This window comes from Actinomadura montaniterrae (assembly GCF_008923365.1).
In the GTDB taxonomy this organism is placed as follows: Bacteria; Actinomycetota; Actinomycetes; order Streptosporangiales; family Streptosporangiaceae; genus Spirillospora; species Spirillospora montaniterrae.
This window is the reverse complement of record NZ_WBMR01000053.1, coordinates 1-48818: the sequence shown is the minus strand read 5'-3', so window position 1 is coordinate 48818 and position 48818 is coordinate 1. Positions and strand designations below refer to the sequence as shown.

41 protein-coding genes are annotated in these 48818 nt (G+C 71.5%); 10 read left to right on the top strand and 31 right to left on the bottom strand.

From position 1 onward, the window contains the following. A partial coding sequence (locus tag F9B16_RS50970) for a hypothetical protein (RefSeq protein ID WP_192808874.1) occupies positions 1-777 on the top strand: 777 nt, incomplete at its 5' end. A 31-nt stretch (positions 778-808) separates the two neighbouring features. On the opposite strand, the gene F9B16_RS19800 is transcribed toward F9B16_RS50970, so the two are convergent. From F9B16_RS19800 to F9B16_RS19775, 6 genes are all read right to left on the bottom strand, one after another. Continuing rightward, positions 809-3577: a DEAD/DEAH box helicase gene (locus F9B16_RS19800; RefSeq protein WP_151541577.1), complete on the bottom strand. Its 2769-nt coding sequence runs from the start codon at positions 3575-3577 to the stop codon at positions 809-811. A 122-nt stretch (positions 3578-3699) separates the two neighbouring features. Continuing rightward, positions 3700-4557: a twin-arginine translocase subunit TatC gene (gene tatC, locus F9B16_RS19795; protein ID WP_225991778.1), complete on the bottom strand. Its 858-nt coding sequence runs from the start codon at positions 4555-4557 to the stop codon at positions 3700-3702. A 52-nt stretch (positions 4558-4609) separates the two neighbouring features. Then, positions 4610-4924 (bottom strand): twin-arginine translocase TatA/TatE family subunit, encoded by a 315-nt coding sequence (locus F9B16_RS19790; protein WP_404800508.1) that lies wholly within the window; start codon positions 4922-4924, stop codon positions 4610-4612. 63 nt (positions 4925-4987) lie between these two features. Next, positions 4988-5209, bottom strand: coding sequence for a hypothetical protein (locus F9B16_RS19785; protein ID WP_225991777.1), 222 nt, complete (start codon positions 5207-5209; stop codon positions 4988-4990). Positions 5210-5332: 123 nt separating this feature from the next. Then, positions 5333-6370, bottom strand: coding sequence for a helix-turn-helix transcriptional regulator (locus tag F9B16_RS19780; RefSeq protein ID WP_151541574.1), 1038 nt, complete (start codon positions 6368-6370; stop codon positions 5333-5335). A gap of 8 nt (positions 6371-6378) precedes the next feature. Further along, on the bottom strand, positions 6379-7338 hold the full coding sequence (locus F9B16_RS19775; RefSeq protein WP_151541573.1) for a helix-turn-helix transcriptional regulator: 960 nt from the start codon (positions 7336-7338) through the stop codon (positions 6379-6381). A gap of 128 nt (positions 7339-7466) precedes the next feature. Here F9B16_RS19775 and F9B16_RS19770 point away from each other — a divergent pair, with 128 nt between their 5' ends. Beyond that, a complete protein-coding gene (locus tag F9B16_RS19770; RefSeq protein ID WP_151541572.1) occupies positions 7467-8549 on the top strand; it encodes a DUF3866 family protein in 1083 nt (360 codons plus the stop codon). Positions 8550-8609: 60 nt separating this feature from the next. On the opposite strand, the gene F9B16_RS19765 is transcribed toward F9B16_RS19770, so the two are convergent. The 12 genes from F9B16_RS19765 to F9B16_RS19710 form a co-directional block, all read right to left on the bottom strand. Next, positions 8610-9128, bottom strand: a complete 519-nt coding sequence (locus F9B16_RS19765) for a DUF3291 domain-containing protein (RefSeq protein WP_151541571.1) — start codon at positions 9126-9128, stop codon at positions 8610-8612. A 32-nt stretch (positions 9129-9160) separates the two neighbouring features. Continuing rightward, a complete protein-coding gene (locus tag F9B16_RS19760) occupies positions 9161-9847 on the bottom strand; it encodes a helix-turn-helix transcriptional regulator (protein ID WP_151541570.1) in 687 nt (228 codons plus the stop codon). A 100-nt stretch (positions 9848-9947) separates the two neighbouring features. Beyond that, positions 9948-10856: an FKBP-type peptidyl-prolyl cis-trans isomerase gene (locus F9B16_RS19755; protein ID WP_225991776.1), complete on the bottom strand. Its 909-nt coding sequence runs from the start codon at positions 10854-10856 to the stop codon at positions 9948-9950. Between the two features lie 177 nt (positions 10857-11033). Continuing rightward, complete coding sequence (gene pafA, locus F9B16_RS19750) at positions 11034-12392, bottom strand: Pup--protein ligase (RefSeq protein ID WP_151541568.1); 1359 nt, start codon at positions 12390-12392, stop codon at positions 11034-11036. Positions 12393-12552: 160 nt separating this feature from the next. Beyond that, the gene (gene prcA / locus F9B16_RS19745; RefSeq protein WP_151541583.1) at positions 12553-13335 is read right to left on the bottom strand and encodes a proteasome subunit alpha; all 783 of its coding nucleotides are present in this window, start codon (positions 13333-13335) and stop codon (positions 12553-12555) included. Positions 13336-13355: 20 nt separating this feature from the next. Next, positions 13356-14201 (bottom strand): proteasome subunit beta, encoded by an 846-nt coding sequence (gene prcB, locus F9B16_RS19740; protein ID WP_151541567.1) that lies wholly within the window; start codon positions 14199-14201, stop codon positions 13356-13358. Between the two features lie 243 nt (positions 14202-14444). Continuing rightward, positions 14445-15281 (bottom strand): endonuclease VII domain-containing protein, encoded by an 837-nt coding sequence (locus F9B16_RS19735; protein ID WP_225991775.1) that lies wholly within the window; start codon positions 15279-15281, stop codon positions 14445-14447. Positions 15282-15695: 414 nt separating this feature from the next. Then, complete coding sequence (locus tag F9B16_RS19730) at positions 15696-15905, bottom strand: ubiquitin-like protein Pup (RefSeq protein ID WP_067638008.1); 210 nt, start codon at positions 15903-15905, stop codon at positions 15696-15698. Positions 15906-16183: 278 nt separating this feature from the next. Next, on the bottom strand, positions 16184-17701 hold the full coding sequence (gene dop / locus F9B16_RS19725) for a depupylase/deamidase Dop (protein WP_151541566.1): 1518 nt from the start codon (positions 17699-17701) through the stop codon (positions 16184-16186). Between the two features lie 149 nt (positions 17702-17850). Beyond that, a complete protein-coding gene (gene arc / locus F9B16_RS19720; RefSeq protein ID WP_151541565.1) occupies positions 17851-19614 on the bottom strand; it encodes a proteasome ATPase in 1764 nt (587 codons plus the stop codon). A 254-nt stretch (positions 19615-19868) separates the two neighbouring features. Further along, the gene (locus tag F9B16_RS19715) at positions 19869-20789 is read right to left on the bottom strand and encodes a tRNA (adenine-N1)-methyltransferase (RefSeq protein WP_151541564.1); all 921 of its coding nucleotides are present in this window, start codon (positions 20787-20789) and stop codon (positions 19869-19871) included. A 64-nt stretch (positions 20790-20853) separates the two neighbouring features. Continuing rightward, positions 20854-22044, bottom strand: a complete 1191-nt coding sequence (locus tag F9B16_RS19710) for a site-2 protease family protein (RefSeq protein WP_151541563.1) — start codon at positions 22042-22044, stop codon at positions 20854-20856. 112 nt (positions 22045-22156) lie between these two features. Here F9B16_RS19710 and F9B16_RS19705 point away from each other — a divergent pair, with 112 nt between their 5' ends. The 5 genes from F9B16_RS19705 (at position 22157) to F9B16_RS19685 (ending at position 28946) form a co-directional block, all read left to right on the top strand. Beyond that, on the top strand, positions 22157-23095 hold the full coding sequence (locus F9B16_RS19705; RefSeq protein ID WP_151541562.1) for a RecB family exonuclease: 939 nt from the start codon (positions 22157-22159) through the stop codon (positions 23093-23095). Between the two features lie 145 nt (positions 23096-23240). Beyond that, a complete protein-coding gene (locus tag F9B16_RS19700; RefSeq protein ID WP_151541561.1) occupies positions 23241-24464 on the top strand; it encodes a sensor histidine kinase in 1224 nt (407 codons plus the stop codon). A gap of 152 nt (positions 24465-24616) precedes the next feature. Beyond that, complete coding sequence (locus tag F9B16_RS19695) at positions 24617-25297, top strand: response regulator (RefSeq protein ID WP_225991774.1); 681 nt, start codon at positions 24617-24619, stop codon at positions 25295-25297. A gap of 323 nt (positions 25298-25620) precedes the next feature. Beyond that, positions 25621-26451, top strand: a complete 831-nt coding sequence (locus F9B16_RS19690) for an ABC transporter ATP-binding protein (RefSeq protein WP_151541560.1) — start codon at positions 25621-25623, stop codon at positions 26449-26451. Next, entirely contained in the window at positions 26448-28946 is a 2499-nt protein-coding gene (locus F9B16_RS19685; RefSeq protein ID WP_225991773.1) for an ABC transporter permease, read from the top strand. Before F9B16_RS19690 ends, F9B16_RS19685 begins: the two co-directional genes overlap by 4 nt. A gap of 276 nt (positions 28947-29222) precedes the next feature. On the opposite strand, the gene F9B16_RS19680 is transcribed toward F9B16_RS19685, so the two are convergent. The 8 genes from F9B16_RS19680 to metH all read right to left on the bottom strand — a co-directional run bounded on the left by F9B16_RS19680 (position 29223) and on the right by metH (position 40700). Next, a complete protein-coding gene (locus tag F9B16_RS19680) occupies positions 29223-30281 on the bottom strand; it encodes an ABC transporter ATP-binding protein (RefSeq protein WP_225991779.1) in 1059 nt (352 codons plus the stop codon). Positions 30282-30403: 122 nt separating this feature from the next. Beyond that, a complete protein-coding gene (locus tag F9B16_RS19675; RefSeq protein ID WP_151541558.1) occupies positions 30404-31474 on the bottom strand; it encodes an ABC transporter ATP-binding protein in 1071 nt (356 codons plus the stop codon). Next, complete coding sequence (locus F9B16_RS19670) at positions 31474-32487, bottom strand: ABC transporter permease (RefSeq protein ID WP_151541557.1); 1014 nt, start codon at positions 32485-32487, stop codon at positions 31474-31476. Before F9B16_RS19670 ends, F9B16_RS19675 begins: the two co-directional genes overlap by 1 nt. A 104-nt stretch (positions 32488-32591) precedes the next feature. Next, the gene (locus tag F9B16_RS19665) at positions 32592-34352 is read right to left on the bottom strand and encodes an ABC transporter substrate-binding protein (protein ID WP_151541556.1); all 1761 of its coding nucleotides are present in this window, start codon (positions 34350-34352) and stop codon (positions 32592-32594) included. Positions 34353-34407: 55 nt separating this feature from the next. After that, complete coding sequence (locus F9B16_RS19660; RefSeq protein ID WP_151541555.1) at positions 34408-35400, bottom strand: ABC transporter permease; 993 nt, start codon at positions 35398-35400, stop codon at positions 34408-34410. A gap of 379 nt (positions 35401-35779) precedes the next feature. Beyond that, positions 35780-36214 carry a hypothetical protein gene (locus F9B16_RS19655; RefSeq protein ID WP_151541554.1) on the bottom strand — a complete coding sequence of 145 codons (435 nt, stop codon included), beginning with the start codon at positions 36212-36214 and terminating at the stop codon, positions 35780-35782. A 299-nt stretch (positions 36215-36513) separates the two neighbouring features. Then, positions 36514-37176, bottom strand: coding sequence for an HAD family hydrolase (locus F9B16_RS19650; RefSeq protein ID WP_225991772.1), 663 nt, complete (start codon positions 37174-37176; stop codon positions 36514-36516). Between the two features lie 47 nt (positions 37177-37223). Next, positions 37224-40700: a methionine synthase gene (metH, locus tag F9B16_RS19645; RefSeq protein ID WP_151541553.1), complete on the bottom strand. Its 3477-nt coding sequence runs from the start codon at positions 40698-40700 to the stop codon at positions 37224-37226. Between the two features lie 180 nt (positions 40701-40880). Here metH and F9B16_RS19640 point away from each other — a divergent pair, with 180 nt between their 5' ends. The 3 genes from F9B16_RS19640 (at position 40881) to F9B16_RS19630 (ending at position 43131) form a co-directional block, all read left to right on the top strand. Further along, positions 40881-41339: a universal stress protein gene (locus F9B16_RS19640; RefSeq protein ID WP_151541552.1), complete on the top strand. Its 459-nt coding sequence runs from the start codon at positions 40881-40883 to the stop codon at positions 41337-41339. 179 nt (positions 41340-41518) lie between these two features. Further along, positions 41519-42361: a PAC2 family protein gene (locus F9B16_RS19635; RefSeq protein ID WP_151541551.1), complete on the top strand. Its 843-nt coding sequence runs from the start codon at positions 41519-41521 to the stop codon at positions 42359-42361. A 233-nt stretch (positions 42362-42594) separates the two neighbouring features. Continuing rightward, positions 42595-43131, top strand: coding sequence for a TrmH family RNA methyltransferase (locus tag F9B16_RS19630; RefSeq protein WP_151541550.1), 537 nt, complete (start codon positions 42595-42597; stop codon positions 43129-43131). Positions 43132-43153: 22 nt separating this feature from the next. Here the strand turns inward: F9B16_RS19630 and mshC are convergent, their stop codons facing one another. The 5 genes from mshC to F9B16_RS19605 form a co-directional block, all read right to left on the bottom strand. Then, positions 43154-44383 carry a cysteine--1-D-myo-inosityl 2-amino-2-deoxy-alpha-D-glucopyranoside ligase gene (mshC, locus tag F9B16_RS19625; protein ID WP_151541549.1) on the bottom strand — a complete coding sequence of 410 codons (1230 nt, stop codon included), beginning with the start codon at positions 44381-44383 and terminating at the stop codon, positions 43154-43156. Positions 44384-44508: 125 nt separating this feature from the next. Further along, positions 44509-45453: an ABC transporter permease gene (locus F9B16_RS19620; RefSeq protein ID WP_151541548.1), complete on the bottom strand. Its 945-nt coding sequence runs from the start codon at positions 45451-45453 to the stop codon at positions 44509-44511. A gap of 6 nt (positions 45454-45459) precedes the next feature. Then, complete coding sequence (locus F9B16_RS19615) at positions 45460-46431, bottom strand: ABC transporter permease (protein WP_151541547.1); 972 nt, start codon at positions 46429-46431, stop codon at positions 45460-45462. Then, complete coding sequence (locus F9B16_RS19610; protein ID WP_404800507.1) at positions 46428-47555, bottom strand: ABC transporter ATP-binding protein; 1128 nt, start codon at positions 47553-47555, stop codon at positions 46428-46430. Before F9B16_RS19610 ends, F9B16_RS19615 begins: the two co-directional genes overlap by 4 nt. Further along, positions 47552-48745, bottom strand: coding sequence for an ABC transporter ATP-binding protein (locus tag F9B16_RS19605; protein ID WP_151541546.1), 1194 nt, complete (start codon positions 48743-48745; stop codon positions 47552-47554). The genes F9B16_RS19610 and F9B16_RS19605 overlap by 4 nt, the downstream gene beginning before the upstream one ends. Positions 48746-48818: the final 73 nt, after the last annotated feature.

Sequence of the window (48818 nt, the reverse complement as noted above, 5' to 3'; positions counted from 1 at the left end):
CCGGACCCGGCGGACGAGCCGGTTCCGGGCCGCGCGCCCCGCGTCGCGGGCGCCACCGGGGGCCGCCACTTCGCGCTCGCGATGGCCTACAGCGTCCTGATCTTCGTTCCGACGAGCCTGTTCGTCGCCGCGGCGCATCCGCAGTGGGCGACGCTGCAGCAGGCCTCGCACCTCTCGCACGGCGCGCTGACGGCCCTCGCCGCCGGCGAGGTCGCGCTCACCGCCACCGGCTTCCTGATCACCCGCGGGCTCCTCGTCGCGGGACGGATCCGCTGGGCGGCCTGCCAGGTGATCCTGGCGAACCTGCTGATGTGCCTGGCCGTGGTGCACGGCCCGGACGGCGACGGCTGGAAGCGGTTCCTGTCCACCGACCGCGCCGGCTACCGGGCGTTCCCGCCGTTCCTGAACCTCGGCGACCTCGGCGCCATCGCCGGGCACGTCGCGGACTTCCTCACCTCCGGCCTCGCCGCCGCCCTGTACGTCACGGGCGCGCTGGCGCTCGGCTCGCTCGGGCTGATCATGTGCGTGCTGCACCAGTTCGGGCTCACCGACGCCGGCGCGGACGGCCCCGGTCCGCTGCGCGCCGCGCTCGTCGCCGGGTTCGTCGGCGGCGGCGCGGCGATCGTCGCGGTGCTGACGTCGGCGCTGGTCGACGGGCTCGGCTGGGTCGCGCTCGCCGCCGTCGTCCCCGTCCTGTGGGTCGCGGTGGCCGCCCGCGGCGCGTTCGCCGCCGTCGTCGCCGCCGACCTCGCGCTGCCCGCCGAGCAGGACGGCTGACCCGGCCGCTGCCCGATCAGCCGGCCCGCGATCAGCCGACGGAGGTGTACGCGACGACGCCGCGGCGCATCGCGTCCATCGCGCGCCGCGCCGTCTTGCGCAGGTGCGAGTTCTCCGGCGCGGCGTCCACGACCTGGCCGAGCAGGTCCAGCAGCTGCTTGACCGCGCGGACGAAGTCGCCGGCGGTCAGGTCGCTCTCCAGCAGCACCTCGTCGAGGTCGTCGCCCTTCGCCCACCGGTACGCCGTCCACGCGAACCCGAGGTCGGGTTCGCGCAGGAACGACACCCGGTTGTCGCGCTCGACGGCCTCCAGCTCGCCCCACAGCCGTACCATCGCCGCCAGCGCGTCCTGCGACGGGCCGGTCGGCGTCCGCGGCGGGGCCGCGTCGTCGGGCTGCCGCGACTCGTACACCAGCGCCGACACGCACGCGGCCAGCTCGGCGTGGTCGAGCTTGTCCCACAGCCCGGCGCGCAGGCTCTCGGCGGTCAGCAGGTCCAGCTCGTTGTAGATCCGGCCGAGGCGGCGGCCCTCAGCGGTGACGTCGTCGCCGTCGAGGTAGCCGAGCTGCTGCAGCACGGCGCAGACCCGGTCGAAGGTCCGGGCGATCACCTGGGAGCGGCCCTCGACGCGGCGCCGCAGCTGCTCGGTCTCCCGGTCCAGGCGGTGGTACCGCTCGGCCCAGCGGGCGTGGTCCTCGCGCTTGTCGCAGCCGTGCACCGGGTGGGCGCGCAGGTCGGCGCGCAGCCGGGCGATCTCGGTGTCGTCGGAGGCGGCGGAGTCGCCGCGGGTGCGGCGCCGCTCCCGGACGTCGTCGGGCACCTTGTTGCGCAGCGTGGACGCCAGGTCGCGGCGATCCTGCGGGTTGCGGGGGCTGAACGACTTCGGGATACGGATCCGGTCGACGGGCTCCACCGCGCGCGGGAAGTCCTGGATCGACAGCCGCTGCACCGACCGGTTCACCGTCAGCACCAGCGGCGCGGGCCCGTCCGAGCGGCGCCCCACCCCCGGGTCGAGGACGACGGCGAGCCCGGACCGCCGCCCCGACGGCACCAGGATCACGTCGCCGGGCCGCAGGTGCTCCAGCGACCTCGCGGCCTCCGCGCGCCGCGCCGACGACCGCTCCCGGGACAGCTCCGCCTCCCGGTCCGACAGCCGCCGCCGCATCGCCGCATATTCCATGAAGTCGCCGAGGTGGCATTCGGCGGCCTTGGCGTACCCCTCCAGGGCCTCCTCGTTCTTGCGGACCTGCCGCGCCAGCCCCACCACGGCCCGGTCGGCCTGGAACTGCGCGAACGACTCCTCCAGCAGCGTCCGCGCCCGCTCGATCCCCACCGCGCCGACGAGGTTCACCGCCATGTTGTACGACGGCCGGAAGCTGGAGTTCAGCGGGTAGGTGCGGGTACCGGCGAGGCCCGCGACCGACGCGGGCTCCACGCTCGGGCCCCACACCACGACGGCGTGGCCCTCCACGTCGATGCCGCGGCGCCCCGCACGGCCCGTCAGCTGCGTGTACTCCCCCGGCGTCAGGTCGACGTGGGCTTCGCCGTTCCACTTGTCGAGCTTCTCGATCACCACGGTGCGGGCCGGCATGTTGATGCCGAGCGCGAGCGTCTCGGTGGCGAACACCGCCTTGATCAGCCCGCGGGTGAACAGCTCCTCGACGATCTCCTTGAACGTCGGCAGCATCCCGGCGTGGTGCGCGGCGACGCCCCGCTCGAGCGCCTCCAGGAAGTCGGTGTAGCCGAGGATCCGCAGGTCCTCCGGCGAGATGTCGGACGTGCGCAGCTCGACGTGCGCGCGGATCTCCTCCGCCTCCTCCTTGGAGGTCAGCCGGATCCCCGCGTGCAGGCACTGCAGCACCGCCGCGTCGCAGCCGGCGCGGCTGAAGATGAACGTGATCGCCGGGAGCAGCCCCGCCCGCTCCAGCCGCTCGATCACGTCGGGGCGGGCCGGCGGCCGGAACCGCTGCGGGCGCGGCGCCCGGCGGCGGCCGGTGCGGCGCCCCTGGTTGACCTTGGCGCGGCGGACCTCCTCCACCGCCATCCGCGTCAGCTGCGGGTTCAGCCGGGCCTGCCGGTCCTTGCCCTTGCCGGTGTCGACGAACAGGTCGTACAGCCGCGTCCCGACCAGCATGTGCTGGAACAGCGGGACGGGCCGGTGCTCGTCGACGATCACGGCGGTGTCGCCGCGGACCTCGTGCAGCCACTCGCCGAACTCCTCGGCGTTGGACACCGTCGCCGACAGCGCCACGATCCGCACCGAGTCCGGAACGTGGATGATCACCTCTTCCCAGACCGCGCCGCGGAACCGGTCGGCGAGGTAGTGCACCTCGTCCATCACCACGAACGCCAGCCCGGCGAGCGTCGGCGACTGCGCGTACAGCATGTTGCGCAGCACCTCGGTGGTCATCACCACGATCGGCGCCTCGCCGTTGACGCTGTTGTCGCCGGTGAGCAGCCCCACCTTCTCGGGGCCGTAGCGGCGGACGAGGTCGGCGTACTTCTGGTTCGACAGCGCCTTGATCGGCGTGGTGTAGAAGCACTTGGTGCCGCCGGTGAGCGCCAGGTGGACCGCGAACTCCCCGACGACGGTCTTGCCGGATCCGGTGGGCGCCGCGACCAGCACGCCGCTGCCGCCCTCCAGCGCCCGGCACGCCTCGATCTGGAAGGCGTCCAGGTCGAAGTCGTACAGGGTGCGGAAGTCCAGCAGGGCCGGGCCGTTCCCTGCGGTGCGCGCGCGGTAGGCCGCGTACCGCCCGGCCGGGCTGTCCGCGGCCTGCGCGGTGTCGGGGGAGGTCATGTCTTCGAGCCTACGGTTTCGACCGGCCCGATTCCCAATTCGGGACGCCTTTTCCCACGCGTCCCCTCACGGCGCACCCGTACCGGCCCGCCAGGGGCCCACCAGGCGGTCGGCGGGGGCGGTCAGCGGGCGCGGCCGCCGCCCTCCAGCTCGGCGTCGATCGCCTCCAGGTCCAGGGGCGACGCCTCGTCGTCGGACAGCTCCGCGTCGGGATCGGGCCTGCGGCCCTTGCGGCGGTCGTGGAAGAACGCCAGCACTTCGGCGATCTCGAACAGCACCACCGTCGGCACCGCCAGCGCCAGCATCGTGAACGGGTCCTGGCTGGGCGTGGCGACCGCCGCGAACACGAACACCCCGAACACGATCAGCCGCCGCGACCTGCGGATCCGCTCGTGCGTGAGGACCCCGGCGAGGTTCAGCATCACCACGAACAGCGGCAGCTCGAACGTCAGCCCGAAGATCAGCAGCATCGCCTGGGCGTACCCGAGGTAGTCCTGGATGCCGACCAGCACCTTGGTGTCGCCCGGCGCGAGCCCGATGAAGATCTTCAGGCCCTTGTCCATCGTCAGGTACGCCAGCGCGGCGCCCGCGAGGAACAGCGGGACCGCCGCGCCCATGAACGTGTACGTCCAGCGGCGCTCCCGCTTGTACAGCCCCGGCGCCACGAACGCCCAGATCTGGTACAGCCAGATCGGCGACGACAGCACCGCCCCGACGATCAGCGCGACCTTCAGGTGCACGAAGAACCCGTCGAAGATCCCGTGCACCACCAGGTCGCACTCGCCGCCCAGGCAGTGCTCCTGCGGAATGCGCGTGTACGGCTTCTGCAGGAACTTCCAGATCGGGTCGAACAGCAGCCACGCGACGATCCCGCCGGCGACGAGCCCGAGGATCGCCTTGATCAACCGGTTGCGCAGCTCGCGCAGGTGGTCCATGAGCGGCATGCGGCCGTCGGGCGCGCTGCTCTGCCTGGGCTTCATGACGGGCTTTCCGGGCTCGGTTCGGCTGGGGGTGTGCGGCCTGCTCGGGCGGTCAGCCCTGGCGCATCCGGCCCGGGTCCGACACCGGCACGCCCTCGATCGGCTCACCGGACGCCAGCGCGCCCCGGCTGCGCTGCCCGTCGGCGGCGGCCGCCTCGCGCTCCAGCCGCGCCGCCTCCTCGCGCAGCCGCGCCGCCTTGTCCCGCGCGTCCGACGACGCCTCCGCGGCGGCGGGGGCGGTCTTGGCGTCCTCGGCTCCGTCGTCGTGCAGGCCCTTGGTCTCGGCCTTCAGGATCCGCGCCGACTTGCCCAGGGACCGGGCGAGCTGGGGCAGCTTCGCCGATCCGAACAGCAGAAGAACGACCACCAGAATGATCAGAATCTCGGGCGTACCCAGTCCAGCCATGACAATCCTCTTCAGCAGGGGTCCTCAGGACGATCGTACGCCGTCCCCGGGCGCTTGTGGCACTCGAGCGTCCTGGAGTTCGGACAGTTCATCGCGCAACGCCGACTGTTTGGGCGCCAGCCGCCGCCTGGTGCGCTCCAGTTCACGCCCGAACCGCCGTACGCCCATGTACACGCGGAACGCGCACCAGGCGAGGACGGCCAGGCCGACGAAGCCCAGCGACACCGACACCCCAACCCACGACACGCCCGCCACGGTAGCCGATCCCCCGGCCCGGCGCCCCACCGGCACGGCCCGAGCACCGATCCGGCCGCCCGCCCAGCCCCTATGGAGGGATCACGCCATGCCGTACAGCGCCGGCGCGGGAGGTCAGGCCATGCCGTACAGCGCGAGCGCGCGGGACGCGTCGTCGCGGACGCCGTCGGCCAGTTCCTCCGGCGACACCACCCGGCCCTGGTCGCCGAGCCGCAGCGCCAGGCCCCGCACCCACCGCGTGTCGGGCGTGCGCAGCACCACCCGCAGCCGCCCCTCCCCGAGCTCCTCCACGCTCTCGCACGGGTAGTAGTCCGCCACCCACCGGCCGCGCGCCGTCAGCTCCAGCGTCACCGCCACGTCCTGCGGCGAGGGCCGGAACAGCCCCGCGTCCACGTCGATCGGCTCCGCCTCCTCGGGCACCTCCGCAGGCACGTCCAGCACCGTCAGGTCGAAGATCCGGTCCAGCTTGAACAGCCGCACCGCCTCCGCCCGCCGGCACCACCCCTCCAGGTAGGTGTTGCCCTCCACCACCAGCAGCCGCATCGGGTCCACGTCCCGCTCGGTGTTCTCGTCCCGCGCCGGCACGTAGTACCGCAGATGGACGCGGCGGCCCTGCGCGATCGCGTCCCGCAGCGCCCCGAGGCCGGTGCGCGCCGAGTCCGCCGACCCGCCCCGCGCGTCGACCTCGACGGCCACCTTGCTCGACACCGCCGCCGCGGCGCCCGCCGCCGACTCCAGCTTCGCGATCACCCGCGACAGCGCGTCCCGGTCGTGCAGGTCCGGGATGCCCGCCAGCATCCGCAGCGCCACCAGCAGCGCCGACGCCTCGTCCACCTTCAGCCGCAGCGGCCGCGCGATCGACTCCGCCTCCGCCACCGTGATCTCCCCGCCCTCGTAGGACAGGTCGATCGGGCAGTACGGGTCCGGCGCGCGCAGCTCCACGCACCACAGCAGGTTCAGGTCGTCGATCAGCTGCTTCTCGGTCACCCCGAACGCCGCCGCCGCCTCGCCCAGCAGCACCGAGTCGCGGTTCACCACGTACGGCACCAGCGCCAGCAGCCGCGCCAGCCGGTCCGTCGACGTCGTCGCCGGCGCCTTGCCCGCCTTCACGCCCGCCTTCGCCGGCGCCTTGCCCGTCTTCGCGTTCGCCATCGCCCCGCTCACCCCAGCACCGACTTCAGCTGCTGGATGACCGCCTCCCGCAGGTCCGGCGGATCCAGCACCACCACGTCATCGGCGAACCGCGCCAGGTACGGCGCGAACCGCTCCACGTCACGGAACGTCAGGACCGCCTCGTCCCACTCCCCGTCCCCGGCCGGGCGCACGTCCCGCGCCCACCGCCGCGGACCCTGCGCCGCACCGGCCCGCAGCCGCACCGTCGCCGGCCGCGGCTCGGTCACCGGGTCGCCCCAGTCGAACGCGATCTTCCGCACGTCCACCCCGTCCGGGACCGTGACCGACCCGTCCGGGCCGTCCGCCGCCACCTCGCCCACGATGCGGCTCAGCCGGAACACCCGCTCCTCCTCGCGGTCCCGGTCGAACCCCACCACGTACCAGCGGCCCCGCCGCGACACCACGCCCCACGGCTCCAGATGCCGCCGCGCCACCGACGTCCGCCCGATCCCCTGGTAGTCGAACGCCACCGGACGGCCGTCGCGGACCGCCTCCCACAGCGCCGGGAACGCCGGATCGCCGGTGTTCACCCGCGGCTCCACCCCCACCGCCGTGGTCACGTCCGTCTCGACCCCGGCCGCCCGCAGCTTCAACAGGGCACCGGAGGCGGCCTCCGCCATGCTCGCGCGCTGCCACACCCGCGCCGCCAGCCCCAGCACCGCCGCCTCGTCCGGCGTCAGGTGGATGTCGGGCAGCTCGTAGGCCTGCGGAGGGATCCGGTACCCGATCTCCTCACCGCCGCCGCCCTGCTGGTCGCTGCCGACCTCCAGCGGGACGCCGAGCTCGCGCAGCTCCTCCTTGTCGCGCTCGAACATCCGCTTGAACGCCTCGTCGGAGTCCGGGTAGCCCGGCACCGCCCGCCGGATCTGCTCGGCGGTCAGATAGCGCCGGGTGGCGAGCAGGCAGACCACCAGATTCAGCAGGCGCTCGGTCTTGCGCCGCGACACTTCGCCACCAACCCCTTCCGCGGAGCCTCGCGCTCCGCCCCTCCGCTCCGCGGCCTCCGGCGGCCCCGGCCGGGCCGGCGGCCCGATCGCGCCCCCGCCCGTCGCCCAGGACGCTACCGTTTCCCGGTGTGATCCGATGGCGCAAAGGCACAGTAGAGGGCATCCGCCGCGAATGGCCGGGGGCGGTCGAACTCGACGTCGTGATCGGGGGCGACGGCGCGCACCGCGCACTGGCCTACCCCGACCTGGTCGGACGCCCCGAGCCCGGCGACACCGTCCTGCTCAACACTACGGCCTTGGCGCTGGGCCTCGGCACCGGCGGCTACGCCATGGTCGTCGCCGTCCCCGACCGGCTTCCGCCCGACCCGTCAGGCCCCGGCCACCTCGTCAAGGCCCGCTACACCCCGCTGCAGGCCACCGTCCTCGGCGCCGACGAGCAGGACTCACCCCACCACGAGGTCCTCCGCGACGCCGACTCCCTCGGCGGCATGCCCGTCGTCATCGCCGACCTGCACTCCGCCCTCGCGCCGATCCTCGCCGGGCTGCTCGCCGCGCGCCCCGGCGCCCGGATCGTCTACCTCATGCCGGACGGCGGCGCGCTGCCGTCCTGGTTCTCCATGTCCATCGCCCGCCTCAAGGACGCCGGCGCCCTCGCCGCCACCGTCACCGCCGGGCAGGCGTTCGGCGGCGACCTGGAGGCCGTCACCGTCCACACCGGCCTCCTCGCGGCCCGGCTGGTGCTCGACGCCGACGCCGTCGTCCTCGCCCAGGGCCCCGGCAACCTCGGCACCGGCACGAAATGGGGGTTCTCCGGCGTCTCGGCGGGCGAGGCCGTCAACGCCGCGTCGGTGCTGGACGGCCGCCCCGTCGCGTCCCTGCGCGTCAGCGAGGGCGACAAGCGGGAACGCCACATCGGCGTCTCCCACCACTCCCTCACCGCCTACGGCCGCGTCGCCCTCGCCCGCGCCGACGTCCCCGTCCCCGAGCTCGGCGGCGCGTTCGGCGCCCGCGTCGCCGCCGAGGCCGCCCCGCTCGGCGACCGCCACACCCTCGTCCCCGTCCCCGTCGACGGCCTCCACGACACGCTCAGGGCCGCCGAGAAGGACTGGGGCGTCCGCCTGTCCACCATGGGCCGCCGCCTCGACGAGGACCTCCCCTACTTCCTCACGGCCGCCGCCGCGGGCCGCCACACCGCCGCCCTCCTCGGCTGACGCGCCGGGGCCGGCGCCCCCGCCACAGCCCCGGAACCGGCCCCGGAACCGGAACCGCCTTCACAGCGCCGCGGGCTCCGCACCCTCCGCCACCGCGCCGGCGGCCGCGGCCTCCTCAGCCGTGTACGCCGCCGCGAACGTGAACGCGCGGGGCGACGGCCCCTCCTCGCGCACCAGCCGCAGCCGCTCCATCGCCTCCTCCACGGTCGGGACGCGCCCGGCCGGGATCCACCACAGCACCACGTGCGCCTCCGCGTGCCGCTCGAACCAGTCGCGGCGCCGCCGCATCGCCGCCAGGTGCGTGCTGCGGTACACGAAGTCCCACAGCGCCTCCTGCGACTCCCACACCGAGAAGGTGATGATCACGTCGTCGCCGGCGGGGCGCATCCGCGTCGCGTCCGCCTGCCCCTCCTCGACGAGCCGCCACACGAACCCGGGCGCCCCGTCGGCGGCCGCGTTCACCGGGTCGAGAAGCGCCACGAAGTCCGCGGTCCGCGGATCGTCCAGCGGGTGGCGGAGCGTGGCGACGTTGAACTGGGCGAGATGGAGGCCGGCGCGAGCGCCCTCATGTGCGGTCATGGCGCCACCTCACCATGCCCTCCGCTTCTATGTCAATCTTGATTGTTTTTAGAAGGCTCGGCCACCACGCAGCACCACCCCGGCCGCGCGTCCATCCGCACCCGCACCCCCTCGGAACCCTCCACCAGGCCCTCCAGCAGCGCCAGGTTCATCCCGCACACCAGCGGAGGGAACCGCTCCGCCACCGCATGGAACGGGCAATTGCGCATCCGCAGCACCGGCCCGCCACCGCCCTCAACGCCTCCATCGCCCTCAGCGCTCTCGAGAACCGGTTCGTAGCCGCGCGCCACCAGCACCTTCGCCAACGCGTCCAGATCACCGCACGGCTCCCCCGCCGCCAGCGCCGCCCCCTCCCGGCGCGCCGCCTCCTGCACCTCCCCGTCCAGCCCCGCACGCTCCGCCGCCTCCGCCAGCAGACCCGCCACCGTCCGGTAATCACGCGCCGGCAAAGACACCGCACGCTCCCCCGCCGACCGCCGGTACACCTTCGCCGGACGCCCCGCACCCGGCCCCGAACGCCCCGACAACCGCCGGCTCCCCGCCTCCAGCAGACCCCCGTCCACCAGCTTGTCCAGATGGAACGCCGCCAGCGTCCGCCCCACCCCCGCGGCCTCCGCCGCCTCGTTGCGCCCCACCTCGCGGCCGCGCCCGACCACGAACTCGTACAACCGCCGCCGCACCGGATCCTGCAGCAGCGCCACCGCCTCGATGTCCTCCACCCCGCCATTCTAAGAACAGCGCAGATAAAACATAGAAACGCGCGACGGCCGCCACCAGAGACGACAACGCCCCCGGCGACGGCCGACCGACGAACTCAGATCAATGGGCGCCCAGCAGATCCACCACGAACACCAGCGTGTCCGACCCCCGGATCCCGTACTGCGCCAACCCCTTCGACCCGTACCCCAACGCCGGCGGCACCACCAGCAGCAACCGGCTCCCCACCCGCTGCCCCAGCAACGCCTGATCCCAGCCCTTCATCACCTGACCCGTCCCCACCACCACACCGAACGGATGCCCCGCCGACCACGACGAATTGAACACCCGCCCATCACGCCAGAAATACCCCGCATACTGCGTCGCCAGCAGCTGCCCCTTCCGCAGCACCGGCCCATCACCCCGCACCAGCGTCCGCACCTGCAACCGCTTCGGCGCCGCCACCTTCGGCACCGTCACCACCGGCGCCTGCCCCGCCGGCGCGTCCGACACCTTCGGCAACGACGGATCGTCCAACGGCGCCTGCTTCACCCCATGCGGCCCCGCCTTGCCCGAATACACCCCCAGCACGTCCAGCACGTACACCAGCGTGTCCCCCGGACCCACCTGATGCCCCGCGTCACCCGCCGACCCGAACCCGTCCTTCGGCGGAATCCGCGCCACCACCCGCGACCCCGGCCGCGCCCCCTCCAACGCCTTCACCAGACCCGGCACCAGCTGCCACGTCGAGAAGAACCCCGGACGCCCGTCCGCGTAACTGCTCGCCACCAGCTTCTTGCCCGACTTGTTCCAGCGGTACCCGACATAGTCCGCCATCACCAGATCACCCTTGCGGGCCGCCGCGCCCTTCCCCTCCTTCAGCGTCTTCACCGCCAGCGACCCCTCCGGACCGCCCTTCGGGAACGACACCTCCGGCAGACGCCCGAACGCGCCCTTCACCGACACCTTCACATCCGAACCGCCCGAACAACCCGCCAACAGCGGCACCGCCAGAACGGCGACAGCGGGCACGGCGACGACACGACGGAGAACACGACGGCGCATACGGGTCCTTCAGGGGGTGATGAGCGCTGCTGCGCGCTCACCCTACCCCCCAAGTGACCAGCCGGTAGCCCACACCACGCGAGACGCACCGACCACACCCGCCCCAAGCGCCGCCGCCCCCGCGACGGCCCCCGGAACCCGCCGTCACATCCCCGCGATCAGCTTGTCCACCCGCTCGTCCACCGACCGGAACGGATCCTTGCACAGCACCGTCCGCTGCGCCTGATCGTTCAACTTCAGATGCACCCAGTCCACCGTGAAATCACGCCGCTTCTCCTGCGCCTTCCGGATGAACTCCCCCCGCAGCCGCGCCCGCGTCGTCTGCGGCGGCACCGACTTCGCCTCGAAGATGTCCAGATCCCGCGACACCCGCTCCACCGACCCCCGCTTCTCCAGCAGGTAGTACAACCCCCGATCACGATGCACATCGTGATACGTCAGATCCAGCTGAGCCACCCGCGGCGACGACAACGGCAGATCGTACTTCCGCCGGTACCGCTCGATCAGCTTGTACTTCATCACCCAGTCGATCTCCCGCGACACCAGGTCCAGATCGCCCGTCTCCACCGCCCGCAGCGTCCGCTCCCACAGATCCAGCACCCGCTTCGCCGTCACGTCCCCGCCCCGCGAGTCCACGAAGTCCCGCGCCTTCCCGAAGTACTCCTTCTGGATCTCCAGCGAACTCGCCTCGCGCCCGTTCGCCAACCGCACCTTCCGCCGCCCCGTCATGTCATGACTGACCTCCCGGATCGCCCGGATCGGGTTCTCCAGCGTCAGATCACGCATCACCACCCCCGCCTCCACCATCCGCAGCACCAGGTCGGTCGCCCCGACCTTCAGCAGCATCGTCGCCTCGCTCATGTTCGAGTCACCGACGATCACATGCAGCCGCCGGAACCGCTCCGCGTCCGCATGCGGCTCGTCCCGCGTGTTGATGATCGGACGCGACCGCGTCGTCGCCGACGACACGCCCTCCCAGATGTGCTCCGCCCGCTGCGACACGCAGTACACCGCACCCCGCGGCGTCTGCAGCACCTTCCCCGCACCGCAGATGATCTGCCGCGTCACCAGATACGGGATCAGCACGTCCGCCAGCCGCCCGAACTCCCCATGCCGCCCCACGAGATAGTTCTCATGGCACCCGTACGAGTTCCCCGCCGAATCCGTGTTGTTCTTGAACAGGTAGATGTCGCCGGCGATCCCCTCCTCACGCAACCGCCGCTCCGCATCCACCAGCAGACCCTCCAGGATCCGCTCCCCCGCCTTGTCATGCGTCACCAGATCCACGACGCTGTCGCACTCCGGCGTCGCATACTCCGGATGGCTGCCCACATCCAGGTAGAGCCGCGCGCCATTGCGCAGGAACACGTTGCTACTCCGGCCCCAGGACACCACCCTGCGGAACAGGTAGCGGGCCACCTCGTCCGGTGACAACCGCCGCTGACCGCGGAAGGTGCAAGTGACGCCGTACTCGTTCTCAAGCCCGAAGATGCGCCTGTCCACACCACGACCCTATGCGGCCCGGCCCCGACTTGGCAGTCTCAAAAGCCCACCGATTCCCCCACGAAACAAACCCGCCGCGGCCGGACGGCACCACACCACCCGGCCACGACGGGCCAAACTCACCCCGGCGCCACAATCCCCCGGCGCCGCCGACGGCCGATCAGTCCTTGCCGTCGCCCAGCACGTCGTCCACATCCTCCACCGACGGACCCGCCGACGACCCACCGGACGACCCCGCCGACCCCCCGGCCGAACCACCGTCGCCCGCCGCCAGCAACTCCTCGATCCGCCGCGCCGGCAACCGCCGGAACAACCGGTGCTCCCGGTTCCGGTCCAGCACCGCCACCTCCAGCGACTTCGCCTCCAGCCGCCGATCCGAATCCTGCGCCTCCAGAGCCCGCACCGCCGTCCGCAGCGCCACCTCCAGCGACGCCCCCTCCTCGTACCCGTCCTTCAGCGCCTGCGCGACCGACTCCGTCTGACCGCCCATCGCCACGTACCCGTGCTCATCCGCCACCGACCCGTCGAACGTCAGCCGGTAGATCTGGTCCGTCTCCGCGTCCTCGCCCACCTCCGCGACGACCAACTCCACCTCATAAGGCTTGTTCGTCTCCGTGAAGATCGTCCCCAGCGACTGCGCGTACACGTTCGCCAGACCCCGCGCCGTCACATCACGACGGTCGTACTGGTACCCGTTGATGTCCGCGTACCGGACCCCGCCCAGCCGCAGATTCTCGAACTCGTTGTACTTCCCCACCGCCGCGAACGCGATCCGGTCATAGATCTCACTGATCTTGTGCAGCGCACGCGACGGATTGTCCGCCACGAACAGGATGCCGTCGTCGTACTGCAGCACCACCACACTGCGGCCACGCGCGATCCCCTTGCGCGCATAGTCCGCCTTGTCCTTCATCTGCTGTTCGGGCGACACATAGAACGGCATGGACACCGGTCGGATCCCTTCTATCGCAGCGGGGCGGTCGGACCGCCCGGCGAGTCGTAACGTCCATCCACGACGGCCTGCGCCAACGCGCCCACCTCGTCCTCACCCAGCCGGCGATACCCCTCCGACGTCACCGTCGCCACCACCGGGAAGATCCGCCGCGTCAGATCGGGACCGCCCGTCGCCGAATCGTCGTCCGCCGCGTCGTACAGCGCCTGCACGCACACCAGCGCCGCATCCTCCGCCGACAGGTCCGCCCGATACAGCTTCTTCAGCGACCCCCGCGCGAACACCGACCCCGAACCGATCGAGTGGAAGTCCCGCTCCTCGTACCGGCCGCCCGCCGGATCGTAGGAGAAGATCCGCCCCCCGTCCCGCTCCTCGTCATAGCCCGCGAACAGCGGCACCACCGCCAGCCCCTGCATCGCCATCGCCAGGTTCTGCCGCACCATCGTCGCCAGCCGGTTCGCCTTGCCCTCCACCGACAGCGTCCGGCCCTCGCGCTTCTCGTAATGCTCCAGCTCCACCTGGAACAACCGGACCATCTCGATCCCGATCCCGGCCGTCCCCGCGATCGCGATCGCCGAGAACTCGTCCGCCCGGAACACCTTCTCGATGTCCCGCTGCGCGATCACGTTCCCCGCCGTCGCCCGCCGGTCCCCCGCCATCACCACCCCGCCGGGGAAGCTCACCGCGACGATCGTCGTCCCATGCGGGATCTCATCCCCCGCCGGCGACACCGGCACCGCGCGCCGGCCCGGCAGCAACTCCGGCGAGTACACCCCCAGGAACTCCGTGAACGAAGACGTATCCGGGCTCGTGAACAGCCCCGGCAGACGTCCGGTGTGCGAATCGTGGGACGCCACGCGACTCCCTTCCCTCCACCAGGCGCCGGTGACCCTCGCATACCCCACCGGCGCAGACTCCTACGACCCTACTGTTCAACCCTCACCCGGCGCATGCCGCGTGATCCACCACCGCGTCAGCCCACGGCGAACCTTCCCCCGCGAAAGCCCGCCCACCCGCACAGAACGCACGCGCACACGACGGGCCGGCCGTGTGCGCGTGTCGCCCCCCCGCTCCGTACTCCTGGGGCACTCCTGGGGCGGTCAGGAATAGACGAACGCGCCGTCCTCGTCCGACCCGACCCACGTCGGCATGTCGAGCTCCTCGTCGAACGGCAGCGTCTCCTTGCGGTACCGGCCGTCCGCCTCCCAGAACTCCTTCCACCCGCCCTTCGGCACCGTCGCCGGGTCCACGTCCGGAACCGTCAGCGACAGCCGCGTCCCGCCATCAGGCGTCTCCACCGTCCGGACGAGCCGCCCCTCCACGTAGTCCGCCGCCCGGCGCAGGGTTATGGGGTCGTCCCTCAGCTGCCCCATGCCCGTGTTGCAGCTCGAGCAGGCCAGGCCCCGCACCGCACCGGTGACGTGGTCATGGTCGACGTGCTCCGCCGGCCGGTCGCAGCAGACGGCGCAGTAACCGACCTGCAGCTTCAGGAGCCACTTGGCGTCCTCGTCGTTGATCCCGTACTTCCTGCGCAGGTGGTAGTGCCGCGCCGACTGCAGGCTGTCCCCGCGCGTCCGCCAGAACGGGTCCCAGCGGACGCGATCCGGGCCGCCGAGGACCGGCGCTCCGATCTCGATCCGCAGCCGCCGCGCGTGCGCGCCGCGCAGTTCGAGGTAGTCCGCCGCGAGGCGGAGCAGGGCGGGATCGTCGTGGAACTGGCCGAGCCCGCCGTTGCACTTGAAGCACAGGATCCGGCGGACCAGACCTGTGAGGTGGCTGTGGTCGACGTGCTTCGCCGGCGCTCGGAGGCAGATGACACAGACGCCGCCCTGCTCGGCGACCATCCGCGCCACCTCCTGCTCCGTCACCCCGTAGCGGAGCTTGAGCATGTAGTTGCGCTGCCCCCCGTGCTTCTCCCCCTTATGCTCGGCGATCACCTGATTGTGGCAGGGCTTGCAATATGTAGAGAGACCGGACGCCTTCGAGCGATTGCTCCCGAATTCGTCGACGTTCTTGACCGTTTCGCACCGAGGGCAGTACTTCATCCCATCTGGAACTTTGCGGCGCCTCTGGTAAGGCTTTACGGGCTTTCCGAGGCGCTCCTGCCTCCTACGCTTCGACGCCGCGTTCCGCAGCCCGAAGCACTCCCTGCAGTACAGGGCCAGGCCGTCTGCGGACGCGGCTCGCTTGAAGAAGTCCGTCGCGGGTTTGGTCTCGCCACAGTCGCGGCATTTCTTATGAGACATGGGCGAGACTTTAACCTGTCCGCCCATGCCTTGAATCGAGTATTCGAATATTTGCCCGGTCGAGGAATTACCCGTTTCGCATCTTGGGCATTATGTCCGTTTTATTCACTGACCGCCCTTTTGCACGAAACCGCGAACAAATTCCTCTGCGTTCTCTTCGAGAACTTCGTCAATTTCGTCGAGAATTGAATCGACGTCGTCGGTGAGCTTCTCCTGCCGCTCCTGGACGTCTTCGGTCGTCGTGGCCTCGGTCTCCTCGACCTCTTCCGTGCGCCGGGTGGTCTGCTTCTGACCGCCGGTGTCCTTCGTGGCCATTCCGTACCTCCGCTTCTTGCCGGTACCCCGACCCTATCTCCGATCTTCCTAGACGAGCGGATCTTATGGTCCGTTTCGTCCGGGTCGCTGCAGGCGTCGGGGGCCTGATCCGGTTATCGCCCGTCCGCGGACCGGTGAAACAGGCAAAGCGGTCACGAAACCGCGACATCGCCCGTCGTCGCAGGTCAGTGCGGGACGCCACTCGATAGTGGCACTATCCAACGGGCGCCGTCCAAGATCGGACGGCGCCCGCGTGTCAGCCCCTCGAGGGGCTCTGCTCAGCCCTGGCCGGTCAGCGTGGCCACCAGGTCGGCGGCGGTGCGGCAGCGGTCCAGCAGGGCGCCCACGTGCTGCTTGGTGCCGCGGAGCGGCTCCAGGGTCGGGACGCGCTGGAGCGACTCGCGGCCCGGCACGTCGAAGATGACGGAGTCCCAGGAGGCGGCGGCCACGGAGTCGGCGTACTGGCGCAGGCAGCGGCCGCGGAAGTAGGCGCGGGTGTCCTCGGGCGGGTCGTCGATGGCGCGCTCGACCTCGGCCTCGGTGATGAGGTGCTCGACGCGGTCGCGGGACGCCAGGCGGTTGTAGAGGCCCTTGTCGGGCCGGATGTCGGCGTACTGCAGGTCGACGAGCTGGAGGCGGGGGTGGGACCAGTCGATGCCGTCGCGGCTGCGGTAGCCCTCGAGGAGGGCGAGCTTGGCGACCCAGTCGAGCTCGCGGGACAGCTGCATGGGGTCGTCGCCGAGGCGGTGCAGGACGGACTCCCAGCGGTCCAGGACGTCCTTGGTCATCTCGTCGACGTCGGCGCCGTAGCGGTCCTCGACGTACTTGCGGGACTGCTCGAGGTACTCCATCTGGAGCTGGACGGCGGTCATCTTGCGGCCGTCGCGGAGGGTGAGCAGGTGCTTGCAGGACGGGTCGTGGGAGACGGCGCGCAGGGCGGCGACGGGCATGTCGACGGAGAGGTCGACGGTGAGGAAGCCGTCCTCGATCATGGCGAGGACGAGGGAGGTGGTGCCGAGCTTGAGGTAGGTGGACAGCTCGGCCATGTTGGCGTCGCCGATGATGACGTGGAGGCGGCGGTACTTCTCGGGGTCGGCGTGGGGTTCGTCACGGGTGTTGATGATGGGGCGCTTGAGGGTGGTCTCGAGGCCGACCTCGACTTCGAAGAAGTCGGCGCGCTGGCTGATCTGGAAGCCGTCGCCGCGTCCGTCGACGCCGATGCCGACGCGGCCGGCGCCGCAGACGACCTGGCGGGAGACGAAGAAGGGGGTGAGGTGGCGGACGATGTCGGCGAAGGGGGTCTCGCGGCGCATGAGGTAGTTCTCATGGCAGCCGTAGGAGGCGCCCTTGTTGTCGGTGTTGTTCTTGTAGAGCTGGATGGGGTGGGTGCCGGGGACCATGGCGGCGCGGGCGGCGGCGTCGGCCATGACGCGTTCGCCTGCCTTGTCCCAGATGACTGCGTCGCGGGGGTTGGTGCATTCGGGCGCGGAGTACTCGGGGTGGGCGTGGTCGACGTAGAGCCGGGCGCCGTTGGTGAGGATGATGTTGGCGAGGCCGAGGTCCTCGTCGGTGAGCTGGGTGGGGTCGGCGACCTCGCGGGCGAGGTCGAAGCCGCGGGCGTCGCGGAGGGGGTTCTCCTCCTCGAAGTCCCAGCGGGCTCTGCGGGCCCGTGCCGCCGATGCCGCGAGGTAGGCGTTGACGACCTGGCTGGAGGTCACCATCGCGTTGGCCCCTGGCTGTCCGGGTACGGAGATGCCGTACTCGGTCTCGATGCCCATCACCCGCCGAACACTCATATCGTCGAGCCTATCGGGGCCGGGAGGGTGGAGCCATGGGGCCGGTCTTTCCCGGGGCGTGTCGGGGTGCCGGGCGGGGTGGTGGGACGGCGTGCGGCGGCCGCCCCGTGGTGGGGCGGCCGCCGCGTGGCCGTGATTTGTGGTGCGGGTTACAGGTACTGGCCGGTGTTGGCGACGGTGTCGATGGATCGGCCGGCTTCGGCGCCCTTGGTTCCGGAGACGAGGGTGCGGATGTAGACGATCCGCTCGCCCTTCTTGCCGGAGATGCGGGCCCAGTCGTCGGGGTTGGTGGTGTTGGGCAGGTCCTCGTTCTCGCTGAACTCGTCGACGCAGGCGGCGAGGAGGTGCTGGACGCGCAGTCCCTTCTGGCCGGTGTCGAGGAACTGCTTGATGGCCATCTTCTTGGCGCGGTCGACGATGTTCTGGATCATCGCGCCGGAGTTGAAGTCCTTGAAGAAGAGGACTTCCTTGTCGCCGTTGGCGTAGGTGACCTCGAGGAAGCGGTTCTCCTCGCTCTCGGTGTACATGCGCTCGACGGTCCGCTGGATCATGGCCTCGACGGTGGCCTCTTCGGAGCCGCCGTGCTCCTTGAGGTCGTCGGGGTGCAGCGGGAGGCCGCTGAGGATGTACTTGGAGAAGATGTCCTTGGCGGCCTCGGCGTCGGGCCGTTCGATCTTGATCTTGACGTCGAGCCGGCCGGGCCGCAGGATCGCGGGGTCGATCATGTCTTCGCGGTTGGAGGCGCCGATGACGATGACGTTCTCCAGCCCTTCGACGCCGTCGATCTCGCTGAGCAGCTGCGGGACGATGGTGTTCTCGACGTCGGAGGAGACGCCGGATCCGCGGGTGCGGAAGATGGAGTCCATCTCGTCGAAGAAGACGATGACCGGGGTTCCGGCGGAGGCCTTCTCGCGGGCCCGTTGGAAGACCAGGCGGATGTGCCGCTCGGTCTCGCCGACGTACTTGTTGAGGAGTTCGGGGCCCTTGATGTTGAGGAAGAAGCTCTTGCCCTCCTTGCCGGTCTGTTCGGCGACCTTCTTGGCGAGGCTGTTGGCGACGGCCTTGGCGATGAGGGTCTTGCCGCATCCGGGCGGTCCGTAGAGGAGGACGCCCTTGGGGGGCCGGAGCTTGTGCTCGCGGAACAGGTCGGCGTGCAGGTAGGGCAGTTCGACGGCGTCGCGGATCATCTCGATCTGGGAGCCGAGCCCGCCGATCTCCTCGTAGGAGATGTCGGGGACCTCTTCGAGGACGAGCTCTTCGACCTCGGCCTTGTGGATCTTCTCGTAGGCGTAGCCGGAGCGGGGTTCGAGCATCAGCGAGTCGCCGGCGCGCAGCGGGACGCCGCGGAGCGGTTCGGCGAGCTTGATGACGCGTTCCTCGTCGGCGTGGGCGATCACGAGGGCGCGTTCGCCGTCGTCGAAGAGCTCCTTGAGCATGACGACCTCGCCCTGCTCTTCGAACTTGAGCGCTTCGACGACGTTGAGGGCCTCGTTGAGCATGACCTCCTGGCCGCGTTGGAGTTCGTCGACGTCGACGGCGGGGCTGACGTTGACGCGCAGCTTGCGTCCGCCGGTGAAGATGTCGACGGTTCCGTCGTCGCGGGTTTCGAGGAACACTCCGAATCCGGAGGGTGGTTGCGCGAGCCTGTCGACCTCCTCCTTGAGCGCCACGATCTGTTCGCGAGCCTCTTTGAGGGTCGCTACGAGTCGCTCGTTCTGGCCTGTCACGGCGGCCAGGTTCGCTTGTGCCTCATGGAGGCGTTCTTCCAGGACACGTACTTGGCGCGGGGATTCCGCGAGCTTGCGGCGCAGCACGGAGATCTCCTCCTCCAGGAAGGAGATCTGCGTTTGGAGGTCCCTGACCTCCTTGTCGTGCTGCGCCCTGCGCGCCCCAGCATCGTCACGAGCGGCCACGCCCCGTCACCTCCTCACGAAGAGAGCCGACGACCTACTGAGACCCTACCTATCTGGAGGGCTTCCGTAACCTGCCCATTCGGTACTCGTGTCGTGCGGGTGTGGTTCGGGTGGTGTTCGGGGGGCGGGCCGGGGGTGGTGTTGGTGGTGGTGTTGTGCTGGGCGGACCTGGGGTTTTGGGTGTGGGGGCGTGTCGGGGTGGAGGGTTTGTCGATTTCGGGGTGTGTGGGGTGGCACACGGCGTGTCGCTGTGCTTATTGCAAGCCCGTCGCAGCGTTCGCGTCTGTTTCGGGGGCGGGGTGGGCGCCCTTGGCGGGGCGGCGGCGCCGGGCGGGCGGGGTGACGCCGTCGGCGAGGCGGCGGGCGGTGACGAGGAATCCGGTGTGGCCGACCATGCGGTGGTCGGGGCGGACGGCGAGGCCGTCGACGTGCCAGGACCGCAGGAGGGTCTCGAAGGCGTAGGGCTCGGCGAAGGCGCCGTGGGCGCGCAGGTCCTCGACGACGCGGGACATCTGGGTGGTGGTGGCGATGTAGGCGCAGACCATGCCGCCGGGGATGAGGGCCTTGGCGACGGCGTCGAGGGTCTCCCAGGGGGCGAGCATGTCGAGGACGACGCGGTCGGCCTCGGTCTCGGTGAGGGCGTCCTCGAGGGAGCCGACGGTGAGGCGCCAGGAGGGGTGGGGGCCGCCGAAGAACTTCTCGACGTTGGCGCGGGCGATGTCGGCGAAGTCGGGGCGGCGTTCGTAGGAGGAGACGAGGCCGTGTTCGCCTACGGCGCGCAGGAGGAAGCAGCTGAGGGCGCCGGAGCCGGCGCCGGCCTCGATGACGCGGGCGCCGGGGAAGATGTCGGCCATGGCGACGATCTGGGCGGCGTCCTTGGGGTAGACGACGGCGGCGCCGCGGGGCATGCGGACGGCGAAGTCGGCGAGGAGGGGGCGGAAGGCGAGGTATTCGACGCCGCCGGTGGAGCGGTAGACGGTGCCTTCGGGGCTGCCGATGATGTCGTCGTGGGGGACGGAGCCTTTGTGGGAGTGGTAGAGCTTGCCGGGTTGGAGGGTGATGGTGTTGATGCGGCCTTTGGGGTCGGTGAGCTGAACCTGGTCTCCGGGCCGGAACGGGCCGTGCGGGATGCGGCCGGTGGACGGTGCGGGCTCGGTGGGCTGGGGTTCGCTCATGGTGGTCAAGGCTAGCGCCGGGCGGCCGCAGCTCAGGCCGTCCGGGAGCGGTGGGGGGCGGGGGTCAGACGCCGGCGAAGGCGCGGTCGACGTCGGTGACGGCGAGGACGCCGTAGACGCGGCCGTCGGGTTCGGTGAGGAGGTATTCGGAGGCGGGGTTGCGGCGGAGGGCGGTGATGAGGTCTTCGCCGGTGAGGTCGGCGGGGAGGGTGAGGTCGGGTTCGAGGCCGCGGGACAGTTCGCCGACGGTGATCCAGGGGCGGCGGTGCTCGGGGGTGGCGGTGACGGCCTTCTCGCTGACGAGGGCCTGGGGGTTGCCGTCGTGGTCGGCGATGACGAGGGCGCCGGCCTGGTCGGCGTGGGCGCGGCGGATGGCCTCGGCGAGGGGGGTGTCGGCGGTGACGAGGGTGGCGCGGCGGGCGAGGCGGCGGGCGGACAGGAGGGGGACGCGGTCGCGGAAGCGTTCGGCGCGGATGGCCTGGGTGGCGCCGACCCAGATGAAGGAGGCGACGAGGGCGGACCAGAGGAGGGCGAGCCAGCCGAATCCGCCGTTGCCGCCTTCGTCGGTGCGGTAGGTGGCGAGGTAGGCGCCGGAGACGAGGCAGGCGACGGCGACGGCGCGGCCGACCCAGCCGGCGAAGATGGCGCCGCTGCGGCTGTGGCCGGTGGCCTTCCAGACGGCGGCGCGGACGAGGCGTCCGCCGTCGAGGGGAAGGCCGGGGAGGAGGTTGAAGACGCCGACGAGGAGGTTGGCGAAGGTGAGGGCGTCGATGAGGAGGAGGGCGACGTCGGGGAGGGGGAGGACGGCGTGGGCGAGGAGGCCGAGGCCGGCGAGGACGAGGTTGACGAGGGGGCCGGCGAAGGCGATGAGGAATTCGCGGCCGGGGGTGGCGGCCTCGCGTTCGATGGAGGTCTCGCCGCCGAGGATGTGGAGGGTGACGGAGCGGACGGGGAGGCCGAGGACGCGGGCGGTGACGGCGTGGCTGAGTTCGTGGACGAAGACGGAGCCGTAGAGCAGGACGGCGTAGGCGAAGGCGACGAGGTAGCTGAGGGGGCGGTCGATGACGCCGTTGACCTGGCCTTCGAACATGACGGTGACGAGGATGGCGACCAGGAACCAGCTGGGCGAGACGTAGACGGGGACGCCGAAGGGGCGGCCCATGTAGAGGCCGGGCCGGGTGTCGGGGCCGCCGTTGCGGGGGCCGGGGTCGCCGGCGGGCGTCTTGCCCTGGGTCGGGGGCGCGCTGTTGGTCACGTATCCGATGCTACGGCCCCGTAGGGGCGGGTCGGCGGGCGGTGCGGGGTGATCGTGGCGGGTGGGCGGGGGTGCGGGATTTCGTCGGGGGTGTCGCCTACGCTGCTGTGCCATGACGACGACCGAGGCCGGTGGTGAGGTGTCCGTTCCGTCTCCGCGGGGTGGGGGCGGGGTGGAGGTGGTGGGGTCGCTGTCGCCGTCGCGGGCGGGCGATTTCATGACGTGTCCGTTGTTGTACCGGTTCCGGGTGATCGATCGGCTTCCGGAGCGTCCGTCGCCGGCGGCGGCGCGGGGGACGCTGGTGCACGCGGTGCTGGAGCGGCTGTACGACCTGCCGGCGGGCGGCCGGACGGTGGGGGCGGCGCTCGAGCTGCTGGGGCCGCAGTGGGAGCGGCTGCTGTCGGCGGAGCCGGAGCTGGAGGGGCTTTTCGGGGACGACGAGGCCGGGGCGGCGGAGCGGGCGGAGTGGCTGGCGCAGGCGGAGCGGATGGTGGAGCGGTACTTCACGCTGGAGGATCCGCGGCGGCTGGAGCCGGCGGAGCGCGAGCTGTTCGTGGAGACGGTGCTGGATTCGGGGCTGAAGCTGCGGGGGTACATCGACCGGGTGGACGTGGCGCCGTCGGGTGACGTGCGGATCGTGGACTACAAGACGGGGACGGCGCCGCGGGCGGATTTCGAGGCGCGGGCGCTGTTCCAGATGAAGTTCTACGCGCTGGTGCTGTGGCGGCTGCAGGGGCGTGTGCCGCGGTTGCTGCAGCTGATGTATCTGGGGAACGGCGAGGTGCTGCGGTACGAGCCGGACGAGCGGGATCTGCGGGCGACGGAGCGGAAGGTGGAGGCTCTGTGGCAGGCGATCCGGCGGGCGATGGACTCGGGTGAGTGGCGGCCGCGGGCGAGCCGGTTGTGCGACTGGTGCGATCACAAGGAGCGGTGCCCGGAGTTCGGGGGCACTCCCCCGCCGCTGCCCGCGGTCCCGGTGCGGCGTCCGTCTCCGGCGGATCTGGAGGGCGCCGCGGAGGTCGGGGCGGCGCGGGAACGCGACGACCTGTAGGGGCGCGGCCCCGGCGCCTGCCCCGGACCCGGCGCGGGGACGTCCGGGGGCGCAGGGGGCGGTGGGCGGGGTCATCCTTGGGGAGGAGCGCGGATCCGCGCGCAGGATGGGTCTCGACCTGCTGTGACCTCCTAGGGTGAGAGTCGTGTCACCCCGCATCCGTGGTCTTCGTACCTTTCGTGCCTGGCTGCAGGCGCGTCCGCAGGCGGCGGACGCGTTGCTCGCGCTGGGGCTGCTGCTGGTGGGCCTCCCGCAGATGTATCTGCAGGACTTCCCGGAGAGCGGTGACTACGCGGCGTTCCGGACGCCGGACGCGGCCAACGGGCTGATCGTCGTGGTGGTGACGATGGCGCTGGCGTGGCGGCGCCGCCATCCGCTGCCGGTGCTGCTGGTGATCGTGGCGGGTGAGATGTCGCTGACGGTGTGGGGGTATCCGCCGTCGGTGCCGGACGTGATGGCGTTCCTGATCGCGATCTACAGCCTGGCGGCGCACCGGGGGCTGGCGCAGAGCGCGCTGGGGGGCGTGGCGGGGTTCGTGTCGTTCCTGGTGTCTTTGGTGATGCTTCCGGTGGGGACGTCGCCGGTGGTGCTGGTGAGCGACTGCGCGCTGGTGGCGGGGGTGTGGGTGCTGGGCCGGAACCTGCGGTTGCGGCGGGCGTACTTCGCGGAGCTGGAGGACCGTGCGGCGCGGCTGGAGCGGGCGCGGGGGACGGACGCGCGGGCGGCGCGGATCGAGGAGCGGTCGCGGATCGCGCGGGAGCTGCACGACGTGGTGGCGCACCATGTGAGCGTGATGACGGTGCAGGCGGGGGCGGCGCGGCGGATCATCGACCGGGATCCGGGGAGCGCGCGGGAGGCGATGTCGACGATCGAGGAGGTCGGGCGGACGGCGCTGAGCGAGATGCGGCGGATCGTGGGGGTGCTGCGGACGGAGCGGGACGCCGACCAGGCGGGGCGGGAGCTGGCGCCGCAGCCGGGCCTCGGGGATCTCGGGGAGCTGCTGGACCATGTGCGGGAGACGGGGCTGTCGGTGCAGCTGTGGATCGAGGGTGAGGCGCGGACGCCGTCGCCGGGGGTGGACGTGGCGGCGTTCCGGTTGATCCAGGAGGCGCTGACGAACACGTTGAAGCACGCGGGGGCGCAGGCGCGGGCGTGGGTGCGGTTGTACTACACGGACGCGGATCTGACGGTGGAGATCGAGGACGACGGGCGGGGGACGGCGACGATCGTGGCGGACGGGACGGACAATCCGGGGCACGGGCTGGTGGGGATGTACGAGCGGGTGGCGTTGTATGGGGGCGAGCTGCGGATCGGGCCGCGGGTCGGCGGGGGGTTCGGGGTGCGGGCGCGGTTCCCGTTGGAGGCGTGAGGGGTGGCGGTGCGCGGGTGCGGGACGGCGGGTGCCTCGGGCGTGCGGGGGCCGGGCCGTGCGGGGGCGTGGCGGGGATGGGGAGGGCATAGGGTGACGTTTGCCGGTGCGAGGCGAGGAGCGGGGACGATGGACGCAAGCGGGGTGGCCGGGTGAGCGCGGTGCGGGTGCTGCTCGTCGATGATCAGCCGTTGCTGCGGACGGGGTTCCGGCTGATCCTGGAGGCCGAGGCGGACATCGCGGTGGTCGGCGAGGCCGGTGACGGCGCGGCGGCGGTGGAGATGACGCGGTCGCTGCTGCCGGACGTGGTGCTGATGGACATCCGGATGCCGGGGGTCGACGGGATCGAGGCGACGCGGCGGATCATCCGGGAGGGGGCGGCGTCGCACGATCCGAAGGTGCTGATCCTGACGACGTTCGACCTGGACGAGTACGTGATCGAGGCGGTGCGGGCGGGGGCGAGCGGGTTCCTGCTGAAGGACTCGCCGCCGGAGGACCTGGTGCAGGCGATCCGGATCGTGGCGGCGGGCGACGCGATCGTGGCGCCGAGCGTGACGCGGCGGCTGCTGGACCGGTTCGCGACGCGGCTGCCGGCGGTGCGGGACGCGTCGCCGCCGCCGGGTCTGGACACGCTGACCGAGCGGGAGCGCGAGGTGCTGACGCATGTGGCGCGGGGCCAGTCGAACGCGGAGATCGCCGCGGAGCTCGTGGTGAGCGAGACGACGGTGAAGACGCATGTGGGGAACGTGCTGGCGAAGCTGGGGCTGCGGGACCGGGTGCAGGCGGTGGTGTACGCCTATGAGACGGGGTTGAGCCGCCCGGGCCAGAGCTGATCCTCCGGGGGGATCCCTGACGCGTCCCTAGGGTGCGGGGCAGGGGTCGGGGCGGGTGTCGGGGCTGGTGAAGCGGTGGTCCACGGGCGCGGCCTCGGGGGCGGCCCCTGAGCGGTCCCTTCTTTCGCCAGTGGACCCCCTACTCCGGGAGGACGACCCCGGCACCGCCTCTCCTGCCAGGGATGGAGTGATAAGTCCATTCCTGGGGTGCATCTCACGGGGCCGCGGGACTCCTACTGTTCTGAGGGACGGACCGCCGGGGGACGAAAGCGCGGTCCGCGCAGTTCGATTCCACCCTCATCCACTCACACAGGGGAGTTCACGTGACGAACACCGCCCCATCGACCGCTGACGCGCATTCCGCGCCCGGGGCGGGCGACTTCGCCGCACGGGCCCATCAGATCGCCAAGGTGTACGGGCGCGGCGACGCCCAGGTGGTCGCGCTGGACTCGGTGACCGTGGGGATCCCCCGCGGCCGCTTCACCGCGATCATGGGCCCGTCGGGTTCGGGAAAGTCCACGCTGATGCACTGCATGGCGGGGCTGGACTCGGTGGACTCCGGGCAGGTGTTCATCGGCGGCACCGAGCTGACGGGGCTGAAGGACAAGCAGCTCACCCGGCTGCGCCGCGACAAGATCGGGTTCATCTTCCAGGCGTTCAACCTGGTCCCGACGCTGACGGCGCTGGAGAACATCACGCTGCCGATGGACATCGCCGGCCGGAAGGCCGACCGGGCGTGGCTGGACCAGGTGATCGACACCGTCGGGCTGCGGCCGCGGCTGAAGCACCGCCCGTCGGAGCTGTCGGGCGGCCAGCAGCAGCGGGTGGCGTGCGCGCGGGCGCTGGCGTCCCGCCCGGAGATCATCTTCGCGGACGAGCCGACCGGCAACCTCGACTCGCGGTCCGGCGCGGAGGTGCTGGCGTTCCTGCGGGACTCGGTGCGGCGGATGGGCCAGACGATCGTGATGGTGACGCACGACCCGTCCGCGGCGGCGTACGCCGACCAGGTGCTGTTCCTGACGGACGGGCAGATCGTCGACACGATGACCGGGCCGACCGCCGAGCGCGTCCTGGAGCGGATGAAGGGCTTCGAGACGGGCGGCCGTCCCGCCGCGGCGCCGGGCGCGCCGGAGCCGGGGGTCGCGGCGCGATGATGGGCAAGGTCACGCGCCGCAACCTCGCGGCGCACAAGATCAGGCTGGTGCTGACGGCCGTCGCGGTGATCCTCGGCGTGGCGTTCGTGGCCGGCACGCTGATCTTCACCGACAGCATGAACAAGCAGTTCGACGACCTGTTCAGCCGGGTCGGCAAGAACGTCGCCGTGGACGTGCGGGCCAAGAAGGTCGTCGGCGGCGACGACGACGGGCAGGCGGCGCAGCCGGTGCCGGCGTCGGTGCTGGCGGCGCTGAAGGGCGTCGACGGGGTGAAGGACCCGCAGGGCAACGTCAACGGGTACGCCGCCGTCGTGGGCCGCGACGGGAAGATCGTCGGCTCGGGCGGGCAGGGCCCGCCGCAGCTCGGCACGAACTGGAACACCATCGGGTCGTTCGACCTGAAGTCGGGCCGGGCGCCGCACGGCCCCGCCGAGGTGATCATCGACGCGGAGACCGCGAAGAAGGGGCGGCTCGCGATCGGCGACACCGTCGGGGTCGTGTCGTCGGGCGCGGCTCAGCGGATGCGGATCGTCGGCCTGATCGACACCGGGAACCTGATGGGCGCGAGCGTCACCGCGTTCGACACCCCGACCGCGCAGAAGCTGCTGCTGAAGCCCGGCTACTACAGCGACATCGAGATGAGCTCCTCCGGCCCGTCGGAGACGCAGCTGCGCGACCGGGTCGCGAAGGTGCTGCCGGACGGCGTGGAGGCCGTCACCGGCACCAAGATGCGCGACGAGAACAAGAGCGACGTCGCGCAGATCATGGGGTTCTTCCGCACGTTCCTGCTGGTGTTCGCGCTGATCTCGATCTTCGTCGGGGCGTTCATCATCTTCAACACGTTCTCGATGCTGGTGGCGCAGCGGACCCGGGAGCTGGCGCTGCTGCGCGCGATCGGCGCGGCGCGCCCGCAGGTGACCCGTGCGGTGATCGGTGAGGCGGTCGCGGTCGGGTTCGTCGGGTCGACGCTGGGCCTCGCGGCCGGCGCGGGCCTGGCGGCGCTGCTGCAGGGGCAGATGGGCGACGCCGGGTCCGGCGGCCTGACGTTCACCGCGACACCGGTGATCTGGTCGTACGTCGTCGGGATCGTCGTGACGGTCGTGTCGGCGTACTTCCCGGCGCGGCGCGCGGCGAAGATCCCGCCGGTCGCGGCGATGCGTGACGACGTGGCGCTGCCGCAGCGGACGCTGCGGATCCGGGTGGCGCTCGGGTCGCTGCTGACCCTGGTCGGCGCGGGCCTGATCGCGGCGGGGCTGGCCGGGAACGGCGGGAACCCGGCGGTGCCGGTCGGGGCGGGCGCGTTCGCGGTGTTCATCGGGGTGGCGATGCTCGCGCCGGTGATCAGCGTCCCGGTGGTGAAGGTGCTCGGGTGGCCGTTCGCGCGGCTGATGGGCGCGCCGGGCCGGCTCGCCCGGCAGAACGCGCTGCGCAACCCGCGCCGCACCGCCGCGACCGCCGCGGCGCTGATGATCGGCCTGGCGCTGATCACCACGGTGAACGTGCTCGGCGCGACGATGCGCGCGTCGATCGACCAGCAGGTGGACGCGCAGTTCGGCGCGGACTACCTCGTGCAGGCGACCGGCGGCGACATCACCCCCGACGCCACGCAGAAGATCAAGGCGGCGCCCGGGGTGGAGTCGGCGTCCCCGACCTACGAGGGCACCGCGAAGCTCGCCGGTGACCGCGGCACGTACATGTCGGGCGACGTCGGCGTGATCGCGAAGGCGGCGCGGCTGAAGATCGTGTCCGGCGGCACGGCGATCGGCGCGGACGGGCTGATGGTGAACGAGTCGACCGCCAAGGACAAGGGCTGGCACGTCGGGTCGACGGTGCCGGCGCTGTTCCCCGACGGGAAGACCGAGCAGCTGAAGGTCACCGGGATCTTCGCCAAGAGCGACCTGATCGGCGGCAGGATCGTGTCGGAGCAGGTGTACCTGCGGCACACGGTGCGGCCGTCGGTGGACGCGGTCCTGGTGAACGCGGCGAAGACCGACGCGGCGACGAAGACGTCGATCGAGTCGGCGCTGAAGGCGTACCCGAACCTGAAGGTGTCGGACCAGTCGTCGCTGAAGAAGGACGCCCGCAAGCAGGTGGACGGGTTCGTGACGTTCCTGTCGATCCTGCTGGCCATGTCGGTGATCATCGCGGCGGTCGGGGTCGTCAACACGCTGGCGCTGTCGGTGATCGAGCGGACCCGGGAGATCGGGCTGCTGCGGGCGATCGGCATCAGCCGCCGCCAGCTGCGCCGGATGATCCGGATCGAGTCGATCGTGATCGCGGTGTTCGGCGCGGTGCTCGGCATGGGCATCGGCGTGGCGTTCGGCGCGGCGCTGCAGAACGCGCTGAAGGGCCAGGGGCTCGGGGTGCTGGCGGTGCCGTACGGGACGCTCGGGGTGTACCTGGTGGTCGCGGCGGTGATCGGTGTCCTCGCGGCGCTGTGGCCGGCGTGGCGGGCCGGGCGGATGGACGTGCTGAAGGCCATCTCCACCGAGTGACCGTCGCTCCCCCGCCGAAGCCCCGGCCCTCCCGAAAGGGGGCCGGGGCTTCGCCGTACGGCAGCGCGCACCGTCCCCGAGACCCGCGCATCGCGCCCGGCCACAGAGCCGCAGGGCGGTCACGACGAAGCCCTAGCCCCCTTCGAGAGGCGGGGACGAGGAAGCCTCAGATTCCCTGTGCGAGGGTGGGAAAGGCGAAGCCCCGGTCCCCCCTGTGCGGGGGCCGGGGCTTCGGCGTGCGGGAGGCACGCCCGAGGGCGGTCGTCCGGGCGGGGCCTACTCGCCGGTCTCGGCGTCGGTCTCGCCGGCCGGGGCGGCGCCGGGCGCCACCGCGGCCTTGGCGACCTCGTCGGTCGCCGACACGGTGGTGTTCTCCGGGAAGTGGCAGGCGGCCTGGTGGCCGTGGCTGAGCTCGATCAGCGGCGGCTCGACCTGCTTGCAGATGTCCTGCGCCTTCCAGCAGCGGGTGTGGAACCGGCACGCGGGCGGCGGGTCGAGGGGGCTCGGCACGTCGCCCTGCAGCCGGATCCGCTGCCGGTTCCCGCGCTCGCTCGGGTCGGGGACCGGCACCGCCGACAGCAGCGCGTTGGTGTAGGGGTGCATCGGCCGCTCGTACAGGTCGTTGCGGTCCGCGATCTCGACGATCTTGCCGAGGTACATGACGGCGACCCGGTCGGAGATGTGCCGGACGACCGACAGGTCGTGCGCGATCACCACGTAGGTGAGGTCGAGCTCGTCCTGCAGGTCCTCCAGCAGGTTGACGACCTGCGCCTGCACCGACACGTCCAGCGCCGACACCGGCTCGTCCGCGACGATCAGCTTCGGCTTGAGCGCGAGCGTGCGGGCGATGCCGATGCGCTGGCGCTGGCCGCCGGAGAACTCGTGCGGGTACCGGTTGTAGTGCTCGGGGTTGAGGCCGACGAGCTCCAGGATCTCCTGGACGGCCTTCTTCACGCCGTTCTCGGTGGCGATGTTCTGCAGCCGGAACGGGGCCCCGACGATCGCGCCGACCGTCTTGCGGGGGTTCAGCGACGAGTACGGGTCCTGGAAGATCATCTGGAGGTCGCGGCGGAGCGGCCGGAGCCGCCCCTGCGACATCCTGGTGATGTCCTCGCCCTCGAAGGTGATCTTCCCGAAGCTGGGGTCCAGCAGCCGCATGATCATCCGGCCGGTGGTGGACTTGCCGCAGCCCGACTCCCCCACCAGGCCGAGGGTCTCGCCCTTGCGGACCGAGAACGACACGCCGTCGACGGCCTTCACCGCCGCGACCTGCCGGCGCAGCAGCCCCGCGGTGACGGGGAAGTGCTTGCCGAGGTTGTCCACCTCCAGCAGCATCTCCCCGTCCCGGACGGGACGGGGCGCCGCCGCGTCGGCGGAGGTCTCCGCGGCGCCGGGGACGGTGGTCCCCGCCGCGGCGGTGTCAGAAGTGCTCACAGTCTTGTTCCCACCCGTGCTCGTCACAGCTTCGGCCGGATCTCGGATTCCCAGATCTCCTGCTTCTTCTCCAGCGGGAGATGGCAGGCCACCTTGTGGCCCGGGACCGCCTCGACCAGTTCGGGGCGCACCGTCGTCGACTTGTCGCCGTTGAGGTCCTTGTAGGCGCACCGCGGGTTGAACGCGCAGCCCTGCGGCACGTTGATCAGGCTCGGCGGGGTGCCCTTGATCGGCATGAGCCGCTCGGTGCGCTCCCGGTCCAGCCGCGGCATCGAGCCGAGCAGCCCCCAGGTGTAGGGGTGCAGCGGCTTGTGGAAGGCGTCCTCCACCGAGGCGTACTCGGCGCAGCGGCCCGCGTACATCACCAGGATGTCGTCCGACAGCTCGGCGACCACCCCGAGATCGTGGGTGATCATGATGACGGCGGAGTTGAACTCCTCCTGCAGGTCCCGGATCAGGTCGAGGATCTGCGCCTGGACGGTGACGTCCAGCGCCGTGGTCGGCTCGTCGGCGATCAGCAGCTCGGGGTCGCAGGACAGCGCCATCGCGATCATCGCGCGCTGCCGCATGCCGCCGGAGAACTGGTGGGGGTAGTCGTCGACGCGCTTGTCCGGCTTCGGGATGCCGACGCGGCCGAGCATGTCGATGGCGTGCTTGCGCGCCACCTGCTTCGACACGTCGTTGTGGACCCGGTAGGCCTCGATGATCTGGGCGCCGACGGTGTAGAAGGGGTGCATCGACGACAGCGGGTCCTGGAAGATCATCGCCATCTTGCGGCCGCGGAGCCGGCGGACGTCGCCGGGCGATGCGCCGACGAGCTCCTGGCCGTCCAGCCAGATCTCGCCGGACACGTTCGCGTTGTGGCGGTTGTGCAGCCCGAGGACGCCGAGGCTGGTGACGCTCTTCCCGGAGCCGGACTCGCCGACGATGCCGAGGGTGCGGCCCTTCTCCAGCTGGAACGACAGCCCGTCGACCGACTTCACCAGACCGTCGTCGGTCGGGAAGTGGATCTTCAGGTCGCGGACCTCGAGGAACGCCGTGGGAGCCTCACCGGCGCCCGTGGCGGGCCCCGCGGCCGGCGTGGTGTCGGTCATCAGCCAAGCCTCACTCTCGGGTCGATCACGGCGTACAGCAGGTCGACGATCAGGTTGATCACGACGATGAAGGCGGCGGCGAGGGTGGTGACGCCGAGCACCATCGGCAGGTCGCCGGTGCCGATCGAGCTGATCGCCAGCTGCCCGAGGCCCTGGATGCTGAAGGTGTTCTCGGTGAGCACCGCGCCGCCGATCAGCAGCCCGAAGTCCAGGCCGAAGACGGTCAGGATCGGGGTCAGCGAGGCGCGCAGCGCGTGCCGGGTGATGACCGTCTTCTCCGGCAGGCCCTTGGCGCGGGCCGTCCGGATGTAGTCCTCGTTCATCGTCTCCAGCATGCCCGCTCTGGTGAGCCGTGCGTACATCGCGGCGTACAGGAACGCCAGGGTGACCCAGGGCAGCACCAGCGACTCGAACCACTTCACCGGATCCTCGGTGATGCCCACGTAGCTGCCTCCGCCGGGGAAGATGCCCAGCTTGTAGGAGAACAGCGCCAGCGACACCAGGCCGGTGAAGTAGATCGGCAGCGACACGCCGCCCAGGGCGATCACCATCGCGGTGCGGTCCCAGATGCTGCCTCTCTTCAGCGCCGAGACGACACCGGTGGACACGCCGGCGATCAGCCAGACGACGGCGGCGCCCACGGCCAGCCCCAGGGTCGCCGGGGCGCGGTCCATCAGCGTCGGGAGCACCGGCTGGCTGGTGCGGAAGGAGTAACCGAGGCAGGGCGCCGGGCAGTGGTCGGTGACCGGTCCGGCCTTGAAGTCCTCACCGGCGACGATGCCCTTGAGGTAGTTGCCGTACTGCACCACGATCGGCTTGTCGAGGCCGAGCCGCTCCTTGGTGGCCTCGATCGCCTCCTGCGTCGGGGCCTTGCCGACATAGGACGCCGCGAGCTGGTCGGTGGTCTGACCGGCCAGCTTCGGAAGCCCGAAGAAGATGCCGAAGGTCACCAGGGTGATGAGCAACAGCATGAGAACGACGCCGACGAGGCGCCGGATGATGTATGCGAGCACACTTCGCGGCCCCACCCGCCGGCCGGCCGGACCTGTGGGCCCGGTACCGGCCGGCGGGCATCGCCTTCACCTGCCTTCAGATGAACGCACGGACGGAGGGAGAATTACTTCTCCACGCCCATGTTGAGGTAGTCGTACATTCCGCCATAGCCCATGGTGATACCGACGTTGGTGACCCGCTTCGGCCGGTACAGCAGCGCCTTGGCGTAGATCAGCGGGACCTCGACGGCGTCCTGCATGACCATCTGGTCGATGTCGCCGTAGAGCTTGGTGCGGGTCGCCTTGTCCGGGCTGGAGATCGCCTGGTCGAGACCGTCGTTGACCTTCGGGTTGTCCTCCTCGGCCAGGTTGTTGCCGCCGGAGGGCTTGATGGCCCGGCCGTCGACGATCTGGGAGAGGAAGCCGTAGCCGGTCGGCCAGTCCGCCGCCCACGCCATGAGCATCATGCCGACGCCGTGCTGGTGCACGTAGTTCGGGACGCCGACGTACTTGTTGAAGTAGTCGCCGGCCGGCCACTGCACGATGCTGACGTTGATGCCGACCTTCTTCAGGCCCTGCTGGATGGCCTGCGCCATCGCGACTTCCTTCGGCCGGTCGGACCGGGCCGAGATCTTGGTGCTGAAGCCGTTCGGCTTGCCGCACGCCGCGAGCTCCTGCTTGGCCTTCGCCAGCGTGGCCTGGTCCAGGCCGTTGCCGCCCGCCGCCTGCTTCTGCGGGTACAGGTCGAACTTGCGGTAGCCGTCGACCGACGGGGGCAGGATCGTGGTCGCGACGTCACCGCCGGCCAGCGGGCCTCCGTAGGCGGTCTGCGCGGCGACCTTGTCGGTCGCGTACTGCACGGCGATCCGGCAGTGGATGTTGTCCAGCGGCTTGACGTGCTGGTTCAGCGACATGAACCGCAGGTAGCCCTGGATCGGGTTGTCGGTGTAGGGCTTCTGCTGCGGCGTCAGCACCTTCGGCTGCGTGCCGGACTGCACACCGACGCCCGCGACGTCCATGTCGAGCGAACCGGCCAGCAGGCGGTTGTCGATGTCGTCGGCGTTCTGCTTCAGCTGCAGCTCGATCTTGTCGGGCAGCGCCTTGCGGATCGGGTCGGTGCTGGGGTCCCAGTTCGGGTTCCGCGACAGCGTCATCGACTTGCCGCGGGTGTAGTTGTCGACCTTGTACGGGCCGCTGGAGACGATCGACGACTCGTACTTCAGGCCGGTGTCCTTGGCCTTCGGGACGGGGATCGTCTGCGACATCGCCACCAGGTAGTCGAACTCCGCGAACGGCTTCGACAGGTGGAAGACGATGGTGTTGTCGTCCGGCGTCTCGATCGACTTCAGGCCCTCGTCGCTCTTGTCCTTGTAGGGACCCTTGTACGCGGGCTTGTTGTCGACCAGGTAGGTCTTGAAGTACTTCGGACCGAGCTGCATCTCGTCGGTGAAGTTGCTGCGCTCGACGGCGTACTTGACGTCCTTGGACGTGACCGCCGTGCCGTCGTCGTACTTCACGCCGGTGCGGAGCTTGTAGGTCCAGGTCTTGCCGCCGTCGGCCATCTGACCGGGCGCGGTCGCCAGGTCGGGGATGACGTTCAGGCTGTCCTTGCCCGCGGCGGGCTTGAACGTCATCAGGCCGCGGCCGTACAGGCGCGAGAAGTTCTGGTCCCACGCGTAGTACTGGTTGCCCGGGTCCGGCGAGTCGAAGTCGTCGGACATCGCCAGGCGGAGCGTGCCGCCCTTCTTGTCCGACTGGTTGATGATCTTGTCGATGGCCGCGCCGTAGCCCGGCCCGCTCCCCGAGCCGCCCGAGTCACCGCCGCCGCAGGCGGCGAGGCCCGCCGCGGCGAGCACGCCGGCGGCGAGGGCCGCGATTGGTCTCATCTTGTTCATGTGCAGGCGCACCCCATTCATTTCGCCGGGTCGGATGAACCCGAGGTCACTTGGCCCGAGGGTCGAGAGCGTCCCGCAGCCCGTCACCGAGCAGGTTGAAGGCGAGGACGGTGATGAAGATCGCCACACCGGGGACGATCATGTACATCGGGTCCGAGGAGTAGATCGGGACCGCGAGGGTCAGCATGCCGCCCCACGACGGCGTCGGCGGGATGACGCCGACGCCGAGGAACGACAGCGCCGCCTCGAACAGGATGTTCGTCGGGATCAGCAGGGTCGCGTAGACCAGGATCGGCGCGACGAGGTTCGGCAGGATCTCCTTGAACAGGATGTAGGAGTTCCGTGCGCCCATGCTGCGGGCCGCGTCGACGAACTCGCGTTCGCGCAGCGAGAGGGTCTGGCCGCGGATGATGCGGCCGATGTACGGCCAGTTGAAGAAGCCGATGACGACGACGAGGACGCCGATGCGCAGCCCGTTGCCGCTCAGCCCGAACGAGCCGTCGGAGATGACGGCGACCAGCGCGATCGCGAACAGCAGCAGGGGGAACGCCAGGAACGCGTCCATCGCCCGGCTGATGAGCATGTCGACCCAGCCGCCGAAGTAGCCGGCGGTGATGCCGAGGATCGTGCCGATGACCACCGACAGCAGCGTCGCGAGGAACGACACCAGCAGCGAGATCCGGGCGCCGTGCACGATCCGGGAGAGCAGGTCCCGGCCGGTGCCGGGCTCCACTCCGAGGAGGTGGTCGGCGCTGATGCCGGTGTGCCAGATGCCGGTCTTCGGCCGGTTGTACGTCGGGTCGATCAGGTTCTGGTGGTAGGCCAGCGGCGACTGCACCAGCAGCGGCCCGAAGATCGCCAGGAGGATCAGCAGGATCACGATGACGCCGCCGGCGAGCGCGACCTTGTCGCGCTTGAGTCGCATCCAGGCGATCTGCCCCAGGGAGCGTCCCTGGATCGCCTTGCCGTCGACACCGGCGAGGACCGCTTCCGGCTGCGCCTCGGTGTCGGACCCGGTCACCTCAAGGGGTGCGGCCACGCTCTGTACCTCCTACCGTCCGGCCACTGGTTCGGCCATGCCGCCGCCGGCGCGGTGACCGGCGGTCGCGGAGATCATCCGCTGACCCCGTGCCCGTTACGCCGCGTTTGCTGAAGGGAAAGGTAGCCCCTCGGCCACGACTGTCCATCCGTGAGACGGGCTGCGCCAGTACCCGTATCTGAGTTGTGATCTCGTCGTCATCTCGGGCACACGTGCTCGGCATCACGTCGGACAAATCGCCCGAATAGTACGTTCGCCTGTGGCGTGCTCCGCAACACGAACGCGGTCTAGACCGGCAAGCTTTACCGTACTGAGTCCGTTCTGAGATCGATCGTCCGCAGGTCAGCGCCCCGGAACGCAGAAACGGCGGGACCGGGCGTCAGGAGATGCCGCGGTCGCGCAGGATCTTCTCGATCTCCGCCATCTCGGGGTCGCCGGACGGCTGCGCGCCGCCCACCGCGCCCTTGGGCTTGCGGCCGGCGCGGCCCGCCGCCTTCGGCTCGCCCGCGCCGGGCGCGGCGGCCTTCCCGCCGGCGTCGCCGGACCCGGCGCGGCGGCTCAGCATCGCGCCGGAGGTCAGGTAGAGCAGGACGGCCAGCCCCGCCACCCCGACCCCGGCCCACTTCACCGGGCTGAACGCCAGGTCGACGAAGAACTCGGTCACCCCGGTCATCGCCGCCGCCAGCGGCACCAGCGACAGCGCGGCGCCGCGCATCCCCGACGCCGCCCCGCGGCGCCGGTAGACCCCCCAGCTGATGACCAGCCCGACCAGGGTCACCCCGAGGCTGATCAGATCGATCGCCGTGTCGCTCATGTCGGCCCCTCACTCCGTACGGTGCTGCTCTGCCGGCGCTGCTCCCTCCATCGTCACACGTCCGGGCGCCGATCACGCTCCTCCCGGCGGACGGTTTCCGGACATCGCGGTCTCCTCCTCCGGCGTGATCCGTCCCCTAGGGACCGCCGCCCGGGGTCGCGGGCGCGGCCTGCCGCCACGGGAGCAGGCGTCGGCGCGGGACGCGCTCCCGCCGGCGTACCCGCCCGGCAGAGATCAACATCGCGCAACGGTTGGACGTCGAACCGGTCGAGCGGGCCGTCCCGGCGGCCGCCGGAACCTCATCCGACCAGCGAGAACAGCCGTTCCAGGGTCACCTCGCGCAGCGACGCCGCCACGGTGCGTCCGGGCGCGGGCGGGATCGGCAGGACGCTCGGCACCGCGACCGTCACGCAGCCCGCCGCCTCCCCCGCGGCCACCCCGTTCGGGGAGTCCTCCAGCACGACGCAGCGGCCCGGCTCCGCGCCGAGGCGCGCCGTCGCGGTCAGGTACGGCTCCGGGTCGGGCTTGGTGCGCGCGACCTCGTCGCCCGCGACGCTGAGCGCGAAGAACTCCCGGCCGACGGCGTCCAGCACCGGCTCGATCAGCCGCCGGTGGCTGGAGGACACCAGCGCGGCGGTGACGCCCGCGTCCTTCAGCTCCACCAGCAGTTCCTTGGCGCCCGGCATCAGCGGCACGCTCTCGCTCAGCCGCTCGTGCATGCCGTCCAGCATCCGCCGCCCGACCTCCTCGGCCGGGACGTCCGCGCCGGTCAGCCGCAGCATGTAGTCGGCGGCGAGGGTGAGCGACCCGCCCACCAGCGCCTTCTGGTGCTCCTCGCCCCACTCCCCGCCGAGCCACGCGACCACCTGCGACTCGACCTCCAGCCAGACCCGCTCGGAGTCGACGAGCAGCCCGTCCATGTCGAACAGCACGGCCTGCAGGCCCCCGCGACCGTCCCCCAAGATCGTCCTTCCCTCCTCGTCGCCGCCGGCGCGCACCCCGCGCGCCGTCACGTGTTGAAGTACTTCGCCTCGGGGTGGTGGACGACCAGCGCGTCCGCCGACTGCTCGGGCGCCAGCTGCAGCTCCTCCGACAGCGTCACCCCGATCCGGCCCGGGTCCAGCAGCCCGACGAGCTTGGCGCGGTCCTCCAGGTCGGGGCAGGCGGCGTAGCCGAAGGAGAACCGGGCGCCGCGGTAGCCGAGCTTGAAGAAGTCCTCGAGGTCGGCGGAGTCCTCGCCGCCGAAGCCGAGCTCGGCGCGGATCCGGGCGTGCCAGTACTCCATCAGCGCCTCGGTGAGCTGCACCGACAGCCCGTGCAGCTCCAGGTAGTCGCGGTAGGCGTTCTTGGCGAACAGCTCCGCGGTCGCCTCGGCGATCCGCGGGCCCATGGTGACGAGCTGCAGCGCGACGACGTCGGTCTCGCCGGACTCGCGGGGCCGGAAGAAGTCGGCCAGGCACAGGTGCCGGTCGCGGCGCTGGCGCGGGAACGTGAACCGCTGCCGCTCCGAGCCGTCCTCGTTGAGGACGACCAGGTCGTCGCCCTCCGACACGGCCGGAAAGTACCCGTACACGACTCCGGCCTCGATCAGGCCCTCGGTCTGGACACGGTCCAGCCACATCCGCAGCCGGGGCCGCCCCTCGGCCTCCACCAGCTCCTCGTAGGTGGGGCCGTCGCCGCCGCGCGCCGGCTTCAGCCCCCACTGGCCCATGAAGGTGGCGCGCTCGTCGAGGAAGGCGGCGTAGTCGGCGAGGGCGAGGCCCTTGACGACCCGGTCGCCCCAGAACGGCGGCTCGGGGACTTTGTTGTCGACGGCGACGTCGGACCGGGCCGGCATGTCCTCCGGCGCGGTGACCTGGAGCGTCGCGCCCCGCCGCACCCGCCGCTCGCGCAGCGGCGGCAGGCTCGCGCCCTCGACGCCGCGCTTGACGGCCATGAACGCGTCCATCAGCCGCAGCCCCTCGAACGCGTCGCGGGCGTAGCGGACCTCGCCATCGTAGAGGCCGGCGAGGTCCTGCTCGACGTAGGCGCGGGTGAGGGCGGCGCCGCCGAGCAGCACCGGCCACTCCCCCGCGAGGCCGCGGGCGTTCAGCTCCTCGAGGTTCTCCTTCATCACCACGGTGGACTTCACCAGCAGCCCGGACATGCCGATCACGTCGGCGCGGTGCTCGCGGGCGGCCTCCAGGATCGCCGACACCGGCTGCTTGATGCCGATGTTGACGACGTCGTAGCCGTTGTTGGACAGGATGATGTCGACGAGGTTCTTGCCGATGTCGTGGACGTCGCCCTTGACGGTGGCGAGGACGATCCGGCCCTTGCCGCCGTCCTCGGAGCGCTCCATGTGCGGTTCGAGGCGGGCGACGGCGGTCTTCATCACCTCGGCGGACTGCAGCACGAACGGCAGCTGCATCTGCCCCGACCCGAACAGCTCCCCGACGGTCTTCATCCCGTCCAGCAGCACGTCGTTGACGATCTCCAGGGCCGGACGCTGCTCCAGGGCCTCGGCCAGGTCGGCGTCGAGGCCGTCGAGCTCGCCGTCGACGATGCGGCGCTTCAGCCGCTCCCACAGCGGCAGCGCGAGCAGCTCGGCGGCGCGGTCGGCCTTCATCGCGGCGGTGTCGACGCCCTCGAACAGCTGCATGAACGCGTGCAGCGGGTCGTAGCCGTCCGAACGGCGGTCGTAGATCAGGTCGAGGGCGACCTTCCGCTGCTCCTCGGGGATCCGCGCCATCGGCAGGATCTTGGACGCGTGCACGATCGCCGAGTCCAGCCCCGCGTCGACGCACTCGTGCATGAACACCGAGTTCAGCACGATCCGCGCGGCCGGGTTCAGCCCGAACGACACGTTCGACAGCCCGAGCGTGGTCTGCACGTCAGGGTGGCGGCGCTTCAGCTCGCGGATCGCCTCGATCGTCTCCAGCGCGTCGCGGCGCGACTCCTCCTGGCCGGTGCCGATGGTGAAGGTGAGGCAGTCGACGACGACGTCCTCGATCCGCATCCCCCAGCGGCCCGTCAGCTCCTCGATCATCCGGGAGGCGATCGCGGCCTTGCGGGCGGCGGTGCGGGCCTGCCCCTCCTCGTCGATGCACATCACGACGACCGCGGCGCCGTGCTCGCGGACGACCGGCATCAGCCGCCGCAGCTTGGAGCCCGCCCCGTCGCCGTCCTCGAAGCTGACGGAGTTGACGACGGCGCGGCCGCCGAGCATCTCCAGCCCCGCCTCGATCACCGGGACCTCGGTGGAGTCCAGCACGATCGGCGGCGTCGCTGCGGTCGCCAGCCGGAACGCCAGCTCCTTCATGTCGGCGACGCCGTCGCGGCCGACGTAGTCGACGCACAGGTCCAGCAGGTGCGCGCCGTCGCGGGCCTGGTCGCGGGCGATCTTCACGCAGTCGTCCCAGCGGCGCTCCAGCATCGCCTCCCGGAACGCCTTGGACCCGTTGGCGTTGGTGCGCTCCCCGATCGCCAGGTAGGACGTGTCCTGCCGGAACGGGACGTGCTGGTACAGCGACGAGGCGCCCGGCTCGGGCCGGGGCCGCCGCTCGGCGACCTGCCGCCCGCGGACCCGGTCGACGACCTGCCGCAGGTGCTCGGGGGTGGTGCCGCAGCAGCCGCCGACCAGCGACAGCCCGTAGTCGCGGGTGAACGCGTCGTGCGCGTCCGCGAGCTGCCCGGGGGTGAGCGGGTAGCGGGCGCCGTCGGCGGTCAGCTCCGGCAGCCCCGCGTTCGGCATGCACGACAGGCCGATCCGGGCGTGCCGGGCGAGGTGGCGCAGGTGCTCGCTCATCTCGGCGGGGCCGGTCGCGCAGTTCAGCCCGATGAGGTCGATGCCGAGCGGCTCCAGGGCGGTCAGCGCGGCGCCGATCTCCGAGCCCATCAGCATCGCGCCGTTCTGCTCGATCGTCACCTGCCCGATCAGCACCGTTTCGCCGCCGGCGGCGGCGATGGCGCGGCGCGCGCCGATCAGCGCGGCCTTGGCCTGCAGCAGGTCCTGGCAGGTCTCCACCAGGACCGCGTCGACGCCGCCCGCGAGCAGGCCCTCGACGCCCCGCTGGTAGGCGTCGCGGAGCTCGGCGAACGCGACGTGCCCGAGGGTCGGGAGCTTGGTGCCGGGGCCGACCGACCCGATCACCCAGCGGGGCCGGTCCGGCGTCGTGAAGGAGTCCGCGGCCTCGCGGGCGATCCGGGCGCCCGCCTCGGCCAGCTCGAAGATCCGGTCGGTGATGCCGTACTCGCCGAGGTTGCCGAGGTTGGCGCCGAAGGTGTTGGTCTCCACGCAGTCGACGCCCGCCGCGAGGTACGCCTCGTGCACCGCGCGGACGATGTCGGGCCGGGTGACGTTGAGGATCTCGTTGCAGCCCTCATGTCCCTGGAAGTCCTCCAGGGAGGGTCCCGCGTCCTGGAGCATCGTCCCCATGCCCCCGTCGGCCACGACGACGCGCTCCTTCAGGGCCTGACGCAGGGACCGCGGAACGGGAGTGCTCATGGGATCCCAGACTATCCGCGGGTCTGCGGAGCCCTCCGATCCGTCCACATGGCGGAACACGCCCCCGCCCGGGCCCGCCGGCCCGCGCGTGCGTTGGACGGGCCGTGCAAGAAGACGGTGACGGATGGGTCACCCGACCGATAACGTGCCCCCAGTTACTACCAACGGGTAAGGAACGGCATGAGCGCGTACCGCATGATCCTCGTCGGCACCGACGGCTCGGACTCCTCGTTCCGCGCGGTCGACCGGGCCGCGCAGCTGGCCGCCGCGACCGGCGCCACCCTGCTGCTCGCCTCCGCCTACAGCCCGATGCCCGAGCGCGAGCGCGCGAGCGCCGCCGACCGGCTCGGCGACCTGGCCTACAAGGTGCAGGGCTCCACCCCCGCCGACGACGCGCTGCGCGCGGCGCGGGAGCGGGCCGTCGCGGCGGGCGCCCGGGACATCCAGCAGGAGTCCGTCGAAGGCGACGCCGTCGACGTCATCAGCCGCCTCGCCAAGGAGCGCGGCGCCGAGCTGGTCGTGATCGGCAACCGCGGCCTCAACAGCCTCGCCGGCCGCATCCTCGGGTCCGTCCCGGCGAACCTGTCGCACCGCTCCCCGTGCGACGTGCTGATCGTGCACACCACCGACGGCAAGTGATCCGATCGTGACCTCCGTTCCGCCGCGGGCGTACAGCGCGGGGGTCTGGCGGCGGAACGGTGGGGTAGGTCACTGTCAGGACGTAGGCTGACAGCCACCGATCATGAGCGGGGCCCCCGACCCCGGGAATGAGACCCCCGCCGGTGACGCTGTACCCAGGCGTCGGAAGGAGGCAGCGCGTGATCGAGCTGGAGAGCGTGCCGGAGCTCGTCGAACCGGTGCTCGTGGCCGCCTTTGAGGGATGGAACGACGCCGGGGAGGCCGCCAGCGGGGTCATCCAGCACCTGGAGTCCAGCTGGGACGCGGTACCGATCGCCGAGCTCGATCCCGACGACTACTACGACTTCCAGGTCACCCGCCCCATCGTGGAGATGGTCGACGGGGAGACCCGCGACATCACCTGGCCCACCACGCGGATCTCCTGGGCGCGGCTCCCCAACGGCAAGGACGTCGTGCTGATCCACGGCATCGAGCCGAACATGCGGTGGCGGTCGTTCTGCCGCGAGCTGGTCGGGCTGATGCTGGAACTGGACGTCCGCAACGTGGTGCTGCTCGGCGCGCTGCTCGCCGACGCGCCGCACACCCGCCCCGTCCCGGTCACCGGCGCCGCGTCCGAGGCCGGGCTGGTCAGCACCCTGCACCTGGAGCCCGCCCGCTACCAGGGCCCCACCGGGATCCTCGGGGTGCTGCAGGACGCCTGCGCCAAGGCCGACCTGGACACCGTGTCGCTGTGGGCGGCCGTCCCGCACTACGTCGCGCAGCCGCCGTCGCCGAAGGCGACGCTGGCGCTGCTGCGCCGCGTCGAGGACCTGCTGGACGTCACCGTCCCGCTGGGCGAGCTGCCCGAGGAGGCGCGGGCCTGGGAGAACGGCGTCAACGAGCTCGCCGAGGAGGACTCCGAGGTCGCCGAGTACGTGCGGACGCTGGAGGAGCAGAAGGACGCCACCGAGCTGCCCGAGGCGAGCGGCGACGCGATCGCCCGCGAGTTCGAACGGTACCTGCGGCGCCGCGACCCCGGCTGACCCGCGGCGGCCGGTCAGTCCCCCGGCTCGTCCGGGCGCTTGACCGACGCGAAAACGATCAGTGCGACGAGGACGCCGGGCAGCATCAGCCAGACCAGTTCCATGCGCATGCGCCGGACTCTACCCCGCTACACTCGCGGGGGTAAGCGACCCGCCGGTGATGGCCCGCGCACGCCGACAAGTGCGTCCACCATGAGCATCAGCGACATGAGGGGCGGCGCCCCCCGGAGGCGGTGAGCCGCGCCGCCCGGCCGCCCGCGATCCGCGTGCGGACCCCCCGCGAGCTGCGGCGGCAGCGCCGCGGCCGCGCCCATTCCTGCTGGGACCATCTGATCGCCGCGCCGCTGTGGCCGCTGCACGGCGCGAACCTCGGCACCCTGCTGCGGACCTGCGACGCCGTCGGCGCCTGCCTCGCCGTGCCGCGGTTCCCGTGGGTGCCGGCCGCGCTGGAGCGCGGCAACACGCTGCGCCGCCCCTCGTGCGTGCACTGGGTCAACGACCCGGTCGGCTGGCTGGAGCGGGCCCGCGACGACCCCGGCACCCGCGTCGTCGGGGTCGAGCTGGCCGACGAGGCGGTGCGGCTCGCCGACCTGCCCGCCGCGCGGACCCGGACCGTCGCCGTCCTCGGCCACGAGCAGCACGGCATCCCCGCCGAGGCCCTCGACCTGCTGGACGCGGCCGTCGAGATCCCGATGGTCGGCGACGGCAGCAGCCTCAACGTCGCCGTCGCCGGGTCCCTCGTCCTCTACAAGCTCGCCGGGCTGCTGTGAGGGCGGGGTGCCGGGGCCGCGCTCAGAGGGCGATGCCGAGCAGGGCGTCGGCGAGCGCGCGCACCTGCGCGGGCGAGGACGCGTCGGCGCCGTCCGCGGCGGCCCACGCGTCGATCGCGGCGAGCGCCGCGGGGGCGTCCAGGTCGTCGGCGAGGCGCTCGCGGACCGTGTCGGCGACCGGTCCCGCCGGCGGCCCGGACGGGCGCGCCACGGCTGCGCGCCACCGGCCCAGGCGGGTGCCCGCGCCGCGCAGCTCCGCGTCCGTCCACTCCCAGTCGGACCGGTAGTGGTGGGACAGCAGCGCCAGCCGCACCGCCATCGGGTCGACGCCCGCCTCGCGGAGCTTCGACACGAACACGAGGTTCCCGCGCGACTTCGACATCTTCTCGCCGTCCAGGCCGACCATGCCGGCGTGGACGTAGGCGCGGGCGTGCGGGCGCTCCCCCGTCGCGACCTGCGCGTGCGAGGCGCCCATCTCGTGGTGCGGGAACGCCAGGTCCGACCCGCCGCCCTCCACGTCGAAGCCCATGCCGAGGTACTCGATGGAGATCGCCGAGCACTCCACGTGCCAGCCGGGGCGGCCCTCCCCGAAGGGGGACTCCCAGCCGGGCTCCCCGGGCCGCCGCGCCATCCACACCAGCGCGTCCAGCGGGTCGCGCTTGCCGGGCCGGTCCGGGTCGCCGCCGCGCTCGGCGAACAGCGGCGCCATCTGCTCCCGCGCCAGCCGGCTGACCTGCCCGAACGCGGGGTCCGCGGTGATCGGGAAGTACACGTCGCCGTCGACCTCGTAGGTGGCGTCCCGGCCGCGCAGCTTCTCGATCATCTCGACGATCAGCGGGATCGCCTCGACCGCGCCGACGTAGCGCTCCGGCGGCAGGATCCGCAGCGCCGTCATGTCGTCGCGGAACAGCTGGATCTCCCGCTCGGCGAGCTCCCGCCAGTCCTCACCGGTCTGCTGGGCACGTTCCAGAAGGGGATCGTCGACGTCGGTGACGTTCTGCACGTAGTGGACCTCGTGGCCGAGGTCGCGCCACACCCGGTTGACGAGGTCGAAGGTCAGGTAGGTGTTGGCGTGCCCGAGGTGCGTCGCGTCGTAGGGGGTGATCCCGCAGACGTACATCCGGGCGGTCTCGCCGGGCTCCGTGGGCCGCACCTCGGCCGTCCCGGTGTCGTACAGGCTGAGCCGCCGCGCCGCGGCGGGGAGTCCCGCGTCGGTGAGGCTGGGGACGTCGGAAGCGGGCCACGATCGCATACGGAAAGCTTATCCATGCGCACCTCGCGGCATTACTCCGAGATCGCGTTGACCGTCCCGAGTGTCCGCATCGTGACCGGGCCCGGGCGCGTGCCCCGGCCGCGCCGCGGGCCCCGGGACCGCCGTCAGGACAGCCGGACCCGCGGATCCAGGAACGAGTAGCCGATGTCCACCAGCAGGTTCGCCACGATCACGAAGAACGTCACCATCAGCGTCACCCCGATGATCACCGGGGTGTCGCCCAGCGCGATCGACTGGTACACCAGCTGCCCGACGCCCTGCAGCCCGAACACCTTCTCGGTGACGATCGTGGAGCCGATCAGCGCGCCGAGGTCGATGCCGAACTGGGTGACGACCGGGGTCAGCGCCGCCCGCAGGCCGTGCCGGTAGACGACGCGGCGCCGCGACAGCCCCTTGGCGCGGGCCGTCCGGACGTAGTCCTCCCCCAGCACGTCCAGCATCGCGCCGCGCGTCAGCCGCGTGTACGCCGCGACCATCAGGAACGCCAGCGCGATCCACGGCAGGATCATCCGCCGCCAGAAGTGCATCTGCAGCGGCGGGCCCGCCTCGAAGAAGTAGATGCCCGCCTCGCTCAGCTTCGTGGAGAACAGGTACAGCAGCACCAGCGCCATCACGAACGGCGGCGTCGACAATCCGATCAGGACGAACACCGTGACGAACCGGTCGGACAGGCTGCGCGCCCGGGTCGCCGACAGCACCCCGGTGACGACGCCGCCGACGAACCAGATGATGCCGGCGCCGAACACCAGCCACAGCGTGGTCGGCAGCCGGTCCCCGATCAGCGTCGTCACCGGCTCCCCGTTGATGTAGGAGTCGCCGAGGTTCGCGTGCAGCAGCCGGCCGAGGAACTGCCCGTACTGCACGATGACCGGCTGGTCCAGCCCGAGGTTGCGGCGGATCTGGTTGAGGGTGTCGGTCGTGGCGCGCGGCCCGCCGATGACCCGCTCCACCGGGACGGGCGAGACGTGCAGGAACACGAACACCAGCGTGGACACCAGCCACAGCACGACGATCGCGTACAGCAGGCGGCGGATGACGAAGCGGATCACAGGCGCTCACTTCCCCCCGGTGGCCCGGTCGCCGCGCGGGTCCAGGGCGTCCCGGATCCCGTCGCCGAGCAGGTTGAACGACAGCGTGGTCAGCAGCAGCAGGACGCCGGGCACCGCGAGCAGCCACCACGCGGTCTGGAACACGTCGCTGCCCTCGCCGAGCATCGACCCCCACGACGGCATCGGCAGCCGCACCCCGACGCCGAGGAACGACAGCGTCGCCTCGAACACGATCGACGTCGGGATCAGCAGCGAGGTCAGCACGGTGACCTGCGCGACCAGGTTCGGCAGGATGTCCACGAACATGATCCGCGCGTTGGAGGAGCCGAGCGAGCGGGCCGCCTCCACGAACTCCTTCTGCTTCAGCGACAGCACCTGCCCGCGGATGATCCGGCCGAACGCCGCGAACGAGAAGAACGCGATCACCAGGATCGTCAGGGTCAGGCTGGCGCCGACCGAGGAGATCTGGAACGTGGTCGCCAGCATGATCGCCACCAGCAGGTAGGGCAGCGCGAGGGTCATGTCCATCAGCCGCGCCAGCAGCGTGTCCATCGCCCCGCCGACGAACCCGGCGAGCACCCCGACCAGCGTCCCGACGATCGACGCGAGCACCGCCGACAGGATCCCGACCAGCAGCGAGATCCGCGCCCCGTAGGCGGCCCGGACCAGCACGTCGCGGCCGAGCTGGTCGGCGCCGAGCCAGAACGTCCCGGACGGCCCGCGCGGCTGCCCGTTGACGTCCAGGCCCGTCTTGGGGAACGTCGCGTCGTAGGGGTGCCCGGTCAGGTGCGCCCACACCGGCGCGAGGATCGCGTAGATCGCGATCAGGACCAGCACGACGATGGACGCGACCGCGAGCCGGTCGCGCCGGAACCGCGCCCACGCCAGCTGGAACGGGGTGCGGCCCTGCACCCGGGCGGGCGCGGTGCCCGCCGTCGGGTCGACCTCCTGCGCCTCGAGATCGGTGTAGCTGCTCATTCCTCGACCTCCGGGAGTTCCGGCTGGGTGGAGACCTGGGCGATCGCGGCGTGCTTGTGCGCGAGGCGCTCGCCCGGCTCCACCGGGAAGTGGCAGGCGGTCACGTGGTCGGGCGGGTCGCCCTCGCGGGGGACGAGCGGCGGGTCCTCCCGGACGCAGCGGTCCGCGGCCTTCGGGCAGCGCGGATGGAACCGGCAGCCGGACGGCGGCTCGATCGGCGACGGGACGTCCCCGGTCAGCACGATCCGCTCGGCGCGCTCCGCCTCGTCCGGATCGGCGATCGACGCCGCCGACAGCAGCGCCGCCGTGTAGGGGTGCCGGGGCCGGCCGTAGAGGACCTCCGCCTCGGCGGCCTCGCCGACCTTGCCGAGGTACATCACCGCGACCCGGTCGCTGACATACCGGACGACCGACAGGTCGTGCGCGATGAACACGTACGTCAGGCCCAGCTCGTCCTGCAGGTCCTTGAGCAGGTTGATGACCTGCGCCTGGATCGACACGTCCAGCGCCGACACCGGCTCGTCGCACACGATCAGCTTCGGCTTGAGCGCCAGCGCCCGGGCGACCCCGATCCGCTGCCGCTGCCCGCCGGAGAACTCGGCGGGGAACCGGTTGTAGTGCTCGGGGTTCAGCCCGACGAGCTCCATCAGCTCCTGCACCCGGCGCTTGCGCTCGGCGCCGCCCGCGATCGAGTGGACCGCGAACGGGTCGCCGATGATGGAGCCGACGCGGCGGCGCGGGTTCAGCGACCCGTACGGGTCCTGGAAGATCATCTGGACGTCGCGGCGGAACGCCTTCAGGCCGGCCTTGCCGAGCCGGGTGATGTCGTCGCCCTCGAACAGGATCCGGCCCGCCGTCACCTGGTGCAGCCCGGTGATGCAGCGCGCCAGCGTCGACTTCCCGCAGCCGGACTCGCCGACGATGCCGAGCGTCTCGCCGCGCCGGACCTGCAGGTCGACGCCGTCGACCGCGTGGACGCGGCCGATCTCCTTCTTGAACACGATCCCCTGCTTGATGGGGAAGTGCTTGTAGACGTCCTCGACTGCGACCAGGACGTCGCCCGGCCCGGTCCCCTGCCCGGCTCCCTGCCCCGCGCGCCGCGCGTCGCTCATGTCGCCGTTCATGCGGCGCCTCCGTCCCCGCGCGTCCCGCCGTCGTCGCTCTCGTCCTCCGCGGGGCCGTCCCGGCCGCCCGCGCCCGTGTCCTCGCCGCCGGCGGTGGCGTCGACCGCGCCGGAGGCCTCCGGCGCGCCGTTGCGTGCCGCCGACGCGGGGCGCGCCCGCACGCGCCCCTCCTCGACCGCCCGCTGCCGCAGCCGCTCGGCGTCCTCGCCGAGCCCGAGGGCCTCCAGCGGCAGCCAGCACGCCGACACGTGCGTCGGGTCGTCGTCGCCGGTGACCGGGTCCAGCACCGGCTCGTCGGTGACGCACCGGTCCATCACGTACTCGCAGCGCGGATGGAACACGCACCCCGACGGGATGTTGATCAGGCTCGGCGGCTGCCCCGGGATCGGCCGCAGCCGGTCCGCGCCGGCCGCCGCCGACGGCGTCGACTGCAGCAGCCCCTTGGTGTACGGGTGGTGCGGCCGGTAGTACAGCGGCCGCCGCCGCGCCTTCTCCGCCGCCTTCCCGCCGTACATCACCAGCACGTCGTCGGCCATGTCGGCGATCACCCCGAGATCGTGGGTAATCATGATGAGGGCGGTGTCGTACTCGCGCTGCAGCCGCCGCATCAGGTCCAGGATCTGCGCCTGGACGGTCGCGTCCAGCGCGGTCGTCGGCTCGTCCGCGATGATCAGTTTCGGGTTCAGCGCCAGCGCCATCGCGATCATGGCGCGCTGCCGCATGCCGCCGGAGAACTGGTGCGGGTACTCCTCGGCGCGCCGCGCCGGCTGCGGGATGCCGACCGTGCCGAGCATCTCCACCGCCCGCTTGCGGGCCGCGTCCCGGCCGGTGTCCGGCTCGTGCGCGCGGATCATCTCCTCGATCTGCCGGCCCACCTTGTACAGCGGGTGCAGGCTGGACAGCGGGTCCTGGAAGATCATGCCGATCTCGGCGCCGCGGATCTGGCGCATCCGCCGCTCTCCCGCGGTGAGCAGGTCGGCGCCCTCGAACAGGGCCTGCCCGGTCACCTTCGCGCCCGGGGTGAGGCCCATCAGCGTCTGGGTGCTGACGCTCTTCCCCGAGCCGGACTCCCCGACGATGCCGAGCGTGCGGCCCCGGTCCACCTCGAACGAGACGCCCCGCACGGCGCGCACCACCCCGTCCGGCGTGCTGAAGGAGACCCGCAGGTCGGTCACCTCGAGAAGACTCATCGACGCCCCTTCGCGTCCTGCATCCGGCCGGCCGGCGGCCCGCGCCCGCGCGGCGGGGACGGGCCGGTGCCCG

What these genes read in the sequence shown, in the direction of transcription:
- F9B16_RS19800 (WP_151541577.1), bottom strand. Translation starts at nt 3,577, where the DNA reads ATGACCTCCCCCGACACCGCGCAGGCCGCGGACAGCCCGGCCGGGCGG.
- tatC (WP_225991778.1), bottom strand. Translation starts at nt 4,557, where the DNA reads ATGAAGCCCAGGCAGAGCAGCGCGCCCGACGGCCGCATGCCGCTCATG.
- F9B16_RS19780 (WP_151541574.1), bottom strand. Translation starts at nt 6,370, where the DNA reads ATGGCGAACGCGAAGACGGGCAAGGCGCCGGCGAAGGCGGGCGTGAAG.
- F9B16_RS19765 (WP_151541571.1), bottom strand. Translation starts at nt 9,128, where the DNA reads ATGACCGCACATGAGGGCGCTCGCGCCGGCCTCCATCTCGCCCAGTTC.
- prcA (WP_151541583.1), bottom strand. Translation starts at nt 13,335, where the DNA reads ATGCCGTTCTATGTGTCGCCCGAACAGCAGATGAAGGACAAGGCGGAC.
- F9B16_RS19730 (WP_067638008.1), bottom strand. Translation starts at nt 15,905, where the DNA reads ATGGCCACGAAGGACACCGGCGGTCAGAAGCAGACCACCCGGCGCACG.
- dop (WP_151541566.1), bottom strand. Translation starts at nt 17,701, where the DNA reads ATGAGTGTTCGGCGGGTGATGGGCATCGAGACCGAGTACGGCATCTCC.
- F9B16_RS19715 (WP_151541564.1), bottom strand. Translation starts at nt 20,789, where the DNA reads ATGAGCGAACCCCAGCCCACCGAGCCCGCACCGTCCACCGGCCGCATC.
- F9B16_RS19705 (WP_151541562.1), top strand. Translation starts at nt 22,157, where the DNA reads ATGACGACGACCGAGGCCGGTGGTGAGGTGTCCGTTCCGTCTCCGCGG.
- F9B16_RS19685 (WP_225991773.1), top strand. Translation starts at nt 26,448, where the DNA reads ATGATGGGCAAGGTCACGCGCCGCAACCTCGCGGCGCACAAGATCAGG.
- F9B16_RS19680 (WP_225991779.1), bottom strand. Translation starts at nt 30,281, where the DNA reads ATGCTGCTGGAGGTGGACAACCTCGGCAAGCACTTCCCCGTCACCGCG.
- F9B16_RS19675 (WP_151541558.1), bottom strand. Translation starts at nt 31,474, where the DNA reads ATGACCGACACCACGCCGGCCGCGGGGCCCGCCACGGGCGCCGGTGAG.
- F9B16_RS19665 (WP_151541556.1), bottom strand. Translation starts at nt 34,352, where the DNA reads ATGAGACCAATCGCGGCCCTCGCCGCCGGCGTGCTCGCCGCGGCGGGC.
- F9B16_RS19655 (WP_151541554.1), bottom strand. Translation starts at nt 36,214, where the DNA reads ATGAGCGACACGGCGATCGATCTGATCAGCCTCGGGGTGACCCTGGTC.
- metH (WP_151541553.1), bottom strand. Translation starts at nt 40,700, where the DNA reads ATGAGCACTCCCGTTCCGCGGTCCCTGCGTCAGGCCCTGAAGGAGCGC.
- F9B16_RS19640 (WP_151541552.1), top strand. Translation starts at nt 40,881, where the DNA reads ATGAGCGCGTACCGCATGATCCTCGTCGGCACCGACGGCTCGGACTCC.
- mshC (WP_151541549.1), bottom strand. Translation starts at nt 44,383, where the DNA reads ATGCGATCGTGGCCCGCTTCCGACGTCCCCAGCCTCACCGACGCGGGA.
- F9B16_RS19615 (WP_151541547.1), bottom strand. Translation starts at nt 46,431, where the DNA reads ATGAGCAGCTACACCGATCTCGAGGCGCAGGAGGTCGACCCGACGGCG.
- F9B16_RS19610 (WP_404800507.1), bottom strand. Translation starts at nt 47,555, where the DNA reads ATGAACGGCGACATGAGCGACGCGCGGCGCGCGGGGCAGGGAGCCGGG.
- F9B16_RS19605 (WP_151541546.1), bottom strand. Translation starts at nt 48,745, where the DNA reads ATGAGTCTTCTCGAGGTGACCGACCTGCGGGTCTCCTTCAGCACGCCG.